Source organism: Streptomyces sp. NPDC087422, assembly GCF_044744145.1.
In the GTDB taxonomy this organism is placed as follows: domain Bacteria; phylum Actinomycetota; class Actinomycetes; order Streptomycetales; family Streptomycetaceae; genus Actinacidiphila.
This window is the reverse complement of record NZ_JBIUXT010000004.1, coordinates 459516-517186: the sequence shown is the minus strand read 5'-3', so window position 1 is coordinate 517186 and position 57671 is coordinate 459516. Positions and strand designations below refer to the sequence as shown.

The window sequence follows — 57671 nt, the reverse complement described above, 5'->3', positions numbered from 1 at the left end:
GGCACGTCATGCCGGAACTCCCGCTGCCGCTGGCGGCCGACCACCAACCCACCACCCAATTTCGAAGTGCCCGGCATCCGGCGCAGCCAGGACCGACTGCACCAGGTTGCTTACTTGCGGAAGCAGCTCGGCGACGGCCTCTTCCTCACTGCCGTACGGTCCTGGGCCGATCTCCTGGTAAAGAGGGCCGACACGCCAACGCTCCTTGAACGCAGCGGCGTCGGCCTGGCTGGCTTAGCGGAGGAACCATGCGACGTTCCTGCTGACCGCGTCATCGCATGCACGCGTAACGCCGTGTTGGCTGCGTGGGCTCGAACGGAAGGACGAAAGCGATCGCCCCCGCCATCGGTGATCTCCAGCAAATGGCGTTCCGCAAGCTGAACCAGCGCCTGTGCGGCCTCGCGCTGGCTCGTTTGGGCGGCTGCGGCAACCGGCCCGACGCTGAGCTCTTCCCACGGCCACAAGGCAGCCACCCGGTACACGCGAGCTGCATCGGACCCCAGCCGAACGTACTGCAACTGGGCCACCGAGCCGACCGGGTCTCCACTATCCCCACCTTCCGGGAGCGCCGCATTCAGATCCACCCCGATCATGCGCAGCGCATAGGGAAACCCTGCGCGCCGCTCGAGAATGGCCAGCCTGACGCAGATCCTCGCCTAACGCTGCTCGGTTGGGAAACTCGCCCCGGTCCACACCGCGCTCGTCACCCTCCAAGGCACAGGCGTCGATCACCTCACGTCAGCCACCCATGGCTGCCGCTGGCAGGCGATCCGGGGAACCGATCCTCTGCTGTGACCAAGCCATCCACAAGCATTGACTATTGCTCACCCCACCGCCGCCCACCGGCTATTCCGCGCATTGCGCCGCAGCGGCGGCCTCGGGCTTGCACCCGCCTAGGCCATCGCTTCCGCCCACGACAAGGAGCCCAACCTGACCACTACGCCTACAAGCAGTGCGATCAGTCCGATTGCAGAGGAAGGTCTGCAACCATGAGCGCATATAGCGGTGAGTCGGCGAAGGGCCGCGACTCGCCGACCTTTCGGTAGCCCCACGATTCGTAGAGTTCCTGCACCTTCGGATGAGCGGTGTCAACTGAGAGGGCGGCCATCGCTTCCGATCGGCCGTCAAGCAGCGCCTTGTACAGCAGCGCGGATATGCCCTGCTTCCGCCAGCGGGGCCGGACCATCAACTCGGACAGTGAGAAGGTGGAGGTGTCATTCGGCTCTTCCATGAAGGGCCGCCACCACTCGCGTCCCTCGGTGGCCGGAGCGCCGTAGGCGTAGCCGACTGGTTCGTCACCGTCGTATCCGACCACGCAGGCAAAGTCCTTCCGGCTGCCTCATTGGTCGACGAACCACGGGAACCGCCTGTGGAACTCGTCGTCCATCTGGTCGGCGAAAGCGTCGGCGTGGACATCGATCAGCATCTGCCGGATCGACGACAGATCCTCAACGGTGTACCTGCGAAGTTCGGTCACGTCGGTCAGGTCCATTCAGCTCGGAAGCGATCCGCCCAGTCGTTAGCCGCCCTGGAGTCAGGGGCCTGCGTCAGCAGATCGCGGTGGAAGTCACCGATCAAGGAGCGTAGACGGCCAGGAAGGGGGTGGCTATCCATGATCCGGAAGACCTCCTCGGCCCTCGCGCACCCCTGCTCGATCTCTCCTTGATGGATGAGCGAAATGGCCAAGCGCGCCTTTACGGAAGCCCTGTTGCGCCGGAACTGCGCGGGGAGCACCGACAAGGCCCGGTAGGAGGCGGCCTCGGCGTCGGCCGGCCGGGAGAGGTTCTGCTGCGTGCTGGCCACGACGGAGTACAACTCGCCGTGTCCAAAGAACGAAACCCACGTCGGCCGCTGCACGTCCGGAACCCTGATCATGGCCTCCTCGGCGTATCCGAGGCTGCGAAGGGTGGCCTGGCGATCGCCCAGAGCCGCATGCCCGACTGCGGCCTGGGTGTGCCCGAGGGCCGCGTACATCGGATCGCGCCGGACGGCGCCTGTTCGTTGGGCGGCCTGGGCTGCCGCCAGCGAATCCGCGTATCGGTGAGCGCTGAATTCCAGCATCGCCAGGGTCTTCCACACACGCAGTCCGTCACACTGTCCTGGGCCATGCCGGCCAGGACAAGAGCGGAGTCCAGATGCTCCCGGGCACGGGCGAAGGCTCGGGCGTCAAGTGCTGTCCAGGCGGCCGTCGCCGTCAGGTCGGCCGCCAGGCTGAACAGTCTTCGGCGGACGGCTTGTGTGGCGCGTCCCTGTTGGAGGCTGAGCGTCTCCGACGCGGCGTCCAGGGCTGCCCTTTCCAACCGGTCGTGACCGCCCTGCTCTTGATCCAGCGCGTTCAAGGCGTCGAGCTTGTGGCGGATAGTCGAGACCTCGCGGAACCCGACCGAGGTGGCCACCGAGAAGGGGTGCGGCTGCTGCTGCGGTGGTGCTGTTGACGAACGACCTGCGGTTCACGGACTGCTCCGTCTTGAGCGCGGGACTGGCCTGAGCTGGCGGTTCAAACCCCAGCTCTTCCAGGGAACACCCGAATACTGCCTCCAGCGCAAGCCTGGTGCGTTTCCTGGGTCGTCGCGTCTTTCCGGTGAGCCAGTACCTCACCATCCGGTCGCTAACGGTGCCTTCCTCGCCGTGCTGCCGCAGCCAGTTGTTCAGGGCCTCGGCTAACTCGGCTTGGGTGAAGCCCCGCCCGGCCATCTTGCGCTGCAGCAGCTTGTTGCCCTCCACCCACCCACCGCAGCCGCGCGATCGGCACCGAGTGAAGGCGTCAAGCGAGCCTCGCCTCAAAAGTTTCCGGTTGTCTGCGAGTGCACGCTGCGAAGAGTTTCCTCCCGAAACGAGCGCTGTCCTCGTTCACTGTCCACGGCAACAGCTTTACTCCGGGGTCCCAAGCGGGGTCCTCCGTCGCTGAACGAGAGGCGTGGTCATGGCTTCCAGCTTCCCACAGAGCAGGCTGGACCTCACCTGCGAACCCTCCGCTGTCCGGCACGCCCGCAAGCACGCACGGGACATAGCTGAACGCTGGGGTTTGCCCTGCGACGTGGCGGGCGATTGCTCGCTGATCGTCGATGAACTCGTCGCCAACGCCATACGCCATGCCAGCGGTGCGACCAAGCCCTTCAGCCCGGCCCACGGGCAGCCCGAGGTTCGCCAGTGCTCCCTGATGATGTGGGTCTCCGCGCGGCAGCTTGTGATCGCGGTCTCCGACGAAAGCCAGAACCCACCTGTCCGACCGCCGTCCGCAGAGTCGAAGGACGGGCGCGGCCTGCATCTGATCTCGGGGCTCACTGACGGCCAATGGGGTTTCCAATTCAACGTTGGCCACCCGGGCAAGCTCGTCTGGGCCAAGCTCCCCGTCCCTGCCAGCGACTCGCCGGGTAAAGCCGCCGATGGGCGTTCCGACGGCAATCATGCTGACTCGCTATGGCAGGAAGTAGTGGGGCCGTCCAAGCGGTCGGTGAACAAGCGATACGCGATTACGGCGGCTGCGAGGCGTCATGCCAACACGCGGTAAGCCTCGTGATCTCGTCATGCCAACCATCGGCATCGCTGACTTCGAGGCGATCCACCAGGCGGTAGCCGAATGACGAACTTAGTCAACGGCGCGACAGCCGCTACTGCTGATACGACCCGTCGAAGTGCCTGTTCAGGATGCGGCGCCTACCTGAGCCGCTACAGCGACGACACGAGATGTTCGGTCTGCATCCGGTCGGGTTTCATCCCGTGTGCCGTCTGGGCGGATCCGGAGGTCGCAGCCGCTGTGGCGCAGTGGAATTTCGGCGTGCTCTTCCGGCTCTTGCGATCGGCCACCGGCATGAGCCAGAACGATCTGAGCGCGCTGACCGGTCTGAGCCAGGGTGCGATCAGCCAGATCGAAGCCGGTACCCGCCGTCTCTGCCATATCGACCGCATCCAGGCAGTCATTGAGCGTTTTCAGCGTTGCCTCTCCAGAGTGAGGACGGCTTTGGTGATGACGCTCATGCGGTTGGGGCTGATGCGGGATCTGCGGAAGATCTGCCAGGACTTCAGTCGTGCCATGCCTCTTTCGACGGGTGCACGGGCTGCGGACAGGGCCCGGTTCGCGGTCTGCTCGGTGGGTTTGAGTTCACCTCCTGGTGGGCGGCGCTTGGCGGTGGTGACCCAGTCGCCGGCACCGATGTAGGCCATGTCGGCGAGGATCGGGACGCCCTGGCGCGCGCAGGTCCGAAGGATCCTGTGGTTGCGGGCGGCTGTCAGATCGTGGGTTCGGCTCGGCAGGGCCGGCGACAGCCAGAGGATCTCCCCGCTGGGGTCTGTGACGACCTGCACGTTCACCCGTGCTGCTTGTGTTTCGAGGAGTAGTCGGCCCTTCCGTCGCCGACACGGTCGCACTCTGCGAGCGTGCCGTCCAGGAGGACAAAGTCCGGATCGTGTGCGCGCAGCGTCTTCAGCAGGCCCGGCGCCTGCTCGGCGAGCAGGCCGGTGACCGCGGTGACGTAGGCATGGGCGGTGCCGACTGATATCCCGAAGGCCACGGCGATACGGGCGAGGGTGTCGTGGCGGCGCAAGTACACCAGTGCGATCAGCGCACGCCGGTGCGGCGGGAGTTTGCACCGGCGGTCACCTTCACGGGTGACGATGAGCATCGTGACCCACTCGACCAGGGCGTGCGGCAGGTCGAGTGCGGCAGGATACGGAACCAACAGGGCTCCTGTGTTGCTGAGTTGAGACGTCGAACACCTCCCTCAACGGCACGGGAGCCTGTCCGTTGCGCGCTCCGATCCCACGCCGCCCCGTCACCCGATCAGTAGCCACGCTGAAAACGCTCAGTGAGCCTTTTCCATCATGGGTTTGAGCTGGTCAGATGCAGGGTGAGGACGGCTTGGATGAGGCTGGTGATCCGGGTGGTGGAGCACCGGAGTTTGCGCAGGAGTCGCCAGTTCTTGAGGGTCGCCATGGTCTGCTCGACGAGGGCGCGGATTTTCGCGTGGGACCGGTTCACCGCCTGCTGACCGGCAGAGAGGGTCTCCCATCGTCCCCGGTACGGGATGCGGACGGTTCCGCCGGCGCCGCGGTAGCCCTTGTCGGCCCAGCAGGGGATGTCGGCCTGGGCGAGGGCGTCGATGATGCCGTGTTCGCGGGCTGCTCGGATGTCGTGGACGGTGCCGGGCAGGGCCGGTGAGGCCCACAGCAGTCGGCCGGACGGATCGGTGAGGACCTGCACGTTCATGCCGTGTTTCTTGTGCTTCCCGGAGTAGAAGGGCCGGTCCGCGGCGATGCGGTCGATGGGCAGGAGCGTGCCGTCCAGGAGGATGAACGCCTTCGTCGACGCGGCGCGCACGGCATCGGCCAGGGTGGGTGCGAGGGCGGCCAGGAGGTCCACGGCCTCGGTGACGTAGCGGTATGCCGTCGTGGTCCCGATTTCGAACCCGGCCGCGAGCTGGGCATACGGATGGCCGTTGCGGAGATGGACGAGAGTGAGCAGGGCCTGGCGGCCGGCACTCAGGCGCCGCCAGCGGGTGCCGAGCTCCCGGCGGCGCTGACGGAGCTTGGCGGACAGGAAGCGCAGGGCAGAACTGGACACGTCGACGCCCGACGGGTAGACAAGCACACGAAGCCTCTGGTGGAGACGGATTTCTTGGTCGAAAACCCATCTACCAGGGGCTTCGCCACGTTGTCACCCCAACTGCACGCGCCCACCGGCAGGTTGGAAAATGCTCAGTGTCGTTCTCCTGTGTGAGGAGGATGCCGAGGTTGTGCATGGCGTTGGTGTCGCCGTTGTTGGCCGCGCGAGTGCAGGCGTTGGCGGCTTGGGCGAAGTGGTTGCTGGTGTAGGTGGCGTAACCCATGCCGAAGCAGGCTTCTGCAGTGGCGGCGGTGATCAGTAGTTCCCACACCGCTGTGGGGATGTTCTCGGGAGGGCCTACGAGCGCAGTGGGCGAGCCGCGGTGAGTGAGGATGTCTGGCGAGACAACTGACGCAGACGGGGAGCGTGCCGGTCGGGGCGAGCGCTGCTTCGCGGAGCCTCCGGCGCAAGGCGAGGTCAGCGCAGCTTCTTGAGGAAGAACACACGGCTTGCCTGTTCGGAATGCTCGTGGTGCGTGACGGTGTAATTCCGCCTTTGGTAGAAGGCGATATTGTCGTGCATTTCGACTCTGGTCCACAGACTGACCGCATCCATTCCGGCATCGCGTGCGAACTCTTCGACGAAGGAGACCAGCTTCGTGCCGATACCTCGGCCCTGGCATGAGGGTCGCACCGCGAGATTCCTCAGGACCATGTGTGAGTCGTGACGCTCTACCGTGACCATGCCCTGGAGTTTTCCTGCTTCCTCTGCCACGTAGGTTCGTCCCGAGGAGGCGACACGGCTGTAGTCGAGTCGCAGGGGCGCGGGCGGCTCGTCAAGCTCTTCTACGTATGTTCCATACGCTTGCTGTGCGATCTCGGCCAATTGTTGGCTGTCGTCGGGTTGGGCAAGCCTCAGTGTGAGTTGATCGTCTTTCACGGTGTCCTCGTTCCTGATCCCCGGAACGCAGCGTCTAGCGCGAGGTGGTCACCGAGCGGGCGGCTCTCGGTTACTACCGGCTGGCCGATGTCACTCTGCCCGGCGCATCGCTCACCCTGACCGCACCGGCTACTGGCGGTCTTCGCGCTTTTCGCTCGGCGAGGCAGCGTGGATCCGACCTGCCCGTGAGCTCGTGTGTGCCATCGGCCCGTTCGTGAAGGAGCGACATCACGGACCGTTACGGCGATGTCTGGGACGTTGAGGCGAGCGGCAGCTTCTGCAAGGAGGACAGGCATGTGCTGAGCTGGTCCAAAGAGACAGCCTCATTGGGGGCGTGGGCCTGAGCGATGGAGCCCGGCCCCCATACGACTGTCGGGATTCCGGCGTGTCCCCAGAAGAGTCCTGCTTCCGTTCCGAATGCGACGTATTCCGGGGGCGTCGGTTTCGAGAGGGTTGCAGTGACCATCTCGACGAATGGGTGATTCTCATCGATTGCGAACCAGGGGGTGTCTGACAGTTGCTCCCACTCAATGGTTGCCGAGGCGGTGTGTGCCTGCATCTGGTTGAGCAGGGTGCCGTCGGCGTAGAGCCGCAGTTGGCTGGAGATGTCGTCGCAGCCTTGCTCGGGCAGAGCCCGCACCTCAAGCTCCATTGTGCAGACGGCGGGGACGATGTTGGGTTTGACTCCGCCTTCAACCCGTCCGAGGTTGATCCATGAGTAGGGGATGCCGAAGCGCTCGTCGTGCGGGCCCTGGGACCGGAACCGCTGGTTGAGAGAGCTGGCATGGATGGCAAGCGCGGATGCTGTAGTGATGGGATTCGCTGCCTCTGGGGCGAGGGCGGCGTGTTTTGCTTCGCCGGTGAAACGCACTCGGTGGTTCTGCTTGCCTTTGTGTCCCACCACCACGGTGAGCCCGGTGGGTTCACCGACGATGCAGCCGATCGCTTGCTCGGACCGCTTTCGGAGCTCGGGGACGAGCTGGCGGGCCCCTACACACCCCACCTCCTCGTCGTAGGTGAGGACCAAGGTGATGGGGCGGGTGAGGGAATCGATGGCTGCCGCCGAGAGGATGGCCAGGCAGCAGGCGATGAAGCCTTTCATGTCCGCGGTGCCCCGGCCGACGGCCAGCTTGTCAGTCACTCTCAACGTGAAGGGATCGGACGTCCAGATCTGTCCGTCGACCGGGACCACATCGGTGTGAGCGGACCAGAGGATGCCGCGTTCGCGGACTCCGCCTCGGCCCGCAGTCGCTATAAGACTGGCCTTGTCGTGCCTGGTGTTCCAGTGCAGTTGGCTGTCGACCCCGCAGCTTGTGAGCAGGTCTTTGACGTAACTGATGATGCTTACGTTCGACTTGTGGCTGGTCGTGTCGAAACGGACCAGGTCCGCGAGGATTCGAAGTGTGCGGGAGAAGAGTTCATCGCTTGAGCAGGTCACAGGGATCCCGGGGGCCATGGTCACTCGCTAACGGATCGGCGGGCCTTCACTGGACTTTCCGTGCCGGGGCGTATCCGGCGGGATTGGAAGCGCCCCGACTACGGCGGTGGTGTCACTTCGAGGCAGACAGCCGGCTGTAGCCCACGTCCGGCACCGAGGGCGTCACGGACGAGCCATGGGTGGTCAGACGCAGCAGTCGCCTAATGTGCTGGCCGCCGAGCTCCTTCGTCGTCGCCGAGTGCAGGACACATCGGTTGTCCCACACGACAACGTCGAGCGGATCCCACTGGTGGCGGTAGACGAACGGAGTGCTTGTGATGTGCGAGATCAGCTCTTCGATCAGAGCTGTACTCTCACTTTCGTCGAAGCCATCGAGGCCAACGACGCTTCCGATGATGCGCGGTTGGATGAATAGCGTCTCGCGCCCCGTGTCCGGGTGTCGGCGGACCAGCGGATGAGTGACCTCCGGGGTCTGCTTGCGCTCCTCCTCCCCGATGTACTTCCAGCGTGCCCACGGGTCCTCACGGTTCGGGGACCACCGGTATTGGTGACGCACGCGAAGGGTCCTCAGATAGGCCTTCCGCTCCTCGGGCAGGGAGGCGAAGGCGGCTTCGCCATCTGCGAAGAGGGTGTCTCCTCCCTCCTGCGGGATTTCGATGCCGTGCAGCATGGTGGCGTTGCCCGGCACCAGTTTGTACGAGTAGTCCGAGTGCCATCCCTGCCCTGAGTACTTCATCTCCTCGGGTCGGCCGGGCTCGTTCTGGTTGGAGATGAACGAGAGCGTCGGCTCGTCAGGATGGCGCAACTTGACGACGTGATGCTCTTCGGGACGCCCGAAGATGGTTCCGAACTCCGCAAACGTGTGGGGCGAGATGTCCTGGCCACGGAATACGAGAACCTTGTGGTCGAGGTACGCCTCGTAGACGGCGCGGCCGAGCTCGCGGATGCTCTCGGAGGTGATGGGCGGCTGCTGAACTTCGCCGGCGAAGGTCTGAGCCAGCCGACGGACGATCGGCCTGTTCTGGGGAATCACGGTGTTTCCTTCCGCTGTTTGACGGTGCACTCAGCCCAAAGCCGACTGCCGGCCGAGGGTGCGTGCTTCGCGGGTGTCGTTGAAGTACGAGCTCTGGTAGACGTCCTCGCCGTCCTTCTCGCCCACGTGATCGTTGAAGGGGCTGCCCACGTCGTAGTTGAAGGTCTCCCGGGGGAACGCGAGCGCATCCACCCGGGCCTTGTCGTAACGGGCGTCGATCGAGGAGAAGCGCAGCGCGTAGGCAAGCCGAGAGGGAATAGGGCCTTCGCCGAGTTGGACGCTGCGGTGCAGGACGTACTTGTCGAAGACAAGGGCGTCACCGGGTTCGAAGGCGTCCTCGACCGCGAAGCGGTTCAGTAGACGCCCCATATCGGGCGAATTCAGCAGACTGTTCTTGAGTCGACTGAAATCCTCGTAGGATAGATCGTGACCCGCCGACAGCTCCGAAATCATGAATTCCGGCAGCATGTTGATGTGCTGGTAGACGAATTCGCCGGAAAGCACTCGCTTCGAAACATACGCCATTCCACCCCGCTGACCCCGTGGGTCGATATGGCACAGCGGGGTCCAGATCGTGAATCCTGGATCCTCCCTGCGCTGGAACCCGAAGCTCTGCGTGCCGACATGCCAGGGAAATCCTGTGCTCTTGTTCTTCTCCAACTCGAATCCGAGACCCTGCGTGAAGAACAACGGGGTACCGGTGAGCGTCATCATCGTCTGCGCGAGGACGGGGTCGCTCATGAGAGCCAGAATCGTGGGGTCGTCGTTGCCGATGTCGTACTTGAGCTTGCTGAATCCGGTGCCGTAGTTGTCCGACGGCGGTGCCACCTGGGAGCCACTCAAGTTCTTCATGTGTTCGATCAAGGCGCCCGTGAATATACTCTTGAGCTTCAGGAATCCGCTTTCGTTGAAACTCTCGATGTCATCCTGACTGAGTGAGAAATCCGGATTGATCACACGTGGCTCCTGGGGTGGTGTTCTTCGCGGTCAAACGGACTGTGCCAGCTTTCGCCTCACCAATGATGTCTGTCAACACATCACTTTCCGTCCGGGGTGAACAAAGCCCCTGGTATCGGGAATCGATGCCAGGGGCGGGGAAACGGCCTAGTGTGGGCGGGAGGGTCCTGCCTGTTACCGGAACGATGGATTCAGCATGTGCAGGCATGGTAAGGACCTGGACAGCGCTCACCCCGACTGTCTAGGGGAAAATCCCTCACGCTCTTCGACGTACTGCGCGAATTCGAGCCAGTTGGCTGCGTAATGGCGTGCCAGATCGCGTACCAGGTGCGTGCAGTGGGACGGCACAGCGGCGCCGAGGTCAAGCCACTCGGCGGCCTCGTTTTCGTGCAGGAGGCGCAGCAGATGCCGGCCTTCCTCTCTCATGCGCAGCGACGGGTCACGCAGAAGTTTTTCGAGCACAAGACTGCTGGGCTCATCCGCGGAAGGAGCCCCGCCTTCAGATGGCGGCATCGGATCCGGCTGCGCAGGGGTGGGCGGTTGTCTCTCCGGGACAGGCACTTCGCCAGCTCGGACGCGGCGACGCACGTCGCTTGCTGTCGTAGGAGAAATGCCGGCAATCCGTGCCAGCTCACGTACCGGGGCGTCGGGCTTTTCCTTGAGTACCTGAGCGGCGCGCAGCCGTCCTTGAGTGCTGTTCACGGGGCGCATCCGGCCGTCGCGCCCGACGCGTGCGTTCAGCGGCTGTCCAGGGGCAGGTAAGCGCCGGCGGATCGCGGCAACCGACTTCGCGCCGAGCCCGGAGGCCGCCGCGACAGCACGGTCCGACATCTGGGGGTGGGAGGCGATGATCCGAGCTGCGGCCGCCCGCCGGTCCGCGAGTGAGAGGGGGAGGCCGTGCGCGACGTTGTTCTCGACCGCACGCAGGAAGGCGTCTTCTGGTGACCCGTCGAAGAACTCCACCTCGATGACGTCAAGGCCCTTCGCAACGGCCGCCAGGAGACGGTGCATGCCGTCAATCACTTGCATGCCCACCCGATGCACCACGATAGGAGGGAAAGGTTCCTCCACTTCCACCAGCCTGTTGAGGTGCTCCTGGTCGATCCCCCGCAAGCGTGGTGACTCCCCGGGCAGAACTGACGTGACCGGTACGAAAGCTGTCGGTGCTCTGCCAGTCGGCAATGTGGATTTGCTGGCCGGTCTTCTTCGCGCTGCTGGTCCGAACTGTGGTGCTGGAACGTCTGTCTCAACATCAGGTTGAGACATCCTTCCCCCTTGGGGTCATTTTTCACAAATAGGACATGTTTTGCTGCTCACGACAGGAACACAACAAGTGTCAGTCGGCTCCGACGGCATTGCACCGAGCGGTCCGGCTGTCCCGGCGGCCCACGTGCGTTCTCGGCGGTTGTATCCGGCTTACTGTGAATACGTCTAGGGCATACGTCAGTCGATGTGTGCAGCATTCATGATCGTGCCATCGTTGCCATCTGTCTAGAGCTGCTAACAGCCAGTCATGCGGCGATGGTTGCCAGCCGGGCTAAGACCGGCCCGGAATCCCGCACAGGCCGGTCCGGACTGCCTGAGAAGGACCGTTGCACAGGCTTGGATGCGGGGACCCGCACGGGAGGGAAGGGGGCCGCGGCAGGCCAGAACTCATTCCCCGTTACAAGGGTGATGACGGAAAAACTGAGCCCAACGTGGCTGGCCTTGCACCGGAAGCGTGTGCGCCTGGCGCATCTCAGCGTGAAGTCCCTGTCCACTGCCCAGCCTCGCCACGTTGCCCGGCATGGCCGAAATTCTGGCGGATCCTCCGCCGGTACAGTCCAGACCAACCGCTTAACGTTAATTGCGACAGCCGCCTCCACTCGCATACGGGACGTTGAAGCGCTCACTTCTGCATTGAATTCAGCACAGCTGCGCAGTTGCTGACTGTTGGTGCCAGCACCATGGAACCGGAAACGAACAACAGCCCCTGCCTGCTGTCTTCCTGGATTCCCGGAGATGTTCCTCCGGAGAGGAAATATATCCCCGTCACGCCGGAACTGGATCCCGCTGCCGATGAACGGCGGTCTGTGACAGTGAACTCGATCTGGTCCGCTCCGCTGGTGTAAAAGCGGAGCCTTCGGTAACCATTGATAGGCGAGTCAATTTTTGTCATGGTGAAGGCTTTCTCGCACAGGGCGGAGTAAATATCGAACTCATCCCCGCCGAGATCCAGTTCTATACGGCCTATGTGGGCCTGGGCCGCCTGCTCCACGGCGTGGGGATGCGGTATCCAGTTGCGCTGACCCAGGGAGAGGGCTGCCTCAGGGCCTTCCAGCGTGAGTGTGTGATGTATCCCGCCCGTCCGCACGATGACCTGACCACGTGAACCCGATTCGACCATGGCACCGCAAGCGGCAGCTGCGCTGGCAGTTTCGTGTACGTCTTCACACTGCAGGGCGATGCCCGCCACCACCGGACCGGGCTGACGCGCCGGTTGAGCTGCCGCCCAGCCTGAAGTCACGATCACATGGGCCTGGCCGCGTCTGAGAAGAACGGAGCTCCCGTCGACCTCAACCACGTCAGCGACCCGTGTGAACCCGAGGCGGGACATCAAAAAGGCGATATTGGTAGAAGCCCTTTGTGTGTACAGCTCTATGTGCGATATGCCAAGAATTGTCATTTCGGGAATGCCTCATAAAAATTCGTCTAGTGTTCGATTCGGTTCTCTTCTATGTGCGGTTCCAGAAGAGACTGGAAGAACAGCATGACCGGTGCCCGATCCACGATCAACCATGGCTGGTGCCTGACAGCGGTTTGTTCAACTGCGTATCGCGGCAGTTGAACAAACATCGGCAGATCATGTCGGTCCCCGTGCCCGTGCGGCCGACCGCCACCGCGCTAGATCTGGTTAGCGGCCCAGCAACTCGCTCCCGGCGTAGCCGCCGGCCCGCAAGAATCAGGAACTGCCCCACTCGTACTCGTCGGCCGCGGCACGCTGACCAGACAGCGGTCAGTGGAAGCAGCCGATCCAGGATCCCAGGCACTTCGAAGGCGACCTCACCACCGGCTACGCCGAGCCTTGTGCTTCTGCTACGGCTGCCGGCCGGACATGTCCGCAACGCGTACGGCCGCCCCACCTGCCCCCAAGGCGCGGCTCCTGTCGGTCTGCAGCACGGAAACCCTTGCCTCACTTCGTCACCGAACCCAGTTACCGCTCCGCAGGACCCGGACCGGCGGTCACCAGCGGGCTCACCGCAACAACCGTCTGATCACGTGCCGCGATAGTCGCTGGGAACCTATCCGCTTCATTACGCCGAGCGCGGCCACGCCTACCTGCGCACCTCACCCCAGCAGCCGGGTCAGCGGACTGCTGGGGACCATTCATGCCTTCAGGCAATCCATTGCGGTCGGCGGCGCGGCGGCGGGCTGGTGCCGCCCTCTGCGACTGCTGCACCAAGGCGTTCGGCCGCATCGTTCAATACAGCAGGGGACAGGGTGTAGGGAATACGCAGACGGGTTTCGCAAACACCAGGGTCGATGGAGAAACAGGAGCCGCTCTCGATGCGGATGCCGCGGTCGCGGGCTTGTCCGGCGATGGTGCTGGCAATCGGATGGCCGAGGTCTACCCATAGGGACAGGCCGCCTGGGGGAAGATGCCAGGACCACTCGGGCAGGTGCGTGGCGAGTGCGGCGTTCAGGGCGTCTCGTTGGAGGCGGAGTTGCTCCAAGCGGGGCGGCAGCAGTGTTCTTGCCTGTTTGAGCAGATGCAGGGCCATGAGCTGGTCGAGGACAGAACCGCCGAGATCATTGGCGATCCTTTCCGAGGCGAGTTCGTCGACCAGGTCGGAGGGGGCACGCAGCCAGCCGATGCGCAGCCCGCCCCAATAGGTCTTGCTCATCGACCCGAGAGTGATGACGCGTGAAGCATCGCGAGGGGGAGCGTGCGACGCGAACGGTACGGGCGGCGGAACATCGAGGGCGACTTCGGCCAGGGTTTCGTCGATGACGAGCCAGGTGCCGGTGTGCTGCGCAACGTGCAGGAGATGGGCGCGTGTCGCGTCGGGCATTAACAGGCCCGTGGGGTTGTGGAAATCGGGGATCAGGTAAGCCAGATGGGGGACGCTTTGTCGCAGCGTGGCGTCCAGGACACCGGTATCCCAACCATGGTCGCCGACCGGCACCGACACCGGGCGCAACCGGTGCCGGCGCAGGGCCTCAAGTGCGTTGGGGTAGGAAGGAGTTTCGATGAGAACGCGGTCGCCTGGACCGCAGAGGAGCGAGAGGACAAGGGTGAGTGCATGCTGAGCGCCGCTGGTGACAAGGATCTGCTCGGGGGTGGTGGCAAGACCTCGCACGGTGTAGTGCGCGGCGATGGCTTCGCGGAGTTCGAGCAGGCCGTGCGGGTGATAGCCCGGGGTGCGGGCGTGGGCGGCCAGATCCGGTGTCACCGCGATCAGAGCCTGGGCAATGACATCGTCCGATAGACCTGGCGCGGCGCGAGCGAGATCGATCGTGGCACCGTCGATTGCGACGGTGCGGGCGATATTTGCCAGCGTCCGGCCGCTGGGCAGGGCTGTCCACGTACCCGAGCCGCGCTGACTGTGCGCGAACCCGGCCTCCCGCAGGCGGTTGTAGGCAGCTGTGACAGTGGTGCGGCTTATACCGAGGACAACCGCGAGACCGCGTTCTGACGGCAGTCGGACCCGCAGGGCGATCTGTCCGTCCAGGATGAGCCGGCCGATGGCATCGGCCAGCATCCGATAGGAGAGTTCGCGCTCAGAGGACTGCGGGAGCAGGGCAGAAAGTTGCTTGCTCCCCAGGCTCCGTTTGGTACCTGCGGTGGACGGCGGGCGGTTTCGGTCAGTCAACTTCCCTCCAGAGGGCCCTGGATGGCAACGGCAGGCGCACAGGCGTACGGGTTCCTCGGCGATGTGTGAGACCGCTGAAGCCGATCAGGCGGGTCTGCGGGTTCGGCTCTTCCAGCCGATCGCGCCCAGGGCAGTAAGAGCGAGCAGGGACAGGGCGGTCCAGTCGGGAGTGAAACTCCCGGTTGTGTCTCTCACCAACCCAAGGGCCGGCGCCACCAGGATCACGGCAATCTGGTTGACCGCCATCGCCCACCCCAGCGCGAAGCCGGACTTGCCCGGGGGTGCGCAGTCCGCCACGTAGGCCACCCAAGGCCCGTACCAGCCGAACCCGAAGAACCCGAGCCAGGCCATCAGGCAACCGATCACGAGCCCGGAATGCAACGGCACCCATGCCAGGGCCACCAGACCAGCGATCGCGCAACTCATACACGTCAGGACGGGTACGGACCGGCTGGAGGAGCGATCGCTCCAGGCTGCCAGCGTGATCCGCCCGACGACACCGAAGCTGAGGGCCACTAACAGATAGGAAGCAGCACCGCCTGCGGTCACCGATGCCGTTGCATGCAGGTAAAGCTCCGTCAGCAGCAGCAGCCCGTACTGCACCGACGTCATGGCCACTCCGGACAGCATGATGGTGACCATCTCCGGTGTGCGGGCCACGTCCAAACGCGCCGCGACCTGCGCACGAACCGAGCGACCGTCCCTTGAGGGAGTCGAGGAAACAGCGGGTGAGCGGTAGAACCCCATGAAGACTGCACCGCCGACCAGTGCCAGCGCTCCTGAGCCCACCAGCGGGGCCCGCCAGCCGTAAGAGTTCGCCAGCCATGGGAGAGTCGCCGCCGCCAGCGCACCGCCCAAAGGCAAGCCGGCCTGACGGATGCCCATCGCGAACCCGCGCTGCGAGGGAGCGAACCACGACGCCACCGACTTGCTCCCCCCTGGTTGAGCAGTGCTGTAACCCGCTCCCACTATCAGCAAGAACACCAGCAGCCACCCATACCCGGGCGCCAAGCCCGCAGCCAAAAGTCCAAGGGCCACGATGACACTGCCTCCGCCCACTACCCACCGTTCGGGATAGCGGTCCAGCAGCTCGCCTGCCACCAGCAGTCCCGCCAGTGGAATCAGCTGCGCGGAAGTCACCAGCAGCCCGATCTGCGTCGTGTTCAGATGCAGATCACGCTGCAGGACGACGGTGATCGACCCGATGCCCTGGACGAAGAAGCAAGCACAAGCCTGGGTGAACGTAGCAATCGCGAGAACCACCCAGCGATAGCTGTCAGAACGTACGCCCTCATGTTCGCTCACCTGCTCTGCAAGCTTCACACCAACTCCAGCAGGATCAACTGACCAGTTGTGGAAAAGGGGCTCCGGCGCAGCAGCTACGGCTCGTCAGGCCACGCCTGTGTCCACAGCGGGGAATGACTGCAAAACGCGGCCCTCCAGGTATGCGCCTGCAGCCTGGGGAAGAGACTCCGTCCGGCCACTGCGCAAGACCGTCAGACTCCCGGTCGTTGGCACACCTGGGTCCGGCTGAAGTCCCAACAGAACAAGGGCCTGGTCAGCCAACTGGGCCGCCGAACCATGGAGAACGGGCGCGCTTCTGCCTGCGGCCTGCAAAGCTGCGTGGATCTGGGGAGCGACCAGTTCGTAGTGCGTGCATGCGAGCGCAACCGCCTGAACATCGACCGGAGTACGTTCCACAGCGGTGGCGATGGCATCTGCCAAGGCTGCGCTGTCTGCGCGTTCGATCGCATCTGACAGACCATGGCATGCGACCTGCGTCACCGATAAGCCTGCCGCGAACTGTTCTATGAGGTCTCGCAGTTGCGGGCTGCCGATCCCCGTTGCGGTGCCCCACACCGCCAGCGGACCACCCGCTGCGGCTGCGGCCTCTACTGGGGGCAACGTCCCCACCACGCGCGTTCTCGGCTCGAGGTATTCCTTGATAGCAGGCAGAGCATGCAGAGTCGCCGTGTTGCAGGCAACGATCAACAAGTCCGGTTCATAGGCAAAGGCCGACTCAGCCACCATCAGCGCCCGCCCTCGCAGATCCTCCGGGGAGCGCACCCCCCAGGGCATGCCATCCGGATCGGTAGCCAGCACCAGATCGGCATCAGGACGCAATCGTCGAACCGCTGCGGCTGTGGCCAACATGCCCAACCCCACATCCATGATGGCGACACGAGGCTGCCTGTTACCGGACGCGTGCGGATGCCCGCCGAACTGGTGGCTCAGGGAACTCCCTGTCATGCCTGCACTCTCCCGCGTAGCTTCTTCGACATCACCAGCGGCAGTCTGCGGCGCGGGCTGGTACGAAGGACAGATCCAATTGGCCCGAAGTGGCTTTGAGCTCGATCAGCCGGGTCAGGACCGGGGTCGGCGACGGGTGTTGTGGAGGGCACTGGCTCCGTTAGAGCGCCTTGAACTCCGCCTCCCAGGCGGGCTCGTAGACTCCGTCGCGGTCGTCGGTGACCAGCAGGATTCCGGAGGGGCCGCCGCCGGGGCCGGGAAGGATCCCGTGCTGGGCGTACCCCTGGCGCTTGGCGTCCCAGCGGGCGGCGTAGTGCGGATTGTTGAACATGCCGAGGTGCTCCCAATAGAGCGGGCGATCGGGGTCGTCGGTGTGAATGGCGAAGTCGGGGTAGCGGGTCTGGCGGTCGAGGGTCAGCGGCTGTTCGTACGCCCAGCGACCCTGAGCGAGCCGGTCGAGGAGGTCGGCGATGATGACCTCGTTCTTGCTGCGCACGGCGAGGCCGAGGTGGGTGAGGTGGATCAGATTCGAGTCGAAGACGCCGATGGGCTCGCCCTGAGGGTTTGGCAGGGGCCAGTCGGCTGGGGTTGAAGAGAATCGGTGAAGTGGCGGGCGGCGCCGGAGGCTGTTGGAGAGGACAAGGCGATCAGGTCCTCCAGCGGTTCTTCGTGGCAGATGATCAACCGTTGGGTCTGCCGGATCAGCGCGGTGTAGAGCAGTTCGCGGGTGACGCCCGGGCCTGGGCGGGCAGCATCAGAATCACGGTGCCGAACTCGCTTCCCTGGCTCTTGTGGATCGTCAGCGCCCAGGCCAGTTCGAGCGCGGGCTCATCCCTGCTGCCGCTGCGGCAGGTGATCCGCCACCCGGGCTGGGAGGAGAACTCCACCTGGGTTTGCCACGGTGCCTTGCGCATCTCTCCGGACTTCAACTGGCCGGTGAAGACGCCGAGTTCACCGTTGGCGACATACTTCCTGGGTTCCTTGGACCGGGTAGTAGAGGCATGGTAAGCGGGCAGATGGCGGTTGGCGGTGTTGACGACCCACAGCCTCACCGCGCTGTACCACATCTACGCCAAGCCCCCCGCGCGTACTTTGGTCTTCCACAACCGCATCGCCCTCGCGGACGCGTTTTCCGGCTGGCTGCCGGACACCGCCGCCGCCCTGGACCCGGGCAGCCCGGTTCACATCGACGGCCTGTGGTCGCGCGTCATCCACAGTCGCCAGCCCAGCGAGGAACGCCGAGACCTCCTGGAGGACTTCGCCGACAGTGCCCGGCACTGCGCGGTGCTGTCCAACGTGCGGGTCCTCAACGAGGCGTCGACATGCCGGATGTCGACGCGGTGGTCTTCGCCGCTCCCCGCTACTGCGTCATCGACGCCATCCAGGCCATCGGCCGCGGACTGCGCCAGCCCCCTGGTGCGGGCAAGAAGACCACTCTGGTCATCCCCGTCTACCTCCACAACGGTGCCGACATCGCCGGCCTGCTCCACGACTCGCAGTTCGCGAACCTGCTCACCTTGCTGCAGGCCCTGCGTGCCCACGACGGATCGTTCATGGACCGCATCGCCCTGCCCGCCCGCACTCGCGCCGCCCGCACACGCTCCTCCGCTGGGGGGCGGGACGTCTTCTATGCCCAGCCCGAACGCGCCGCGCAACTGGCCCGCGTACTCGGCTGCTCCGGCCACGCCGCTGTCCCCGGGGCCGCCGACCTCGTCCTGGCCGACTGGGAACCGTTCGACCCCGCCGTCTACCACCAGCACATCCGCACCCGCCTGCCCAGCCACACGGATCCCACTGCTTCGCCGGACCCGCCGACGTCCGCTTCCCCGCCCCGGCGGGAACACCCCTGAGACCCTGCGCCCCTTGGAGATTGACGTGCCCACCCCCACCGGCGAGCAGGAAGCCGCCGCGACCGCCTTCGAAGCCGGCGACCACCTTGCGGTGCAGGCCAGTGCCGGTACCGGCAAGACCACCACCTTGTCCATGCTCGCCACCCGCACGCCGCGCCGTGGCCGCTACCTGGCCTACAACCACGCCATCGCCACCGACGCCGCCACCCGCTTCCCCGCAACGGCCACCTGCACCACCGCCCACTCCTGGCCTACCGGGCCCTCGGCCACCGCTACCACCACCGCCTCAATGCCCCGCGCGTGCCTGCCTGGAAAACCGGCCAGGATCTCGGCATCACCGGTCCGGTCCGGATCGGACCGCACGAGATCACCCCCCGAACGCTCTCCTACACCGTGCTGCGCACCGTTGCCCGGTTCTGCCACTCCGCCGACACCGACATCAACCGTCGCCACGTCCCCGCACTGCGCGGCCTGGACGACCCCGGCCTGCGCCGTGAACTCGCCGCCCACATCACCCCCTACGCCCGCAGAGCCTGGGACGACCTGCGCGACCCCGAGGGCACGAAGGTCCGGTTCGACCACGACCACTACCTCAAACTGTGGGCACTGACCGGCCCGCGGATCGACGGCGACTTCATGCTCCTGGACGAAGCGCAGGACACCAACCCCGTCGTCGAACAGGTCTTCCTCGACCAGCGGAACCGCATGCAGCTGGTCATGGTCGGTGACTACGCCCCGGCCATCTACGGCTGGCGCGGTGCCCGCGATGTCATGACCGGCTTCCACGGCACTGCCCTGGCCCTGCCGCGTTCCTTCCGCTTCGGACCCGCTCTTGCCGACGAGGCCAACCGCTGGCTGACCGCCGCCGGCGCTCCGATCCGCCTGACCGGCACCGAACATGTCCCCACCACGATCGGGCCCTGCTCCGCCCCTGACGCCGTGTTGTGCCGCACCGACGTCGGCGCCATGAACGAAGTCCTGCACCTCCTCCAGGCCGGCCTGCGCACCGCCCTGGTCGGCGGCGGAGGAACCCTGCGCCCCCTGGCCCTTGCCGCCGGCGAACTCAAAGACGGCCGCCGCACCACCCACCCCGAACTAGTGCTCTTCCCCACCTGGGGCGCCGTCCAGGACTACGCCGCCCACGACCTCCAACCCCTGGTCGGCCTCGTCGACAAACACGGAGTCCACGCCATCCTGACCGCCGTCAGCCAACTCCACGACGAAACAACCTGCCTGGTCACCGTCTCCACCGCCCACAAAGCCAAGGGCCGCGAATGGTCTCGCGTCCAGATCGCCTCCGACTTTGCCCCGCCCAAGGACACCGACCAGCCCGGACCCGACGGAACCCCCATCCCCGCACCCGTCGACAGCGCTGAAGCCCGCCTGGCCTACGTCGCTGTCACCCGCGCCCAAAACCTCCTAGATCGCACCGGCCTGTCCTGGATCGACCGCTACCCCGACACGGCCACCATCGGATAGACGGCCTTCCCGTCTTCTTGGGCTGGCTCCATCTGTCTACCGTGGCGGCGTCCCTGCAGCCCCTCCGCCGACCACGCATGGGAGCAACACGCACAGCCGGGATGCCAGGAGCGACGTCCATTGCAGCAGTCCATGCCAATAAATTCCGTCGGTGTTCTTACCTGCTGTGGGGTGCTGCGGTCGGGCAGGTTCTGGCGGTTTCCCCGTTCGATTTGGATGCGATTTTCAGTGTGCGAGTGTCGATAGGTCTGTGATGGCGTTGTTGACCATGGTGGCGAGTTGCGTATCGCTGAGTGCGTGAGGGTCGGTTGGGTCGTGCCTGTACCTGAGGGTGATGTTGACGTCATTGAAGCGCAGCCATGCCCACCAGGTCACGCATTCATCTTGCTCCCGCTCGCCGCATGTGAATTGTGCCTGGTCTGCACTCTCGGCTCGGGCTCCGATGTCGTACGTGCTGGCATTCGGGTAAGCGTCCGGATTCACTTTTTCTGGCGACGATGAACGGAAGTCTCGCTTTGCGGCTGACTCGGATGCGAACCCGTAGACTACTTCGGTGAAGTCATCTGGACCACGGTTCCAACTGCGAGAGACCGATCGGCTGATGGCGTAATCATGCGCTTTTGTATTGCTCCAGTCTTGAGGCCCGCGCAGCGAGGGCAAAAGCATGTCCCGCCGCTGCCTGCTGTCGCCGCCTGCGGACTTGTGGACAACGACGACAGTGACCAGGACAGCAGCTATGACGACTGCTGCGATGACGGCTGCTCTTCGGATGTTCACCACCCGGCATACTTTATCTGATCGAACCCGGCTGTGGCGTTGATTCTCACCCAGTGCAAAAGGGATTTATCGAACTCCGTGAAGGTGAGCCCTGCGCCATAATCGTCCCACAGGTTCATTCCCAGGCCGCTTACGGAAAGATCCCCGGGGTCAGTATGGCCGGTGCCAGGCAACTGCTGTCCGATCTCCAGGGCCTGGCGGTTGAATTTGACGCTACGTCCGACAAAGCCGTAATGAATATTTGACCAGATGTCATAAAGCACCTGCAACTGCATTCCTGGAACCTGAGCCCAGGTTCGTCCCCCTGTCATGGCCTGCAGAATCGGCTTGTGGTCCCACTGCCCACCAGGACGGACTTTGTCGGCCCAGAGGGCCGCGCTTCCGATTTCAAAACCAGGGCCGGCAGCGGGGAACCCAAGGATGTTTACCAGAGCCTGATTTCCGAAGCGAACCGCCTTGGCTATAGGGGAATTGATGTTTCGTTTCATCTCACCGAAGATGAAATTTTCCTCCATGCGGAACCGGGCTTCTCCTGCTGTCCGGTCTGCTGAGACGTCGGCGTTGCTTTCCATGGCGCAGTCATTATATTCCGCGATGGTTTCGTAGAGCCCTCCAGAGATCCCGTACGAGCAGTCGAACTTGGCCAGGACTACATGTGTGCAGGCGGGGCTGGCGCCGGTCGGGTCCGTTTCATAGGTCGGGGAGTCGCTGGCGTACGCATATCGCGATTCGGCTGGCTTGTTGATTGGGGCGGTGAGCGGGTCGGTGGTGGTGAAGCGGCCGAGGGTGGGGTCGTAGTTGCGGGCTCGGAGGTCGAGTCCGGCTGCGCTGGTGGTGCGTTCGCGGTATTGGCCGGTGTAGTTGAAGGGGTTGGCGGGTGGGCTGGTGGCGGTGTCGGTCTGGGTGTATTCGCCGTAGGCGGTGTAGGTGTAGCTGCTTTGGAGGGCGCCGGCTGCGTCGGTGAGGTCGGTGACGGAGCCGAGCTGGTCGTGGTGGTAATAGAAGCTGGCGCCGTTGCTGTTGGTCTGGGCGTGGATCTGTTCCAGCGGGTTGTACTGGTAGTTCGCGATGAGGTAGCCGGTGGCGTTGTAGTCCGACGATGCCTGCGGCAGGGTGTAGTTGGTGTCCCAGACGGTGGTGCGCTGGATGGCGCCGCTGGTGGCGGCGGTGGTGCGGTTGCCGTCGGCGTCGTAGGTGTAGGCGTAGGTGGAGCTGCCGTTGGTCAGGCCGGTGAGGTGGTTGTTGGCGTCGTAGCTGTAGGTGGTGGCACCGGCACCGGTCTGATTGCCGTCGTTGTCGTAGCTGAAGGCGCGGGTGGTGGTACCGGTCAGGGTGGAGGTGAGCTGGTCGGCGTCGTTGTAGGTGTAGGTGGTGAGGGCGCCGCTGGCGGTGGCGGTAGTGCGGTTGCCGACGCCGTCGTAGGCGTAGGTTGTGCCCGTGGCCGTGTTGGGGCAGCTGGCGGCCTGGGTGGCGGCGGTGCAGTCGGTCAGGAGCCTGCCGGCCGGGTCGTAGGTGTAGTACTGGTAGCTGGTCGGCTTGCCCAGCCGGTCGGCGTCGATACGCGTGGGCTGCCCTGCACTGTCGAGGGTGAGCTGCCAGTTCGCCAGGGTGGTGGCGCCCTTGGTCGAGCCGATCGCCGTCATCCGCCCGTCGCGGTCGTAACTGCGCTTCTCGGTGTAGCCGTTGGCGCCCGGCATGACGGTCGAGGTGAGGTTGCCCGTCTGGTCGTAGCCGAAGTTCGTGGTCCCCCCGCCGGACTTCTGCGACGTCTGGCGACCGTCGTCGTCGTAGGTGTAGTCCGTCCTGCTGCCGGTTGCGGGGGCGGTGACGATGGTGGCGCCGGTCAGGTGTCCGGCGTTGTCGCCGCTGAACAGCCGCAGGTGGTTGCTGGTGTCGGTGGCGACGATGTCCAGGGTGGTGCCGGCGTTGAACTGACCGGGTGCCGGTGTGCCGAACGTGGTCCAGTCGGCGGTCTGGAGTATGTAGGTGCCGAAGCCGCCCGTGCCGGTGGCGGGGTAGAAGCGGAGTTTATTGTTGGTGGTGTCACGGGCGAGGAAGTCGGTCTTGCCGTCCTTGTTGAAGTCGCCCGGCACCAGGTACATCGGGTTCCAGCCGCCGCCGAGGTCGGTGCGGGTGTTCAGGGTGCCGTCGCCCTTGCCGGGATAGAAGTACAGGTGCCCGTCACCGGAATTGATCGCCAGGACATCCTGCTTGCCGTCGCTGTTGTAGTCCAGCGAGATCAGCCGGTACGTGGCCCAGCCAGGACCCACCGTGGTGCGGGCGCCGAACCCGCCCGTGCCGTTGCCGGGGTAGAAGTACATGGCATTCGCCGACGAACTGACCGCCAGGAAGTCCTGCTTGCCGTCACCGTTGAAGTCCCCGGCAGTCAGCGTCATCACGCCCCAGCCCTGACCGAGGTCGAACGCGGCGGCGAAACCGCCGGACCCGTCGCCGTTGTACCGGAACAGGTGACCGGTGGACTTGTCGATCGCCAGCAGATCGACCTTCCCGTCCCCGGTGTAGTCGATCGGCAGCACCTGGCTGAACCCGGTACCGGTGCCGGTCAACGTGCTGCCGGTGGAGAACGTGCCGTCCTGGCGGCCGAGGTAGGTGCGGATCGTGTCGTGCGCGTCGGTGCGGATCACATCGGTGAGTCCGTCACCGTTCAGATCGGCCGTCACCGTCTGGGTCGCACCGGACCAGTCCAGTGCCGCACCGGCCGTGTAATCCTGGGCCCTGGAGGACAGCTGCCCGGCGTCGTCGTAGGTGTAGGCGAACGTGCCCTTGCCCGCCGACGGGGCGACCGACGTCAGCTGTCCGTTCTCGTTGTAGCCGTCGGTACGGGTGCCCAAGCTGTCGGTGACGGTCTTTCGCTGCCCTGTCGCGTCGTAAGTGAAGGCCACCGCCGGGGTGCTGTCGCTGTACGTGGTACCGGTCGCGAGGCCCCGGCCGTCGAACGCCGTGGTGGACACAATGCCGCGCGCGTCGGTGACCTTGGCCGGATTGCCGTCCTGGTCGAACTCGACGGACTGCTTGTGCCCCAGCGGGTCGGTCACCCCGTTCTGCCGACCCGCGTCGTCGTATCCGTACGTCGTGGTGTGCCCGTTGTCGTCCGTGCGCGTGGCCAGCGTGCCGCTGACGTTGTACGTGTAGCCGGTGACCGCACCGTCCGGACCGGTAACCTTCTTGATCCGCCCCAGCTCGTCGTACTCGGTCTTGGTGACCTGGCTCAACGGATCAGTGACCTCAACAACGCGGTTCGCCGCGTCGTAGTCGGTCGTCGTGACCTTGCCGAGCGCGTCGGTCACCCTCGTCTGGTTGCCGGCCGCGTCGTAGTCGTACGTCGTGGTGAACTTCGCCTTGTCCGCACCCGCCACATTCCCGCGAGGGTCGACCTGTGTGCGCATCCTGCCGTCGAAGTCGTACGTCCAGGACGTGACGAAGCCCAGAGGTGTGGTCTGGCTGATGTGGTTGCCGACCGCGTCATACGCGTCCGTGGTCACCCTGTTCAGCGGGTCGGTGACGGTGAGCTGACGGTCCGCATCGTCGTACGTGTACGTCGTGACCTTGGCACGGGCATCCGTCGTCGAAGCGATGTTGCCATTGCCGTCATAACTGGTCTTCGTGGTGTGGTTCAGGCCGTCGGTGACCGAGAGGACGCGGTTGAGCGCGTCATAAGCCGTCGTCGTCGTGGCACCGGACGCGTCCACGGTCTGTGTGCGGTTACCGTTGCCGTCGTAGCCGTACGTCGTGGTGAACTTCGCCTTGTCCGCTCCCGCGACATTGCCCCGCGGCGACGTCATCGACACCTGCCGCTTGGCCTTGTCGTAGGTGTAACTGGTCCTGTTCCCAGCCGTGTCGATCGTCGCGGACACATTTCCGGCGGCGTCGTACTCGGTCTTTGACACCTTGTTGTCCGGCCCGGTCACCGACGTCTGACGGTTGAACTTGTCGTACCCGTACGTAGTCACCCGGTTCAGCGCGTCCGTTGTCGTCAGGACGTTGCCGTTGTCGTCGTAGGTGTACGATGTCCCGTGCCCCAGCGGATCGGTCTGCGTCTTCAGCCGACCGGCCGTGTCATACACGTACGTGGTGGTGAACTTGGCCTTGTCCGCCCCCGCGACATTGCCCCGCGGATCCGTCTGCGACGTCATCCGGCCCGCACTGTCGTACGTCGAGGACTCGACGTTCCCCTCCGGGTCTGTCGTCGATGTCGGATTCCCAGCGCTGTCGTACCCGTAGTGGGTGACCCGGTTGCCCGGCTCGGTCATCGTCTCGACCTGACCGGCTGCCGTATAGGTGTACGTCGTCACACCGGGCGGCCCCGACTCCGACAGCACCCGGTCGCTGGACCCGTCGTAGGTGTACGTCGTCGTGTGACCACGGCCGTCGGTGTGGGAGGTCAACCGGTCGGAGGTGTCGTAGACCCATGACTCCGACACATCGCCGGCCTGCGCCGACTTCACGTTGCCATGGCCGTCATAAGTCAGTTCGGTCGAGGCGCGATTGCCGTCGCTGTTCTCGGTGACGTTGAGCTGCGGATCGTAGGTGCGCCGAGGACCATGGCCGGTCGGGTCATAGCTGTTGAGCAGGACTCCGAACCGGTAGACGTCCGTCCAGATACCACCGTTGGGATCCGTCATGTCCGACTCACCTGAGCCGGGCGGCGCATCCGCGGTGGGTGTCCAGGTGAACGTGGTCGTTTTGCCGTCGGCGTCGAGCTGTTGAGATATCCGCCCGGTTGTCGGGTCGTAGGTGTTCTGTGTGACCGTGTGGCCTGCTGGGTCCACGATCGTCGCCAGCCGCCCCGCCGTGTCATAGGTGTAGTGGGTCACGCCATTGTCGATGCCGGTGACCCCGGTCAACTGGCCGCCGGTATAGGAATAGTGCACGGAACGGCCGTCGGCCAGTGTGACCGCGTTCAGCCGGCCGCTGGCGGCATCGACGTTGAGGGAAGCCGTACGGCCAGCCGCATTGGTGACCGCATTGAGCACACCGGAGGCATAGCCAAGGGACAGACCCCGGCCGTCACTGTCCTTGACCGATGCCAGCCGACCCGCCTGATCGAATTTACGGGTGCTGTGGTCCAAGGCCGTGACGGTGAAACCCCCTGACACGGCCGCAAGCGTGTAGCGAACGGGCTTCGGCGTCGAGTACGACCCGTCACCGTTCTTCGTGAACACCACACGGGCACCATCGGAATCGACCAAAGTCGCTTTGTCACTCGCAGGAGTCAGCGCCGATTCGAAGGCGAGAGACCAGCCCTGGCCCAGTAGGCCCGTTGTCGCCGTTGCGTCCGACCGGTACGAGCGCGCCAGCGTAAACGGCACCCCGGCCCCCGGGACTGACGCATCCGTGACCGTCTCCGTCACCGTCCCCGTGGCGGTGTTCACCGGATCCGCCCGGCTGGACTGGTGCGAGCAGGAGCACTGGCCGTCCATACCCCCCGGGATACCAGGGGTGTAGAAAGCAGGCCCCGTCGGCGTCGTCGCGGGCGCGGTCCACGCACTCGGAAGCGAATACTCCTGGAACGTGTCCTTGTTTATCTGATAGTAATGAATAGTGGACTGTGTCGCGTAGTACAGCTTGCCGTAGTACGGAGTTCCGTTCTTCCCGGCTATTACACCCTCGGCGACATCCCAACTGCAGGTCTGCGGCCAATCTTTCGGACCGCCTTGGATCCACTGAAGGCAGACGCCGAAGGTATCCACGTCTTCATTGTTAAATATGTTGGAAATACGTGAGTCGACGAGCTGGTTATTGGACGCCTGGAAGAGATCGAGCCGAATGTATACCGGTCTCGTCGCACCACTCCAGCCCGCCTCTGCAGTCCACTTGGTTGTCCCCGGCCACCCGCTCGTCACAAGCCGTGGACTCACAGGCGTAGAGGCCGGCAGAGGATCGACCTCGCCATCGTCATCAGGCGGACTGGTCCACCCGGTGTACGTGTCACCCCATATCGCACCGTGATAGGGGTCTGAATCCATCGGTACAGCACCGGAGCGCGCCGCCAGAGCGGCGGGCTTCTGGTACTGCGGTTCAGGACTCATCTCAGGCCTGGATGACGCAGAACTACCCTGTGCGACCACAGGGAGAACCCGTGTCGCAAGGTCCTGTTGAACCTGGGCGCGACGCTCCTTGGGGGACATTGCCTTCGCCGGGGTCATCGGTCGGTTGCGCGCCGCCGTGCTCACAGGCACCGTTTTGGAATCCGGGTTCTCCGCCTCGGCTCCGCGTGCGCTCGCTGTGGCCGGGAGTACGGCGGCAATGAAACCGGCAACTACAGTCAGAGCGATATTTTTGCGCATGCGACGCCAAGCCCCGGCCATCAAATCCCCCAAAAAAAATCTTCGTGCCTCACACACAGAAGCTTCGATCTTTGACCACTCCGCGCGTGACGTCAAGACCGCCAGAAAAGCGGAATAACGAATTCCTGTGTACCGCTGTCTGCTATCTCAGCTTCACTCGGGCGAGTGCCCAGTTCTCGCCGACTTCGCCCATACGGGCGGCTGCAGCGGGTAGAGGCGATAGCGCCATCTGCACGCGCAAGGACAACAGAGGCTGGCCTCAACCCCTCGCGCACTGCCGGTGACCTCTTCAGTCCAGGGGGACGTCGATGGCCTGGTCGGGGCAGGCGTCGGCGAACTGCTGGAGGGCGTCGTGTTCGGCGGGGTCGCTGGTGAGGTTCCAGCGGGTTTTCACACTGGCCCAGTCGGCCAGGTAGTGGCAGTGGGCGTCGGCGGCCGGGGGCAGCCATTCGGCGGGGTCCTGGTCGGCCTTGGAGCGGTTGGACCTGGCGGTGACCGCGACCAGGGAGCGTGACCAGTCGAGGTCGTTGGCGTAGGCCTGCCGGCGTGCGGGGTCCCACTCGGAGGTGCCCGGAGTCCCAGGCTTCGGCGAGGGGCACCATGTGGTCGATGTCCAAGCCGGAGGGTCCGTTCACGGTGGTGTTGTCGTAGTAGGAGTACCAGGTGCCGCCGGTGAGTCTGCAGTCCGCAGTCCGCAGTGCGCTCGGGGGCGTGGACGGCTTCGTCGAGGAGGACTTCGGCGCGGGCGTCGCAGTGGTCGTGGTCGGCGTCGATCCAGTGCCGGAACGCGGTGCGGGTGTATCCGGTGCGGTCCTCGGCCGCGACCGGCAGCCGGTCGACAAGCTCCCGCAGCGTCTGCGCACCGGTGGCCGATTCCTGCGCGTGCGCGCCGATGGTAGTGCCGGCCAGCAGGGCAGCGATGGCGAGCAGCACCAGCAGGGTCTTGTTCACAAGCGTCCCGTCCAGGTTCAGCAGCGGATGGGACAGATCTACCGGCCGGCCGGGGACAGTGGTTTCAGGCTCGGCAGGGGTGTCACCCGCCCGAGCGACACCGCGGGGCCTTTGCAGCGCCGTGCGGGTGGTGCTCCACCGCTGGAAGCGGCCGGTGGAGCACTTCGACCTCGGTGGAGTTGTAGGAGCACACGTCGACCCTGGTGCCGGTGTTCTTACGCAGGGTGGAGGTGTCCTTGTCGTTGTTCCACACGTACCAGGACCGCTTCTGGTATCGGTTCGCGGCGGTGTTGGTGCCCTTGCCGGTGTGCATGGTCACCGTCTTGCGGGCACCGAGAGTGTAGGTGCCGAAGGTGTAGCGGTGGCCCGCGGCGTCGGTCAGCGTCCAGCCTTTCAGACTCACGTCCCTGGTCGTGGTGTTGGCGATCTGCACGTACTCCGCGTTCAGGCTGGCGTTGGATCTGCGGTCGGTGCCGGGACTGTCGTAGTAGATCTTCGCCAGGTGCACCGACCCGGTGGCAGCACTCGCCGGTACGGGCAGAAGTACGGCGACGGCTGCGGCGGCCGCCGCAATGGCAGCGGAGACGGCGGTGGAACGGGTTACGCGCATGGGCTCTTCCTTCGGCACGACAGTGGCACCCCTCTAACCTGGCCAGCTGACACTCATACCGGCGGAGCAGTGAGCGTTTTCAGCGTGGCTACTGATCGGGTGACGGGACGGTGTGGGATCGGAGCGCGCAACGGACAGGCACCCGTGCCGTTGAGGGAGGTGTTCGACGTCTCAACTCAGCAACACAGGAGCCCTGTTGGTTCCGTATCCTGCCGCACTCGACCTGCCGCACGCCCTGGTCGAGTGGGTCAGGATGCTCATCGTCACCCGTGAAGGTGACCGCCGGTGCAAACTCCCGCCACACCGGCGTGCGCTGATCGCACTGGTGTACCTGCGCCGCCACGACACCCTCGCCCGTATCGCCGTGGCCTTCGGGATATCAGTCGGCACCGCCCATACCTACGTCACCGCGGTCACCGGCCTGCTCGCCGAGCAGGCGCCGGGCCTGCTGATGACGCTGCGCGCACACGATCAGGACTTTATCCTCCTGGACGGCACGCTCGCATAGTGCGACCGTGTCGGCGACGAAAGGGCCGACTACTCCTCGAAACACAAGCAGCACGGGGTGAACGTGCAGGTCGTCACAGACCCCAGCGGGGAGATCCTCTGGCTGTCGCCGGCCCTGCCGGGCCGAACCCACGATCTGACAGCCGCCCGCAACCACAGGATCCTTCGGACCTGCGCGCGACAGGGCGTCCCGATCCTCGCCGACATGGCCCACATCGATGCCGGCGACTGGGTCACCACCGCCAAGCGTCGCCCACCAGGCGGTGAACTCACACCCACCGAGCAGACCGCGAACCGGGCCCTGTCCGCAGCCCGTGCACCCGTCGAAAGAGGCATGGCACGACTGAAGTCCTGGCAGATCTTCCGCAGATCCCGCATCAGCCCCAACCGCATGAGCGTCATCACCAAAGCCGTCCTCACACTGGAGAGGCAACGCTGAAAACGCTCACTCACCTCGGCGTTTAACGTCCAGCTTCGAACAGACGAGCCTGACGATCACGCGTCCGCGCGGCCTCGCGTTCACCCCTGCCGTGCGAGAGATGTGTCTCGACAGCGATGTCGGTCCGCTCGGGCATGATCTACTCCGATCGGACTCAGCGGTGGGGTGATGTGACGTGGGCGAGTGGCAAACCGATCCAACCTTCGCGATGTGCCGGGCTTTGACGGGCGGGGCAGACCTGTCCTCGTTCGTGGGCGGGCCGTTCGATGTACGCGCGGTGGTGGCCGCCGTACGGCCCGAGGTCAAGGACGGATTCTTGCTCGACGAAGTCCCCTGGGAGAACTTTCCGCGGGGGGATCACGTCAGGGAGGCCATTCAGCTGCTCCACACCGGCGGCTCGCCCGTTCGCGCCGGAACGGGTGTTGTGAGTGGGATGTGCGCCAACGACATGCGGGCGGCCGCCGTGCTTGCCGTGCCGTTCCTGATCCGGATCGCTGCCGATACCCACCACCCTTGCCGTGCCGACACGCTCGCCGAAGTCTCCTCTCCAGCTCGCGCCCGCTACTTCGGCGTCGCCACCCGCGGCGAACTGCTGCTCCACCGCGCCGATCCCCAGAACGACCGCCTCTACGACGACTACGGCGTCGAGGTGACCGGCTACCCGGCGGGCTGGTCGGTTGCCGCCGCTCGGGCCGCGATCACCGCCGACGCCACCCTCCTGAAGCCTCTTCTGCACGACCCCGACCCTGCGATCCGGATCCGCGCCGCCTACGCACTGGCCGCCGCCACCGACCTGGATCACGCGGTCCGTGCAGCCTTCCGCGACCGGCTCGACGCCGAGCAGGACCCGATCGTCCACGCCGCCCTGGTCTTCGCCACAGCCGAAGCCACCCGCACCCAACCCCATCCGCCGACCACCGTGTGGATGCGCGAGCGCTGGGGGGACCGAACGCAAGCGTCCGAGGCCCGGCTGGCCGCCGCGATCGGCTGGCTCTGCCTCACCGACGAACCCGCCCCCGACGACCTGCGCTCAGCCGTCGACCAACTCGCCACCAATGAGCGCGCCCGCGCCATGGACGACCTGCCTTGGATGGCTGCCGCCAGCGGATCGAACGAGACGGGACTGCGGCGCTGCGTCCGAGAGATGCTTCACCCCGAACACCCCGAACACCCCGAACACCCTGATCAGCTGGAGCACGACGACCCATGGGCCCCGCAATCCTGACGCCGGAAGCAGACCCCCGCCTGTGTTCGGCTTCGACAGGCGGACCAGATGATCACTCCTCCGGGTGTCTCAGGGGACGGCGATACGGCCTCTACGTGATCCTGAACTCGACCAAGAGGAACAGGACTTGACGCGAAGGCTGTGCTGGTGGGTGTGGTGCAAGAGGGCGGGCGGTGCGATCAGTTCGCGGAGCTGTCCCGCTTCCGGGGGGGCTTCTACGACTGCCTGACCGGGCGGCGCGACGCGCTGTTCGAGCTCGCCGACGCGGTGCTGTGCACCTGCGGGCCGGTGAGGACGCTGGTGGACCTGGCGCTCGCGCCCGAGCACCGGCGCGGACACGGCGCCCTGTACGGCGCGCTGAACCGGGGCTGCCTGGACGTCGGCCGGCTGCGGACCGCGCTGGCCGGCCTGCCGCGGCCGCCGCCGCCGACGGCCGCCTGGTGCTCGCTGTGGACGTCTCACCGTGGCTGCGGCCGGACGCCGCCACCTGCCCGGACCGGTCGTTCTGCCACACCTACGGCCGCGGCGACGCCAAGCACCAGATGATCCCCGGCTGGCCCTACTCGTTCGTCGTCGCGCTGGAGACCGGCCGCACCTCGTGGACGGCCGTCCTGGACGCGGCGCGACTGGAGCCCGGCGCCGATCTGGCCGGGGGCCGCCCGCCCAAGCACGGCGGGGAGTTCGTATTCGGCGACCCCGCCACCTGGGGCGACGAGCAGGCGGTCACCACCACCGAAACCCGCCGCTACGGCACCGCCGTCGCCCAGGCGTGGGACCGGCTCCACCCCCGGCTGACCCGCCGCGCGGCCTGGCTGGAGCACGACGGGCCGCTGCCAGTCATCGAGGGCATGGTGATCCGCCTGGCCGTCGAGAAGCTGCCCAGCCGTGGGGTGAACCGGCCAGTCCGGCTGTGGTGGTCGCGCACCGGTGCGAGCCCGGCCGACGTGGACCTCTGCTGGCAGTCGTTCCTACGCAGGTTCGACCTGGAGCACACGTTCCGCCTGCTCAAGCAGACTCTCGGCTGGACCCGGCCCCGCCTCCGCGACTCGACGGCGGCTGATCGTTGGACCTGGCTCGTCGTCGCCGTGCACACCCAGCTCCGCCTCGCCCGGCCGCTGGTCGCCGACCTTCGACGGCCCTGGGAGCGGCCGGCGGAACCGAACAAACTCACCCCCGCCCGCGTCCGCCGAGGGTTCAGGAACCTCCACACGAAGGCACCGCCCCTCCCGCGTCTGGGCCGACCAGGGCCCCGCCACCTCACCCACCCGCCAGTTCGACGTCACCTACTGCCGCGCCGCAGGCGGCACCCCCGGCACCACCTGCTCCACCACCGCCGCCGACGACCGCGACCTGCTGCAGTGGTCTAAGGACAATGTAACGGGGAAAACGACGACCTACGGGTACGACCCGGGCAACCGGCTGACGTCAGTGGCGACTTCGGGAGGTGGGACCACGTACAGCTACGGCTACGACGCACGCGGCAACCGCACCACCGCCACCGGGACAACCGCCCTCGCCCACAACGCCGCCAACCAGATCACCACCAGCGGCTACACCTACGACGCCGCCGGGAACCTCACGAAAACCCCGTCGCTGTCCTCAGTCACCTACAACGGCGCCGGCCAGATGACCGCCGCCACCACCTCCACCGGGACCGGCACCTACACCTACGCCGGCACCAGCCAGACCGAACTGACCCACCAGACCACCGACACCGGCGACAACATCGACTACGTCTACGGCCGCCCCGACGGCAACGGCCAGCCCGTCATCGAACAGGTCACACTCGACGCCGGCACCGCCTACATCGACCACGACCCCACCACCGGCCAGCCCCTGGTCCTGCGCACCACCACCGGCACCGAGGCGTACTACATCATCGACGGCTTCGGCAGCCCCGTGGAATTCATCAACCAGTCCACGGTCACCTCCACCGTCTACCAGTACGACCCCTACGGCGCCTACCAGACCACCACCGCCACCGGCTCCGCAGCGGCCCAGAACCCCTACCGCTACGTCGGCGGCACCTACGACCGCACCACCGGCTGGATCAAATACGGCCAGCGCTGGTACAACCCCACCACCGGCCGCTTCACCACCCAAGACGCACACTCCTTCCTCACCGACCCCGCCCAGGGCAACCGCTACGCCTACGCAGGCGACGACCCCATCAACAACACCGATCCCACCGGCAAGTTCTCCCTCTCCTTGGGCGGTGTAGTGGGAGCCGTCGTCGGTGGAGCCACCTCAGCGGCGTTCGACGGATTCTTCGGACCGGTCCTGGGGGGCGCCGCATCCGGTTGCTTGAGCGGGTCCGTTACCGCTCTGATCGACGGTTCGTCGGTCAGCGAGGCGTGCGCTGAGGGAGCAACGCTGGGTGCCGTCTCGGGAGGGGCCGGAGCCACCGTCAAATACGCGAAAAACGCGCTGCGCAGCTCGTAGTCAGACAGCCACCAGGAGGAGCAATGAGCACCTACAGGACCAGAGTCGCTACATGGTTCGCAGCCATAGCTGTAGCCATAGTTGCCATGTTCCTGTTTGTTCCCTGGGCCCAGGATGAACTGAACAAACCAGTTCGCGTCACAATTGCCATTTTTCTCCTCGTAGCGATCCTTGCCTCGATTGTCTGGGTAGGCCGCGGACGGCGCAGCAGAGAGTAATGCCAAAGATGCCATAGGGGTGATGGGGACCAAGTCCCCATCACCCCTTCTTCGACGGGTTCTTCCCGAAACTCCTTGCGGCGGCTTAATGGCTCTTTGCGGTCAGTGCGCCGCTGGACCGTCTGAGGGCAAGGCTGCGTGGCATACCCGCGGGGGTCCTTCGACGGACCCATGCACCACCGGGAAGTCACACCTGTCATACCCGCCCCAGTTTTCTTCACTTGTGCCGAAAAGCATTGGCCGCCGTCACGGGTGGAATTCATCAACCAGTCCACGGTCACCTCCACCGTCTACCAGTACGACCCCTACGGCGCCTACCAGACCACCACCGCCACCGGCTCCGCCGCAGCCCAGAACCCCTACCGCTTCGTCGGCGGCACCTACGACCGCACCACCGGCTGGATCAAATACGGCCAACGCTGGTACAACCCCACCACCGGCCGCTTCACCACCCAGGACGCACTTTCGTTCCTCGCCGACCCCGCCCAGGGCAACCGCTACGCCTACGCAGGCGACGACCCCATCAACAACACCGATCCCACCGGAAAGAATGTTCTGGGCGATCTCGTCGATGGTCTGGACAAGATCAAGACCGTGTACGACATCGGTACAAACATCCGCAGTGGCAACTACGTGGGTGCCGTCGCCTCACTGGCCGGAGAAGCTGCGGGTGCCATGACAGGTGCGACCTGCGCATCGATCGCAGTGGGATTCGGAGTAACAACCGGCGTGGGCGGACTTGTAGTGGGAACTGGCTGTCTCGTTGCCGAAGGATTTGCCTCCTACGCTGGCGAGGATTTTGTCAATAGGGAATTCGGCTAAACGACAAGAGGTCGAATTCATATAGAGAGGAGATTTGGCGATGATCGGATTCGTCATATTTGCGACCGCACTTGGGCTAATCTTCATCGCCTTGGCTCTTTTCGCCACAAATGGACCTGCCAAGGCGGCCACTCGGCATAGTGGCGAGGCGGCAGGAAAAACTCTCAAGTTTGTCAACCGCACCCTTTTCATGTGGGTCGGTGTTCTCAGTCTCGCCGCCGCTATCTACGCCTTGGTCGCGGGAAAGCGTTAGTAGAAGAGCAGTGAAATCCAGCTAGGGTGACGTTCCCTTGCAAGGGAACGTCACCCTAGTCAGGGGCACCGTGACGCTTACGCCGACCGATCGCATGACATCAAGCTGAGGCTCTGGTTGCATGCCTGTCGAGTCGTATCGGAAGCGCCATCAAGCGGAGCCGGGGCTACGGTCTGCATTCTTCGGAATGTGTCGGTATCGTACGACCGGCTCGGGTCTCGTGCCTCGTGCAGGGTGGGCCAGTTGCGGTCACGCGATCTAGTGTCCTGAGTCGGTAGTTCACTTGCGGTTGTAGCTAGGTCGGTGCCTGGTCCTAAGCCGTTGCCGTTGGACTTGTCTGCTCACGAACGCCGTGTGTTGCGGGGCTGGTTGCGCAAGCAGACCGCCTCTCAGGCGCTGGTGTTGCGGTTGAGGATCGTGTTGGCGTGTGCGGAGGGCCGTTTGAACGCGCAGGTTGCGGATGACCTGGGTGTCTCTCGGGAGACGGTGCGTAAATGGCGGTCCCGGTTCGTCGCCGGCCGGCTGGAGGGCCTGGTGGACCGGCCTCGTTCAGGGGCGCCGCGAAAAATTACCTGTCGCAGGTCGAACTGCTCCCGACGCTCGCGTGTGAAACCCGCTAGGAAGTTCCGCGCTTCCTGTTCGCCCAGGAACGCGGCCCGGTCGCTCTCCGACTCCTGGATCTGCCCCTCCAGGTCGGGAAGCATCTGGAAGAAGTCAGCCGGCTGGATCGTCCCAGCATTGTACGCCTCTTTGAGAAGGCGCTTCCGCTCCAACAAAGAGTCGAGAGTGCCCTGTTCGTGCCAGATCCGAATCTCCGGCCTCTTGGCCGCGTACTGCTCCGAGAGCACCTTCAGGACGAGTTCGATGATGGCTTCATCCACCTTGTCCATCCGCCGGGCGAGACCGCGACAGTTGGACGAGTTGCACGAGTAGGCGCCATGCGGCGTCCTTTGGGTCACTGGGTTCCCGACCAGGGTAGACGCGCAGATCTCACCTGACGGGTTCACCCTGCCGCACCGCAGGAAACCAGACAGTTGGTACTTCCGAGTCTGCTGCACTTCCTTGCGGCGGGCGGCTCGCGACCTCCTTGCTGGCGGCCGGCCTGATGCAGGGGCTGCGGCGCTGCGAGGTCTGCTGGGGCGCTCATGCCCGGCTAGAGAGAGGAGTTCGAAGCTCCACGCGGAGTCGGATCGAGGTGTCGATGGGCAGTCCCGTGGTGGAGTAGCGAAGCTCCTTCGCGTAGTTCGCAATGAGGTCGAGATCCCGCAGCTGCCGCTGCAACTCGGAAGCCAGCGCTTCGTCCGTATCAGGGACGAGTTCGCCTTCTTCCTGTTCGGCGAGGTACTCCAGGTGTTGGTCAATGGCGTCCACCGCCCGGCGGCTGGTCCAGTTGGCGAAGTCGTAGCAGCCGAACAGATAGGCGTGCGCGGCATCCAACGTCGCAGTTGCGGCCGCCTCGTCCGCGTCATCGGGGCCGTCCTGCCCGTCGTTGTGGCAGTACTCACTGAGCATGTACTCGGCGACACCGCGCTTCACCGCCGAGAATGCCGTCGTGTCACCGAGGACGCCGTCCCATACCGAGTTCAACAGGGGGCGAAGGCCCACGGTGAACGGCGCCTGCTCGTCATCGGGCAGGGCCTCGTGCCAGCTCATGAGCCGTTCCGCAACGCCAGCAGTGAACACGCCACGTTCGCCGGTCGACGCCGCCTTCAGCCGCTCCTCCACCAGTACCGAAAGCTCCTGCCACCTGTCCATAGGAGCCGTCCCCGAGTCGTGAAACCAGCGTGCTCACGCTGCCAACCTCGATCATCGCATTCACCACGGACAACGCATCAGGCGCGGATCCCTGGCACGAGTTGCGGGATACAGCTGACACAGCTTCCCCGTCCACGGACCAGATCAGCTGAGACTAAGGACTGTCCCGCAACGTTGAGGCGGGTGGTTGAGTGACCGATAGGTTCGCCGCATATCCTCCTGTGGTGCAGCTGCCCCGGGACTCGTCGAACGTCGCCCCTGCGCTGACGGCAGCGTTTCCGACCCGTCTTGCCGACGACGTGCGCACCGTCCTGGCGGTCATGCCGGAGGCCAGGCATGCGCCGATGATGCCCTTCGAGGTCGAGGTCGAGGTCGAGGTCGAGGTGCAGGGCGAGACCGTCGCCATCCCGTCGCGCATCTACAACGATGAACCGGGCGTCGGCTCGGATGGGCAACTGTCCGGGACACAGCAGGTGATTCTGCACTGCCTGTACTCCCGGCACCATGATGGCCTGGTCCGCCAGCGGCACCTTGAGCGGATCGTGGCGTCGGACGAGCCGTGGGTAGTCCCGTTCGTGGTGCAGTTGGCCGGCGAGTACGTGCTGGAGATCATCGAGGCGATCGGCCGGGGCCTTCCCGGGCTCGCGGACCCCGGCTCGGTCCAGCGCCGTGCCTACGGTGAGTTCATCGCTCGGAATGCGGCCTTCTTCGCGCGCACGGAGCGGCGCGTGGTGAGCTACTGGTCGTGCTACTACCGCTGGAAGTACCAAGCTTGGTCGGCGCCACGAACGCCGCGATTCCGCAACCAGCTCGCCAGCGGTTTCGTGCCCAGGGGACGCAGGGCGGCCGGGGTCTGATAGCCGGTCAGAAGCATCAACGGCCCGGCGTCAATGAGGTCCAGGACCCGGTCCAGCGCGGGAAAGATGCCGGTCAGGTGGATGTGGAGGCGGTTGACGGTGCGGGTGCGGTCGCCGACCAGGTCCGAGTGGTGGGCTGTGAGGAGCTTGAGGTCGGTAGCGGTCTCGTCGCCGGTCCGCAGGACCTGCAGGTTCCGGCGGATGCGGGTCTGGTCTGCGGTCACCGCCGCGTCCTTGGTATCAGTCTTGTCCTCGCCGCGGTAGCCCTCGGAGGCACGGTTGATGGCCCGTCCGGAGATGCAGAAGGCGCGCTGGCCGTGGTTGAGGAGCACCGCGATCACCAGGGCAGCCCCGCCGTCGGCGAGGTCGATGCCCCGCGTCACCTCGTCGCCCAAGTCCAGGATGTCGGCGGGGAGATGGAGCAGCTCCGGCTCATCCTTGGCGACCCGTCGAGACAGCAGCCGGCGGCCACGCGGTTCCTCCGTGCGTCGGGCTGTGCGGACGTACCACGGACGACCTCGCTGTCGATTCCCTACGGAGCGACCGTGCGCATCTCCTAATTGGCAGCCGAGCCGTCGTGGGGTGTCGTGTGGCCCATCGATGGCGGCCACAAGCGGCAGGAGTTTGAAGCCACACCCGACACCCCTGGGCGGGCCAACCATACGAAGGGCTGGCCCGGACCCGTGCCACAACGTAGGGAAGTTCGATCGGCGACGTCCGGGCAACAGGTCTCGGAGGTGGGTGACGTGTACGTACATGTTCCGTATGTAGAAGCGGACTGGGTCACCGCCGAAGACCTCCAGTGTCCGGCCGTCGAACGAGTAGAACCTGGTGCCGACCGTGATGATCACCTCGGGGTGACTGCTCGTAGACGATGGCCGCGCCGGACAGGCTGCACATGTGGATAGGCCGTCGGCCGATGTCAGTGGGGTGGGTTCTACTGGGGTCATGAGCGAGAACACGGGTGAGAGTGCCCTCGGTGAGGACGAGGACGCCGCGTTCTTCGACCGGCTCCGCCGGTGGCAGGCGCGTTACGGCGACGGCGCCATGGTCGGGCCCATGCCCCGGTGGTGGCCCTGGCCGCTGGAAGAGGTCACCTTCGACGACGGCGACCCGGACAGCGGGCTGATCGTCATCGGCCTCGAACCGGTGCTGGCACCGCGGCACAGTGCCGCCGAGGCCGGGCGGCCGTACGCGAAGCTGGCACGCCAGCCCGCGGGCGAGCCGCCCTACCGCTTCGGCTGGGCCGGCCTGGCCTGGGGGCTTCCGCCGCTCACTGAGGAGGAGGCCGCAGAGCTGGAAGCGGAGCCGCTGGACCCGGTGGTCGCGTACAGCTGGCACGAAGCCGACTGGCAGTGGCACCTGTTCACGAACGGAGGGCAGCGGCGGCTGACCGCCGCCGAAGTGACCCGTATACGCGAGAACCTGGACCACGATCACCGGTTCCCGCCGGGCTTCTCCTCTTTCCGGCTCTGACGCTTCCAGCGATGCAGCTGTCGCCGCTGAGCGCCACCGCGACCGGCACGTGTGTGTCAGCCCGGTGCCCGACTCCTGACTGGTCGACCGGCATCGACATTGACCCGCGTCTGCCGCCGCCGTTCACCCCGCACGGCCGCCGCCCGGCCTGGTACACCACCCCGACCATCGCCCACGCGCACGAACTGATCGGCCAGTTCGCGGTGCCAGGAGCACAGCACAGCGTCGGCAGCCGCCGCAGACCTCGTTTTTCTGCCCGCTGGGCGTCCACGGCCAGCTCCGACGGTGATCCGGCACCTCGTGCGGGTTGTCCCAGCGCAGGGGCTTGCCATCACCCGGCGCTGACACGGCTGGCTTCACAAGACGGCACAGCGGAGCTGCGCGCCCGGTGTCGCAAGAATCCCCCGAACCGCCCTTCACCGTCGGGCGCACGGCGGTGGGGCTGCGGGGGGCGACGGGGGAGGGCAGCTCGGGCGGGGTGGTGACATCGTGTCGGCCGGGACCCTGTCCGCTGGCACGGGGACACGCCATGGGCCGCTGACCTCCCAGGTCTTTCCTGTGTCGACGTCGATTTCATACCTGTGCGGCACCGCGGCATCAGAGGGTGGGGAATCATATGACTGATAGCGGAATGAGCCATTCCTTCTGGGTGCAGCCGAGGGAACACTCAGCTTCGGATGGCCGGGACGCTCTCTTCCCGCTTCGTCTCCTGCGCCTGCCGCCCGTTGCGGGTTCCGATTCTCCATGGAGCCGTGGGGGTCGGCGCTCGTGCATCCGACCAGTGCAAATAGAGCGGCACTCAAGATCACCCCGAAACGGGTTAATCGCGGAGAATCAGCTACTGTCTGAAATGCGCTCGCGTTAAACATATGGCCTACCGATGCGTCTTTTTGTATGCGACCGGGGAAGCGTCTTCTGGGCGCCTCGCACGCCGCCGTACGCCGACTCCCTGCGCTGGAACGCCCCATGGTCGGCGTTGCTGACACCAGCGACGCCGGACGCTACGTCGGTGACGGAGGGTCAGTCGCCTTCCTGAGTCCCCCGGGGCGGCGACCGCGACGGCATCGTCGCGGTTGAGGGAGTTTGAATGGTCGATCATGAATGCGGCACATCAGCAACGGGTGATGACGCCCTGGGCGCCCTGACTGACGCAAGCTGGGGCAACGGGAGTTTTCCTTCCTGATTCGTGTGCTCCTCCAGGGAGGACCGCACCTCCGCGTCGACTCGGTCATTCCTTTGGGCCGGGGCGGAAATTCTGTCAGATGAGGGCCGTTTCCGGTTGCCCAGGTTTCCGCAGTTGGGGCGGTTCGGGGCAAGGGCCTGCGCGCGGGCAGAGTGCGTGCGAGCTGTGGCCGCCGGTACCCGTCGAGGAGTGCGTCCCGCCGGGATCCGGCGTATGCAGGCCGGGTACGGCGGACGGTTACCCGCAGGTGCCCGGCGCATCCGCCCCCGCTCGTAGACGGTGACGTTGAGATGTGCTGGCAGGGTAGTCACGGTGACCTGGACTGCCTGTCCCGTATTCGAGTAGGCGGTGGAGATGATCTCGATCGCGAGGAGCGAGTCGTCGCCGCTCGGGCCCCCGACGGGTGGCCTCCACCGGCTGCGTCAACCGTGGACGGAGTTCGTCGACGACACTCGACACGGTGTGGCCGGGGCTGGCGAGCGTCTCGGTCAGATTCTCCGGCGTACGGTCGTCCTGCATCCAGGCGCTGCCCCGGACAAGCCGCAGCGGTGCCGTCGTGTCCACCGTGCGGATCACGGTGTCGTTGACGAAATAGGTCCATCGCCGGACAGCGGCCTGCTCTCCTTCCTGCATGCCCAGGCGGCGGCACACGTGGTCGGGAGCAGGTCCGATTTCCGGTTCCTGGCCGCGGACTTCGAATCCCTCGGCGGGCGTCAGGCCGCCGACCAGCGCGGGCACCGAAGCCGAGAGGGCCGGGAAAACGGCCTGGGGGCGTACGGACTGCTTCCCAGTCGAACGGCGGCCACGCGTCGGCTCCCCTCCTGCTGCGGACGACGCTCAGGGTTTTGAGCCGTTCCACTGCCGCTGCGCGCGCGACGCTGGGCCGCGGTCGCCGCCCGGGCTGGGACCCCGCCTCACCTGTATTGACAGGTGAGGGGGCGGGTTGAGACACCTGTTCAGTCGACGCCGCACACCCAGCCGGACTGTGCGGGGAGGAACCTGTTCGACGACACCGAGTTCCTCCGTGAGCACCCGCATGGTGTGGGCGACATCTCGTGTGAGTGTGTGCGTCGGCACCGCAGGGTTAGAAGAGAGGCGGGCCACATAGTCGGCGAGGTCATCGCTCGCAGGGACTAAACGTACAATCTTGGGCCAGTACAAGGCCGTCACCTTCAGCCAACCGTCATCACGTATCCGGAAGAAGGGGGTAGTAGAGGCCGTGTGCCCGGATCGCCTCGCTCATGACACGACGATATGGGTTACCTGCAATTGGTGGATGGCTTCTTCTCCCGCTTATGGCCCTCGTCCTCGGCTCGTGCCGCCACGTACTCGGTCCAGTCGCATCTGACGTAGGCGACCCAGCGGATCGCGGTGTGGCGGTGCGTGCCGGTCAGGTCGGCGAGGATGGGGCTGGGGAGGTTGGTGGCGAGGGCGGAGGTGCGGGCCGCGCGGCACGAGATTCTGTGCCGGTTCAGCTTCTGTGTCATGGAGTGCGTCGAAATCGGCTTCCCCGGGACCAGACCCGCGAACAGCAGTGGTGGACCTGGAGGGGTCTGAGCGAACAGGGCTCGGGGGACGGACCATGGTTCGTCGGCCAGCTGCTGCAGCAGCCCGACCAGTCGTGGCGCCACCATCCGTACGCGCCCAGGACCAGTTTGCGGTTGCCCGCAAGTGCCGTCGGACCCTGAGCCTGATTACCGGCTTCGATCAGGCACTCGGCCGCAGCGCGGGCTCGGGCGACCGTCTCGTCCGTTACGGCAGGGGACCAAGCGGGGACCACACGCGGTGCGCGGTAGTGAGCGATGGACGCATAACTAGGCGTAATGCGCGGGGGATTGGTCCCGAATGGCGCGGAGATTCCCTTGGCCTTCGCGACTGGGGGTCAAGGGGTCGCAGGTTCAAATCCTGTCGTCCCGACGGTGCGCGAAGGGCCCGCTGGACTGGCATTTAGCCAGGTCAGCGGGCCCTTCGGCTTGTCAGCAGCGGTTTCCGTGTGATGAGTCGTTGGAGGCGGCGCTGGGTGGTCTGCGGGGAGCCGTGGCCGGCGATCAACCGCAGGACGTGCAGGGGGACTCCGGCGCCCGCCGTCCAGGTCGGGCCGGCGTCTCTCGGGTCGTGTCGGCGCGGGTGTTCGTAGCCGAGGGTCTGGACGACATCGTCCCAGTGGGTGGCGTCGCGCAGGACGGCGGTGGTGATCCGTCCCCGGTGGGGGCTGGCGAAGAGGCCGGCGTCGGAGTTGGTGGCAGGTTACCTCGGCCCCCGGTGACTGAAAATCTGTGATGGCCGGAGTAGACATTTGGTGGTGGCGTGGGTACGGTTTCTCTTGTACCCAGAGAGACAGAGGGCCCGGCAGAGACGAACTGCCGGGAGGCAGTACGCACATGACGCAGGTCGGTACGGTGGTGGAGTTCCAAAGCCAGGGATGTTGCCAGACGGGCGATGGGACTGACGACCGGACCGGGTGGCCCGCAGTGATCAGGGGCCGCCGTGAGAAGGACCGCAGCGGTAGTAGCGGTAAGTGCAGTGTGCGGTAACCAGCAGCGAAGTCAGTGAGCAGTACCTCGGTGAAGGCGTCGGCTGCGGGCGCGCGCACCGGGAGGTTCGGCAGTGGGGTTCCAAGCCAGAGAAGACGCAGGACGGGCGACGGGGCTGGCTGTCGAAGAGTGGTGCTGGTAGAGGCCATCAGCAGTACAACAAGTGTGCAGTTCACGTTTGGCAGGCAGTTGATCCAGAGGGAAGAACGGAGGAGTTGAGCGCCATCGGGATCGCCCGGGCGGAGTGTTGAGTCCGGGTACCGCAGGACATCGATAGTGAGGTGGTCTCCGGTCAAGCAACCGCGATCCCCGCACCTGCCGCTCACCCTTTGGTGGCGGTGCGGACACAGTAGGCCGACGCAATAGCAGGTCGGCAGATGGTGTAGCAGTTCCTTCGGGGCCCCGGTGCCGGTATGGCACCGGGGCCCCTCCACGCGTTCCGCAGAGAGGTGCGATGACAGCAGGCGACACGAACGGGCGTCTCGATGACGACGACTACCCCGCGTACACCATGGGCCGGGCCGCCGAGATACTCGGTACCACCCAGGGCTTCCTCCGCGCGATCGGCGAAGCCCGCCTGATCACCCCGCTGCGTTCCGCGGGCGGACACCGCCGCTACTCCCGCTACCAACTGCGCATCGCCGCACGCGCCCGCGAGCTCGTCGACCAGGGCACCCCGGTGGAGGCGGCCTGCCGCATCGTGATCCTCGAAGACCAGCTCGAGGAAGCGCAGCGCATCAACGAACAACTACGCCGGTCCCAACCCGGCGACCGGGCCGACGTCTGACCGGTGTCCCTGACGCGAGGGAGCTTCTGCGGGTCGCGGAGGTGCTCCTCATATGTGCACATGATCGCCGAAGACGTTCAGCCGCCGGCTCCTGAGCGTGATTCCCGGTCTGGCGCCGACACGCCGCCCGACGTCGTCCCGGACACCGCCGGTGCACCTTCCGCCGGCGGGCCCGGCCACCGGTCCTTTCCGGCCCGCGCCGCGGAGGGCGTGGTGGAGCGGGTGGTCGCCGGGCCGAAGCCGGGGATGCGTGGCTCGCTGCACGCGGGTGGTCGAATCCGCTTTTGTGGTGTCCCGGCGACGGCCAATCCCTGGGCCTGCCAGGAGAGATGGTGATCGACCACGGGGCCGCTGTGCTCGGGTGCTTGACCAAGCGTACGGAAAAAGATCGGCACTACTCACGAGAGCCGCAGGTCTTTTCCGGTGCAGGCGTCCGGCTCGACGAGCCGTGTGTCGGGGCGGGCCGCGACGGTCGGATCGCGGAGGGGTCCGGACCGGGAAGACCGCCGTGTCCACGCTACGGAGCCACCGGACAGCGAGCCGACTGGGACGGGCCGGGAGCGGCCCGGCGTCAGTCGCAGGTGATGTTCTCCGCGTACAGACCCCTTGGGTTCTGCCCGATGTCGAAGTGGACCCTCTGGCCTTCGGTCAGCCCAGGAAGAGCGTCGTTGACGAGATTGGAGTAGTGCGCGAAGACGTCTTCACCGTCGCCCGACTGCTCGATGAATCCGTATCCTTTAGCTGAATTGAACCATTTCACAGTACCTGTGGCCATTCTGTAACTCCTGCTCGCTCGGCGTGCGGCAACAGATTCGCGAACTCCGCATCTTTGTGGAATTTTCTTGTTCGTGCACCGGTGAAAAGGAAGAACCAGTCGTCAATCACGCGGCTGGCGCGGCCCCACGGGCTGGTGGACGCGGGCATCTGCGGCGAGGCCGCCCGCAGCCCTCTTCCTCGGGCGTCGCCCGAGAGGCCCCTGGCGTCTGCCCCGCCGGCGGCTGGTGGGGCAGAGGGCTGAGCGTCCGCCCGCGACGTGCAAGGGTCGGCGACCGCGGGCTGAGCGTCCGCCCGCGACATGCGAGGGTCGGCGACCGCTCGAATCGGAAGCCTGGCACGGCCGTTGGCCGGGTTGGCGCGGGCCGAGGAGTGACCTCCGCGCTTGGGACGAGGCGGGATCGGGCGCCTGCTGCTCGGAGCCAGGAGCCCGCCGGTGTGCCGCGAGTGTGGGTTCTCCTCGTGGGTCAGGCTGTCACGGGGATGCCGAGCAGTGACTGGGCTGTCCGGAGTGGACTGGAGGCGGTGACGGGGACGTGGGTGGCGGTGTTGCGGCAGGTGTAGCCGAGGCTGAGGAGAGCGCGGGTCATCTCGGCGGCGCTGAAGTCGCGGCGGTCCTGGCGGGTGATCACCTCTCCCACTTGCTTCACGGGGTAGTGGCGTCGGCCGATGATCACGTACTCGCCCGTGACGACCTCGGGTTTGATGCCCTTCATGGACGCTTGCACGCCGCTCTTGGTGAGGTCGAAGGGGAAGTGGGCGATGATGCAGCGCATGGGACCTCGCGGAGATGAGGGGGGATGGGGACAGGAGCCGGTTCGCCCTGGTGAGTGCGGTCCGGCGGCGTTCAGGCCGCCGGGCTGAGTGCGGTACGGCGGCCCTGGGTCTCCGTCGAGGCCGTGGTCGGACGGGCGGAGCGCCGGGCCGCGGCGGGGCGGCTGCGCCGGCCGCGCGCGGAGGCGGCGGACGTGCTGCGCCTGGTGCGGTCGGCGACTGGCTCGGTGATGGTGACGGGCACGCCGGAAGGCGTGCGGGCTCCGGTGATGCGGTTCAACTCGGCTTCCCCGGACCGGATCTGGGTGGTCTGCGGGGTGATGCCTGCGGTGGTCATCAGACGGGTCATCTCGCGGCGCTGGTGAGGCAGGACCAGGGTGACGACCCGACCGGACTCACCGGCGCGGGCGGTGCGTCCACCGCGGTGCAGGTAGTCCTTGTGGTCGGCGGGCGGGTCGACGTTGACCACCAGGTCGAGGTCGTCGACGTGGATGCCGCGGGCGGCCACGTTGGTGGCGACCAGCACCGTGACGTGCCCGGTCTTGAACTGCGCGAGGGTACGGGTGCGCTGCGGCTGCGACTTCCCGCCGTGCAGCGCCGCCGCCCGTACACCGCTCTTGAGCAGGTGCTCGGTGAGCTTGTCGACGGCGTGCTTGGTGTCGAGGAACATCAGCACCCGGCCGTCGCGCGCGGCGATCTCGGTCGTCGTGGCGTGCTTGTCCGCGTTCTGCACGTGCAGAACGTGATGCTCCATGGTGGTGACCGCGCCGGCTGACGGGTCGACGGAGTGGACCACCGGGTCGTTGAGGTAGCGGCGCACCAGCAGGTCGATGTTGCGGTCCAGGGTGGCGGAGAACAGCATCCGCTGGCCGTCGGGGCGCACCTGGTCGAGCAGCGCGGTGACCTGCGGCATGAAGCCCATGTCGGCCATCTGGTCCGCTTCGTCCAGGACGGTGACGCCGACCTGGCCCAGTTGGCACGCGCCGCGGTCGATGAGGTCCTTGAGCCGTCCGGGCGTCGCCACGACGACTTCCGCGCCGCCGCGCAGCGCGCTGATCTGCCGGCCGATGGACATGCCGCCGACGACCGTGGTCATCCGCAGCCGCAGGGCGCGGGCGTACGGGGTGAGGGCGTCGGTGACCTGCTGGGCCAGTTCGCGGGTCGGGACCAGGACCAGGGCCAGCGGTTGCCGGGACTCGGCGCGCTGACCCGCGATACGGGCCAGCAGGGCCAGGCCGAAGGCGAGGGTCTTGCCGGAGCCGGTGCGCCCGCGGCCCAACACGTCACGTCCCGCGAGGGAGTTGGGCAGTGTCGCGGCCTGGATCGGGAAAGGCACGGCCATTCCCTGCGTGGCCAGCGACGTCAGCAGAGCGGCGGGCAGGTCGAGTTCGGCGAAGGTTTCCACCGGCGGCAGGGCCGGAGTGACGGAGACCGGCAGGGCGAACTCGCCCAGCGGGGCCGAGGGCCGCCGGCCGCCGTAGCCGCCGGAGCGGGAAGGGCCGCCGGAACGGCTCGGGGCCTGGCTGCCGCGGTATCCACCACGGCCGGAGCCGGAGCCGGAGCCGGAGCCGGAGCCGGAGCCCGGGGAGCGGGTGCGGGAGTAGCGGTCGGTGGAGCGAACAGTGCGGTTCACGGAGAACCTTCCTCGATGCGGTGCGTCGAGGGATCCCCGGCGGCAGACGAGCCGCACAGGGAGCACAGGAACGAACCGATGAAAGTGAATGTACGAAGCGGGCCATCTGGAGCTCTCGACGAGCTGTCCGGTCGTTCCCGCGGGCACCAGCGGTACTCACACGTTGATGGCGGACCGGGGCTGGACTTCCCCGCTGCGGCAGAGGTGCTCCTCCGGGCGGCCGGGAAGGCGCGCGGGCTGCCATGGCGGCCGGGGGCGGCGGGGGAAACCAAGTAGGCCGGGGCCCGCACCCCAAGGTGCGGGCCCCGGCCTACTGCTACGCGTGAGCGTCAGGCGGGAACGATGTTCTCGGCCTGCGGGCCCTTCTGGCCCTGCGTGACGTCGAACGAAACCTTCTGGCCCTCCTGCAGCTCGCGGAAGCCGGAAGCGGAGATGTTCGAGTAGTGAGCGAACACGTCAGCGCCGCCACCGTCCTGCTCGATGAAGCCGAAACCCTTTTCCGCGTTGAACCACTTCACGGTGCCAGTAGCCATGTCATATCTCCTTCGGGGCAGTGCCCGGAGCCCGCACTGTGCGGCCTCCGCGTCGCCGCGAGGTTGCCCCATCCGGAATGCACCGGAAATACAAAAGTGCTTCCACCGCTTACAGCAGTGAAGGCACTTGAAGTCTTTGGGAACCACAACTGCAACTGGGGAAACCATAGCATGCCACCAGCGGTAATGCTGGATCTCCGATTACTGGCCGCTAAAGGCACGAAATGCTGCGGTCGGTCTGCTGGTATTTCTGTGCCGGCGGTGTCAGATATTCCACCTGGGCTTTGACAGGGTCGGCGGACAGGATGCCGGGGGAGGCGGTAACCGACCGGCCCCTCGCGCGCAGGCGGGCGACGCGTGCGGGGGCTGGCGAACTGCCCGGTCAGCGGCGGCCGGTGGCCAGGATGACGAGGAACTGGCCGCCGCCCGGCTCGATTTCGGCGGTCACCGGCAGCCCGGGAACCAGTCGGGAGAACCGGTCCACCAGCCAATCCGCGGCCTCCTGGGCGTCCCGCCGGGTCGGACAACGGCCCACCATCTCGCGGCCCCCCTTGCGCTCCAGTCTTCCGGCAACGGTAATCAGCGGCGCGGGTTCGACCACGTACAGGCGGTCCGGCCAAGCGATGACCACCTCGACCGCGCCCTTGCGGGTGTTGCAGCCGCGGTGCGCCAGCCGCTCGGCGACCTTGGCCTTCCGGTCGGCGGTCCGGCTGTCCACGCTGGGCCCCCGCGGGTCGTTCACCGACATCTCGGGGTCGACCGGTTCGTCGCACACCCAGCACCGCCAGCCGTCGCGCTCGGCCACATCATCAAGGAGGCTCACCCGGGTAAGCTACCGTGCCCAGCCGGTACCCCGCGCACCTGGGCCGCGGCGGGCGAGGGTCCAGCCGTCAGCCGGGCAAGGCGACTCTCCGTAGCCAAGAGACCGACGAAAACCCACCTGTAATCTCCAATCAGCCGCGATGGCAGGCGGCCAATAAACGACCGCGTTCATACCCGGTCACACGGAGAACGTGAACGCAACAGGCATTGAGCCGTACGCGCGTATCGCCAGTTCATCCCGGTCGGTCTGGAATTCCCGGGCGCTGCCGGAGGCGTCATGACAGTCGGCGCGCCCCCTCCGTTTCCTCCGCCTGCCATCCCTCCTCCACCACGTCCCCGAGCCGCCATCCCGAGACCGCCCCTGACCACCCGTCAGCCGGACCATCCGCAGGCCACACTCTGTCCCCCTGCTCCGCTGGGGGACAGGGCAGGTGCATCGCCTGACTCGCCGCAGGTTCGGGCGCTCGAACCGTTACCACATCCGAGCCGGTACCACCTTGCGGCATCCGGGGGCGTGGGATCTTCCGTTGCTGATCTTCCGTTCACGCTCGCTCTGCGCGACGAAGAGGCCACCCCCCGGGAACTGGAAGCTTTCCCAGCCGCCTTCAGTCTGCGAGTTCTGTGGCGGGGGCTGGATTCGTAGTCACCTGTTTGACCGGTCCGGCAGGCGTGGGCACGCGGGGAGCCGCCTACTGGGGATGGGTGCGTGGTGCCGGGCCCGCTTTACGAGCCGGCTTCCGGGACCCGTGGAGATCTGTTCGCACGAAGGGATGTTCCTGTGCCAAGTCAACTCACGCGTGGCAGGCGGCTTGCACTGTGCGCTGCCGTAGGAGCGGTTGTGGCGGCGGGGGGTGTGGCTGCTCTGGGCTACGGTACGGCCGCAGCGGTTCCGCAGGCAGCGGCGCGGCACACCGCATCGCTGAACCCCTGCACAGCCCAGGACCATCTGCTCACCATCGCCGTTACCACGGATGCCAAGAACGTCGCTGTCGGCGACCGCCTGTGGGACAGCCATGCCCGCTTCGTCAGGAGCACTCACCAGTCCTTCCTGGTCGCCTACGGCCTTGCGAAGGGTCCGGAGCGGGCCGACCCGCTGGACCCGGCCTCGGCGCTGACGGGTCGGACGGTGTACGTCCTCAACGAGTGCTACCGGACCAGCGCCGACATCAGCAGGCACTGGAAGATCACCTCCACGCGGTGGCCCGAGTTCCAGGCTGTCCTCGACTGGATGCACACTCCGGGCACGCAGGTGGTGACCCTGCACGACGGGCAGGTCAGAAACTCCCTCTGGTAGTCCGCGACCCGGCGGCAGTCGGGCGGGCAGGGCTGGTCGGCGCGGCGCGGCGCCTGACTCTAGCTGTCGGCAGTCGACGGCCGGTTCGTCCACGTCAGCGATGCTGGGGTCTTCGGGCGGCGCCCGCTCCGGCGTCTCGCGGCCTTCGGCCGTGGCGGCGCGCAGCCCTGGGGGCGGTATTCCTGAGGCTGCGGGAGAAGGGCCGGCCGCGCGGTGTGGGCGGAGCGGCCAGCGGCTGCAGGCCGGTGAGGCGCAGCCGGGCCCCTGGGACTGTTATCTCCTGGGCGGCGACGACGAGGGTCGGGCGGTCAAGACCCGGTTCCGACCAACCACCGGGACCGGCCGGGCTGGACCGAAGCGATACGCGCCTACTACTGGCTCGTGCCCTTCACCGATGACCCGGACCTGGCAGACCAGGCAGAGCGCAGCCGGACCGTCCTCACCGGCCTGGGCTTCGACGCCATCGACCGCGCCGGCCTCCACCTCACTCTCGGCCGCATCGGACTGGCCCACGACGTCACCGAACGCCAACTCGCCCGTCTCGTTGACCTGGCCGGACACCACCTGCCGTCGGCGGCTACCGTGCACGCGATCCCCACGACAGGCTCCCGCGGCACCGTCCGATTACAGCCTCGCACCTTGGACCCCCGTCCGTCGGCTCCACTCCCACCTCGACACGTCGACTCGCGCCGCGGGGCTGCCCGGCCTACACCCCACTCCGACGCTGCGCCCCCACATCGGCATCGCCTACTCCAACCGGGTACAGCCCGCCGCATGAAGGTTGGTATCCAGTCGGATACGCCGAGTCCCGTGATCACGTCCTGGACGCGGTCGATGTGGAGGAGACGGTGGCCCTCAACGCGGTCGCTGCGTCGCGGCCGACGGCACCGAAGTGTGGCGTTCGCAGTTCGAGCCGGAGGCGGCCCAGCAGCACGGACACCGGCCCGGCTGCATGGAGTTCCACGCGGGCACGGCGGACACGGACAGTGCCTGCTACGTCCAGCCCCTTGGCGCTGGACCGAGTCTCGCGACCGCCCTGAACAACGCATTGCGTGCGGGGCGTTGGAACACGGCGGCGACGTTCGACTGTCAGATGCCGTCAGGTGAGGCAGACCGGAGAAGGGACGCCTTGTGAGGTGCGGGCCCAGGTTGCCAGGTAGCAACCATGGTCCACACGCGGTGCGCGGTAGTGAGCGATGGAGGACTTCGCGATTTGGTGATCAAGGAGTCGCAGGTTCACATCCTGTCGTCCCGACGGTGCACGAGGGCCCGCCGACCAGGTCAGCGCAACTTCACCCTGGACCAAGATCGTCTCAACCGGCGGTGAGCCCGCGCGGCCCGGGGCTGCCGGTGAACTACCAGCGCAATAAGGTGAGTTGAGTCTCCGGGCAGTACCCTGTGGTGCTTTGCGGCGACCACAGGGAGATCACGATGCACTACCGGAATCCCCGTTTCGAGCACTGGCCGGTCTACGAGGACATCACCGACACCTACTACCGGCACGGCCGCTTCTTCTACGGCGAGGACCGGGACGGCCACCTGCGGGTGGGGCGCGTCGTGGCCTTCTACCGGTACCTGCATCCCATCAACACCTCTGCCGTCGAGCCGGTCGTGCGCTTCGTCGGCACCGGCGGGGTGGAGGGCGAGCCCGAGTACGTGTCGCTGGGTGAGGTGACCGAGCGGTGGTGGATCGGCCGGACCGCCGAGGACGTCGAACAGGCGTGGCGGGCGGCATCCACGACCGGGGAGTGGCCGCAGCCGCAGACCGGCGGGCCGGGACAGCACTCTGCGGCACCCTTCTACGTTGATCCGGCGCACTACCTGCTGTACTACGCGGCCCGTGACGACGACCGGTCCTACCTCGGCCGGGTCGTCGGGTGGGATCCGCCGCTGGATCCCAATGAGCTTCCCACGCCGATCGTGCGCCTCTACCAGCCGGACGGCAGCCTGGACGAGGAGGGCCAGTACGAGGGGCTGGACCTGCCGGTCGGCGGTTACGTCGCCGGGACGCTGGATGCAGCCCGGGACTACCTCGACAAGTAGCGGTAACGGGTGCCCCATGCCCTGCCGCGCGAGGGGAGGCGCGGCGGGGCGCTGTCGAGCCGCTGTTCGCGGGAAATGCCTGGGCCCGCCGCCATTCGGTGGAGCGTGCCCAGTCGTGGCGATGCGGAATCTCCACGCCCACGGCCGAGTCCACGGCCGATCCGCGCGCACGGCGCGGGTGGCTCACTCGGCGCGCTGGCCGACCCGGAGGACGCTCAGATAGCGGCGTGCTGCTCGGTCGCCCATCCGCGTGCGGACGCGCTCGGCTACCGCGTCGAGCAGGGGCTCACGGATGTCGCGGTCGAGCCTCCGGTACAGCGACAACGAGCGGAGGTGATCGGCAAAGCCGTCTCCGTCGAACCATTGCACGGTCGGGTACCAGCGCACGATCGGTGGGCCGAACAGTCCTCCGGGATCGTCGACCAGGCCCCAGCCCTGGTCGGTGGCGCGCACGTCGTCCTCCAGGGGAGGATGACGCCAGTCGGGGTCCCCGGGGCAGAGCTGCTCGTGGAGGTCGGCGGTCTCGGCGTAGAGCTCCTGCTCTCCCGGCCGGCGGACGACGACGTGGCCGAGCACCGCCATCCAGCCTCCGGGACGGAGCACGTCGTGCGCCCGTTGCCAGCCGATCGACGGGTCGACCCAGTGCCACGAGGACGCGGCCACGAGAGCGTCGAAGCGTCGGCCGCGGTCGTCCCACTCCTCGAACGTCGACGTCTCGACGTCGACGTTGCCGAAGGACGCGATCCGTTGGCGAGCGAGCGCGGCCATCTCCGCGCCCGGCTCGACGGCGGTCACTGAGCAGCCGAGTGCTGCCAGCGAGCGCGTCGCCTGACCGGTGCCGCAGCCCACTTCCAGCACCGACGACCTGTCGTCCGTGCCGGTGACGGCGACAAGGTCCGCGAACAGTTCGTCGGGGTAGCCCGGCCGGACCCGGTCGTAGAGCTCCGGCACGTCGTTGAACACCCGGCCGAGGTCGCGCGGATTCGGGCGCATCTCCGGAGTATCGGTCATGGGCGTACAAGCTATGAGGTTCGTCCACGGGGACGCCACTGGTTTAACGGCGGCTCCTCGACAGCAGCCGTGTCGGTCCTCTCTGTCTGCCCTGCGCGACGGCCCCGCAGCGGGTCGCGGCGGTGGGGGACAGGTGGAAGGCCGGGGCGAGGTGCGGCGGGCCGGCGCCGACGGCCAGCGCTTCCCGGAGTGACGCGGCGCATCAAGGGTCAGGCGTGTCGTGCTTGTGGGCATTTGCGCATTTCGCGATGCTTGACGCGACATTGGTCGGCATCGTGTGGAGGCGTTTCATGGGTTCATCACGTGGCGTCAGTCGGCGTGCGCTGCTGGCGTCGGCCCCGGCGCTGGCGACGGGGGCGCTGCTCGCGCCCCGGGCCGCAGCCGCGCCCGCGCCGTTCCCGCAGCCGCCGGTCATCCGCTCCCAGGGCGGCGTCCTGTCGACCTCTCTGCGGGTCGCGTTCACCCGCGGCGTGCTGCCCGGCGTCGGCAACGTCAACCTCCGGCTCTACAACGGGCATGTGAACGGGCCCACACTTCGGCTGCGCCTGGGCGACGTGCTCGACCTGGAGCACGTCAACGACCTGCCGCCCAACCCCGACCAGACCTCCCACGCCGACCACAACGTCCCGCACAAGTTCAACTCGATCAATGTTCACACTCATGGCCTGCACGTCTCGCCGACGGGGAACGCGGACAACGTCTTCCGCGAGTTCACCCCCTACGACCCGCGCAACGGCCTGAACACGCGCAGCTACCGCAGCCGGATCGAGATTCCCGCGGATCACGAGGGCGGCACGTTCTGGTACCACCCCCACGTACACGGAGCAGCCGCCGTCCAGTTGTCCAGCGGGCTGATGGGCGCCCTGATCGTCGAGGGGGCCATCGACCAGGTCCCGCAGGTGGCCGCCGCGAGCGACCTGGTGATGTGCGTCGGCGAACTGAAGCTCGCCCGGGGCCAGGTACCCGACCTGCACGCCGAGGACGATCTCAGCTCGGTTCCCTCGACCTTCGTCGTGAACGGGAACTACCGGCCGCAGGTGCGACTGCGCGTGGGCGAGGTACAGCGCTGGCGCCTGGTCAACGCCTCCGCGTTCACCGTCCTGCCGATCGAGGTGGAGGGGCACACCCTGCACCAGATCGCCATGGACGGCATCGCCTTCACCCGGCCCGTGGAGCGCGAGCGCGTCACCCTGGCCATGGGCAACCGCGCGGACGTCATGATCCGCGCACAGCGCCCGGGCAACTACCGGATCATGGCCGGGGACACCCTGCTGGCCACCATGACCGTGCAGTCGGGACCCGGCGTACGGATGGACCTGCCCACCGAGCTGCCCGGCCCCGCGCCGTTCATCGACCCGGCCGAGGTGACCCGGCGCCGGGCCCTGACCTTCCACAGCGACATGGACGCCTTCCCCGGACAGGCGTTCACCCACGCCTTCCGCATCACCGGTGACGGCGCGACCCCCGCCACCCGCGACGCGGCTGACCCGTCGGATCCGACCTACGGGCGATTCGACCCCTCCTACGTCAACCACACGCTGCGGCTCGGCGACACCGAGGAATGGACGCTCACCAACGACTCCGCCAGCCACGCCAATCACCCCTTCCACCTGCACACCAACCACTTCCTGGTCACCGCCGTCGACGGCCGCGCACTCGACACACCCGTCTGGCAGGACACCGTCGCCATCAACAAGTCCGGCTCGGTGACCCTCCGCGTCCGCTTCAAGGACTTTCCCGGCCGGGCCCTGGTGCACTGCCATCACCTCCAGCACGAAGACCGCGGCATGATGCAACTCATCGAATACGTCTCCTGACCAGGGCGGGGACCAAGTCTGTTGCTCGACGCCCGGCCGGCCCTACTCGGTCGTCCCGGCCCTGGAGACCGACCGTCGAGCCGCTCTTCGCCGCAGGCCAGCGGACCGAGGGCGATCCGGAGGCCCTGACCGTGCTGGACGCCGCCTACGACGCCCGTCGATGCCCGCCACCAGGTGGTCGGGGCAGCGGGCAGCGCCCTGCGGCTCGCGGATGCCGGGGACGCTGCCAGGGCGAGGTTGCGCGAGCTGGTGACCGAGCTGCGCGGTGCGGTCCACGAGGGCATCAGCGACGAAGGGCACGTAGTCGCGCTCAAGGTGCTGCGCAAGATGGTCGCCAACGTCGAGCGCAGCAAAGCCTCCGGGTCGGCTTCTTCCTCTCGGCCTGCCGCCGAACCGGTCGGGGGAGACTGTGCGTAGGGTGCGGAAGCCGGTTGACGGCGGCGCTGGCCAGCGTCTTGGGCATGGTCGAATCGACGTCTGAGGGGTACAGGTTCGAGGCGGCACGCCGAGCGGGCGAACGGGACCGTCGTGGGCGGTGGCCATGGGATGCGTCCGTAGGTGAGGTCGGTAGCCTGCCTTCATGGTTTCGGGCGAGGGGGCCGGGCACATCGGTGCCGATCTTGAGGGTCAGGGCTGGGGTGCGACGCGTGCCTGGGTGGAGAAGGGGCTGTCAGCGGCCGAGCGCATCGAGGACGTCGTACGGTTGCGTGGCGGCTGGACGTCGGAGATGCGCCGCCTGGGCATCTGCGGGCCGGGCGGTCGACGCTCACTAGTCCTGCGGTCCTTTGCGAAGCCCTTCTTCGTCCGGCACGCGGAGGGCCTGCTGACCCGCGAGGCAGCCGTCCTGCGCCTGCTCGGCGACACGGACGTGCCCGCAGCCACGCTTGTGGCGGTGGACGCAACGGCGCGCTACTGCGACCATCCCTCCTTGCTGATGTCCCTGCTGCCCGGGACCGTGGGCCTGGGCGATGAAGGGGCCGATCGGCGTGCCGAACTGCTTGCCCGTCAATTGCTCCGCATCCACCGGCTGCCGGTGACCGCGGAGGCCCGGCCGCGCACCTATCAGGCGTGGACCTCTCCCGAGCGGGTGAGCCCGCCCGAAGACACCGAGCGGCCTGAGCTGTGGCAACGGGCCGTGGACGTGATCCGCCGCGAGCCCCCGGACTACCGGGCCTGTTTCCTGCACCGGGACTTCCATCCCGGCAATGTCCTCTTCACTGGTGACGGCGACGGTCTGCGGATCAGCGGCGTCGTCGACTGGGTGGAGACCTCGTGGGGGCCGGCCGACCTGGACGTGGCGCACTGCTCGACGGCCCTGGCCCTGCTGCACGGGGTTCCCGCAGGCATGCTCTTCGCCGACCGCTACCTCGAGGCGGGAGGAACGCTGGCCGAGGACCGCGCCGCGCATCTCTACTGGCGTCTGCTGGACGCGTTGGCCTTCGCTCCGAACGCCGAGAAGGTCGCCATTCCCTGGCGCGAGGTGGGCCGTGCTGATCTGACCCCCACCGTGCTGACCAGGCGGCTGGAGGGATACCTCCAGGCCCTTTTCGACCGGTACGCATGAATCCGGACCGGTGGCCCGGCCGCCAGCGGTCCTGGGCGGACGCGATCAGCGGCGGTCTCCCGCTGCGGCAAGCGGCTCAGCCACGCGGGAGCGGTGGGCGTTGACCGTCTCGTCAACTGCCTGACCGAGGTTGGCCCAGGAGATACCGGTCCCCGACCTGCGGTGCAGGCGGCGGCGGTGTTGCCGTAGAGCGCGCACTGCGAGGCACCGCTCGGCGAGGTCGTAGGTGGTGTGCGGCACCGAGGCGACCGGCTGGGCCTGGTCGGTGTTGGGCGCGGCCAGCAGGGTCTGCGTCGCGGAGGGGTAGGACAGCCGGGCCACCGAGTCGCCGGGCCGCACCGGCGGCTGGGCTGGTGATCGACGTCGGCTTGTGCGCGGTGTAGCCGAAGGACGTCGTGCGGTTGAGGGTGTCGTTCACCGAGGCCAGGTCCCCGGAGCCGTTGACGGCGTATGTCACGGTGCGGACCGTATCGTCGGATGCCGTCTGATTCAGGGTCGTCGTAGCGCCATTGAGCAGATCCCGCGCGCCGTCGGCGGCATACGTCTCCGCGAAGAACTTCGCCGTGACCTTCCTCATGACATGACCCGCGTTATCCGGGGAATGTCCGTGCGCGGCCGGAGAAGCGAGGCCGCCCGGCCAGGGGGGAGGCGCAATGCGCAGGAGAGGCCGAGGCGCGGGAGGGTCGGCGACGCCGCCTCGTGCTCGGGGGGCGGGGCGTTTCGGCTTCGGCGCCGTCGACCAGAAGGGTTTGACCCGGTTGGTGGGCTTGGCGTCTCTCGTGATCGTCGGTGGTACGGAGGGCGGAAGGGGCGTCGCTTCGCGGGGGAGCGGAGCGGCGGCGCCTCGGGGGATCACCCGGCTGCCTCTCACCCGTATGGCTTAGAGTTCCGCGAGGATCGCTTGATCCCGTTGAGAGAGGATTCCCTGTGGCTGGCAAAGACATCGCTAAGCGCTTGATCGGTCTGCTGTCCGTCCGGGGTGAGGATCTGGCCGCCGAGTGGGCCGACAAGGTGACCGGTTCGCTCGGCGGACGAGTGAGCCGTTCCGAGGTCGAGCGGGAGCTCCGGGAGATCTACGCCGCGCTGCTGGCCGCGCTCGGCAGCGGGAGCGTGGACGGGCACGACGAGGCGTTCGGCGAGGTACGTGCGCTGCTGACCGAACTGTCGCGGAACCGGGCCATGCAGGGCTTCGCTCCCACCGAGACCGCCGTGAGCGTGTTCGCGCTCAGGGAGGTCCTGGCGCCGGCGCTGGAGGGCGAGGACAGCGACCCGCAGGCGTACCTGCAGTTCGCCGCGCTGCTGGACACGCTCGGGCTGTTCACCATCGAGGTCTACACCCGTACCCGCGAAGGGCTGATCGCGGCGCAGGCGGAGCAGTTGCTGGAGCTGTCCACCCCGGTCGTGAAGCTGTGGGACGGCGTGGTCGGCGTCCCGCTGGTCGGAACCCTGGACTCGGCGCGCACCATGGTGGTCATGGAGAAGATGCTCCAGGCACTGATCGACACCGGGTCGGAGCAGGCGATCATCGACATCACCGGTGTGCCCGCCGTGGACACCGAGGTCGCCCAGCATCTGCTGAAGACCGTCGTGGCGGCCCGGCTCATGGGCGCCGAGTGCACGATCTCCGGCATCCGCCCGCAGATCGCCCAGACCATCGTGGCGCTGGGCATCGACTTCGGTGACATCGTCACCAAGGCCACGCTGGCGGACGCCCTGCGGCACGCGCTGCGCCGTTCCGGAGTCACGGTCTCCCGTACGGCGCCGCAGGCCGGTGGCCGATGAGCGAGCAGGTACCCGTCCTGCGGATCGGGCAGGTACTTCTGGTCTCGATCCAGACCGACCTCGACGACCAGGCCGTGATGCGACTCCAGGACGACCTCGCCGCCGCGGTGGTGGACACCGGCGCGCACGGGGCGATCAT

The 57671-nt window shown here is 66.6% G+C and carries 43 protein-coding genes and 8 pseudogenes (1 of these 51 only partly in view); 21 read left to right on the top strand and 30 right to left on the bottom strand.

Features of this window, described 5'->3' with window-relative positions; all coding sequences use genetic code 11:
• Positions 1–958 precede the first annotated feature (958 nt).
• Together ACIO6U_RS15550 and ACIO6U_RS15545 are read right to left on the bottom strand one after the other, a co-directional pair.
• Positions 959–1492 (bottom strand): annotated as a pseudogene (locus tag ACIO6U_RS15550) (GNAT family N-acetyltransferase).
• Positions 1483–2079 carry a hypothetical protein gene (locus tag ACIO6U_RS15545; RefSeq protein WP_401719238.1) on the bottom strand — a complete coding sequence of 199 codons (597 nt, stop codon included), beginning with the start codon at positions 2077–2079 and terminating at the stop codon, positions 1483–1485. The pseudogene ACIO6U_RS15550 and the gene ACIO6U_RS15545 overlap by 10 nt, the downstream one beginning before the upstream one ends.
• Before the next feature lie 844 nt (positions 2080–2923).
• Between ACIO6U_RS15545 and ACIO6U_RS15540 the strand changes: the two genes are divergently transcribed.
• Positions 2924–3511: an ATP-binding protein gene (locus ACIO6U_RS15540; RefSeq protein ID WP_401719235.1), complete on the top strand. Its 588-nt coding sequence runs from the start codon at positions 2924–2926 to the stop codon at positions 3509–3511.
• 69 nt (positions 3512–3580) lie between these two features.
• A pseudogene (locus tag ACIO6U_RS15535) lies at positions 3581–3907 on the top strand (helix-turn-helix domain-containing protein); the annotation flags it as partial.
• 23 nt (positions 3908–3930) lie between these two features.
• Here ACIO6U_RS15535 and ACIO6U_RS15530 read toward each other — a convergent pair.
• From ACIO6U_RS15530 to ACIO6U_RS15470, 13 genes and pseudogenes are all read right to left on the bottom strand, one after another.
• A pseudogene (locus ACIO6U_RS15530) lies at positions 3931–4679 on the bottom strand (transposase family protein).
• 140 nt (positions 4680–4819) lie between these two features.
• Positions 4820–5587: an IS5 family transposase gene (locus tag ACIO6U_RS15525; RefSeq protein ID WP_401719232.1), complete on the bottom strand. Its 768-nt coding sequence runs from the start codon at positions 5585–5587 to the stop codon at positions 4820–4822.
• 432 nt (positions 5588–6019) lie between these two features.
• Positions 6020–6481 (bottom strand): GNAT family N-acetyltransferase, encoded by a 462-nt coding sequence (locus ACIO6U_RS15520; RefSeq protein ID WP_391052737.1) that lies wholly within the window; start codon positions 6479–6481, stop codon positions 6020–6022.
• A gap of 238 nt (positions 6482–6719) precedes the next feature.
• Positions 6720–7937 (bottom strand): acetylornithine deacetylase, encoded by a 1218-nt coding sequence (argE, locus tag ACIO6U_RS15515; protein ID WP_401719229.1) that lies wholly within the window; start codon positions 7935–7937, stop codon positions 6720–6722.
• 94 nt (positions 7938–8031) lie between these two features.
• Positions 8032–8952: a TauD/TfdA family dioxygenase gene (locus ACIO6U_RS15510; protein WP_391052731.1), complete on the bottom strand. Its 921-nt coding sequence runs from the start codon at positions 8950–8952 to the stop codon at positions 8032–8034.
• A gap of 30 nt (positions 8953–8982) precedes the next feature.
• The gene (locus tag ACIO6U_RS15505) at positions 8983–9909 is read right to left on the bottom strand and encodes a hypothetical protein (RefSeq protein ID WP_401719226.1); all 927 of its coding nucleotides are present in this window, start codon (positions 9907–9909) and stop codon (positions 8983–8985) included.
• A 228-nt stretch (positions 9910–10137) separates the two neighbouring features.
• Positions 10138–11022 (bottom strand): transcriptional regulator, encoded by an 885-nt coding sequence (locus ACIO6U_RS15500; protein WP_391052725.1) that lies wholly within the window; start codon positions 11020–11022, stop codon positions 10138–10140.
• Positions 11023–11797: 775 nt separating this feature from the next.
• Entirely contained in the window at positions 11798–12574 is a 777-nt protein-coding gene (locus ACIO6U_RS15495) for a VOC family protein (RefSeq protein WP_401719224.1), read from the bottom strand.
• 709 nt (positions 12575–13283) lie between these two features.
• Positions 13284–14651, bottom strand: coding sequence for a PLP-dependent aminotransferase family protein (locus ACIO6U_RS15490; protein WP_401719221.1), 1368 nt, complete (start codon positions 14649–14651; stop codon positions 13284–13286).
• 195 nt (positions 14652–14846) lie between these two features.
• Positions 14847–16085 (bottom strand): MFS transporter, encoded by a 1239-nt coding sequence (locus ACIO6U_RS15485; RefSeq protein WP_355342783.1) that lies wholly within the window; start codon positions 16083–16085, stop codon positions 14847–14849.
• A 66-nt stretch (positions 16086–16151) separates the two neighbouring features.
• Entirely contained in the window at positions 16152–17012 is an 861-nt protein-coding gene (locus ACIO6U_RS15480; RefSeq protein ID WP_401719218.1) for a glutamate racemase, read from the bottom strand.
• Positions 17013–17172: 160 nt separating this feature from the next.
• Entirely contained in the window at positions 17173–17508 is a 336-nt protein-coding gene (locus tag ACIO6U_RS15475) for a hypothetical protein (RefSeq protein ID WP_401719215.1), read from the bottom strand.
• Between the two features lie 205 nt (positions 17509–17713).
• Positions 17714–18079 (bottom strand): ATP-binding domain-containing protein, encoded by a 366-nt coding sequence (locus ACIO6U_RS15470; protein ID WP_401719212.1) that lies wholly within the window; start codon positions 18077–18079, stop codon positions 17714–17716.
• A gap of 255 nt (positions 18080–18334) precedes the next feature.
• On the opposite strand from ACIO6U_RS15470, the gene ACIO6U_RS15465 reads away from it, so the two are divergent.
• Both ACIO6U_RS15465 and ACIO6U_RS15460 read left to right on the top strand, forming a co-directional pair.
• Positions 18335–18862 (top strand): hypothetical protein, encoded by a 528-nt coding sequence (locus ACIO6U_RS15465; RefSeq protein ID WP_401719209.1) that lies wholly within the window; start codon positions 18335–18337, stop codon positions 18860–18862.
• A 25-nt stretch (positions 18863–18887) separates the two neighbouring features.
• A pseudogene (locus tag ACIO6U_RS15460) lies at positions 18888–20341 on the top strand (UvrD-helicase domain-containing protein).
• Between the two features lie 225 nt (positions 20342–20566).
• Here the strand turns inward: ACIO6U_RS15460 and ACIO6U_RS15455 are convergent.
• From ACIO6U_RS15455 to ACIO6U_RS15440, 4 genes and pseudogenes are all read right to left on the bottom strand, one after another.
• Positions 20567–21121: a hypothetical protein gene (locus tag ACIO6U_RS15455; protein ID WP_401719206.1), complete on the bottom strand. Its 555-nt coding sequence runs from the start codon at positions 21119–21121 to the stop codon at positions 20567–20569.
• Positions 21115–26829, bottom strand: coding sequence for an FG-GAP-like repeat-containing protein (locus ACIO6U_RS15450; RefSeq protein WP_401719203.1), 5715 nt, complete (start codon positions 26827–26829; stop codon positions 21115–21117). The genes ACIO6U_RS15455 and ACIO6U_RS15450 overlap by 7 nt, the downstream gene beginning before the upstream one ends.
• An 886-nt stretch (positions 26830–27715) precedes the next feature.
• A pseudogene (locus tag ACIO6U_RS15445) lies at positions 27716–28392 on the bottom strand (HNH endonuclease family protein).
• A 67-nt stretch (positions 28393–28459) separates the two neighbouring features.
• Positions 28460–28987: a lamin tail domain-containing protein gene (locus ACIO6U_RS15440; RefSeq protein WP_401719200.1), complete on the bottom strand. Its 528-nt coding sequence runs from the start codon at positions 28985–28987 to the stop codon at positions 28460–28462.
• A gap of 196 nt (positions 28988–29183) precedes the next feature.
• Between ACIO6U_RS15440 and ACIO6U_RS15435 the strand changes: the two are divergent.
• From ACIO6U_RS15435 to ACIO6U_RS15405, 7 genes and pseudogenes are all read left to right on the top strand, one after another.
• Positions 29184–29933: pseudogene (locus tag ACIO6U_RS15435) on the top strand (transposase family protein).
• 175 nt (positions 29934–30108) lie between these two features.
• Complete coding sequence (locus tag ACIO6U_RS15430; RefSeq protein ID WP_391159985.1) at positions 30109–31158, top strand: hypothetical protein; 1050 nt, start codon at positions 30109–30111, stop codon at positions 31156–31158.
• A gap of 153 nt (positions 31159–31311) precedes the next feature.
• Positions 31312–32525 (top strand): annotated as a pseudogene (locus tag ACIO6U_RS15425) (transposase).
• Positions 32526–32586: 61 nt separating this feature from the next.
• A complete protein-coding gene (locus tag ACIO6U_RS15420; RefSeq protein ID WP_401719197.1) occupies positions 32587–33600 on the top strand; it encodes an RHS repeat-associated core domain-containing protein in 1014 nt (337 codons plus the stop codon).
• 470 nt (positions 33601–34070) lie between these two features.
• Positions 34071–34640: an RHS repeat-associated core domain-containing protein gene (locus ACIO6U_RS15415; protein ID WP_401719195.1), complete on the top strand. Its 570-nt coding sequence runs from the start codon at positions 34071–34073 to the stop codon at positions 34638–34640.
• A 40-nt stretch (positions 34641–34680) separates the two neighbouring features.
• Positions 34681–34893 (top strand): hypothetical protein, encoded by a 213-nt coding sequence (locus ACIO6U_RS15410; protein WP_355342750.1) that lies wholly within the window; start codon positions 34681–34683, stop codon positions 34891–34893.
• A 303-nt stretch (positions 34894–35196) separates the two neighbouring features.
• Entirely contained in the window at positions 35197–35826 is a 630-nt protein-coding gene (locus tag ACIO6U_RS15405; protein WP_401719192.1) for a helix-turn-helix domain-containing protein, read from the top strand.
• Between the two features lie 210 nt (positions 35827–36036).
• On the opposite strand, the gene ACIO6U_RS15400 is transcribed toward ACIO6U_RS15405, so the two are convergent.
• Entirely contained in the window at positions 36037–36648 is a 612-nt protein-coding gene (locus ACIO6U_RS15400) for a hypothetical protein (protein WP_401719189.1), read from the bottom strand.
• Positions 36649–36872: 224 nt separating this feature from the next.
• Between ACIO6U_RS15400 and ACIO6U_RS15395 the strand changes: the two genes are divergently transcribed.
• On the top strand, positions 36873–37505 hold the full coding sequence (locus ACIO6U_RS15395) for a hypothetical protein (protein ID WP_401719187.1): 633 nt from the start codon (positions 36873–36875) through the stop codon (positions 37503–37505).
• On the opposite strand, the gene ACIO6U_RS15390 is transcribed toward ACIO6U_RS15395, so the two are convergent.
• A complete protein-coding gene (locus ACIO6U_RS15390) occupies positions 37400–38167 on the bottom strand; it encodes an IS110 family transposase (protein ID WP_401719740.1) in 768 nt (255 codons plus the stop codon). The genes ACIO6U_RS15395 and ACIO6U_RS15390 overlap by 106 nt on opposite strands.
• Positions 38168–38453: 286 nt before the next feature.
• Here ACIO6U_RS15390 and ACIO6U_RS15385 point away from each other — a divergent pair, with 286 nt between their 5' ends.
• On the top strand, positions 38454–38981 hold the full coding sequence (locus ACIO6U_RS15385; protein WP_401719185.1) for a hypothetical protein: 528 nt from the start codon (positions 38454–38456) through the stop codon (positions 38979–38981).
• 1420 nt (positions 38982–40401) lie between these two features.
• Here ACIO6U_RS15385 and ACIO6U_RS15380 read toward each other — a convergent pair.
• The gene (locus tag ACIO6U_RS15380) at positions 40402–40902 is read right to left on the bottom strand and encodes a UTRA domain-containing protein (RefSeq protein ID WP_401719182.1); all 501 of its coding nucleotides are present in this window, start codon (positions 40900–40902) and stop codon (positions 40402–40404) included.
• Between the two features lie 521 nt (positions 40903–41423).
• Positions 41424–41651, bottom strand: a complete 228-nt coding sequence (locus ACIO6U_RS15375; RefSeq protein ID WP_401719179.1) for a hypothetical protein — start codon at positions 41649–41651, stop codon at positions 41424–41426.
• A gap of 1501 nt (positions 41652–43152) precedes the next feature.
• On the opposite strand from ACIO6U_RS15375, the gene ACIO6U_RS15370 reads away from it, so the two are divergent.
• On the top strand, positions 43153–43485 hold the full coding sequence (locus ACIO6U_RS15370; RefSeq protein WP_401719176.1) for a MerR family transcriptional regulator: 333 nt from the start codon (positions 43153–43155) through the stop codon (positions 43483–43485).
• 571 nt (positions 43486–44056) lie between these two features.
• Here ACIO6U_RS15370 and ACIO6U_RS15365 read toward each other — a convergent pair.
• From ACIO6U_RS15365 to ACIO6U_RS15345, 5 genes are all read right to left on the bottom strand, one after another.
• A complete protein-coding gene (locus ACIO6U_RS15365; RefSeq protein WP_355342726.1) occupies positions 44057–44260 on the bottom strand; it encodes a cold-shock protein in 204 nt (67 codons plus the stop codon).
• 466 nt (positions 44261–44726) lie between these two features.
• On the bottom strand, positions 44727–45035 hold the full coding sequence (locus tag ACIO6U_RS15360) for an SCO5918 family protein (protein ID WP_355342723.1): 309 nt from the start codon (positions 45033–45035) through the stop codon (positions 44727–44729).
• A 71-nt stretch (positions 45036–45106) separates the two neighbouring features.
• Positions 45107–46666, bottom strand: coding sequence for a DEAD/DEAH box helicase (locus ACIO6U_RS15355; protein WP_401719172.1), 1560 nt, complete (start codon positions 46664–46666; stop codon positions 45107–45109).
• A gap of 329 nt (positions 46667–46995) precedes the next feature.
• Entirely contained in the window at positions 46996–47199 is a 204-nt protein-coding gene (locus ACIO6U_RS15350; RefSeq protein ID WP_311297653.1) for a cold-shock protein, read from the bottom strand.
• 382 nt (positions 47200–47581) lie between these two features.
• Positions 47582–48022 carry a hypothetical protein gene (locus ACIO6U_RS15345; protein WP_355342716.1) on the bottom strand — a complete coding sequence of 147 codons (441 nt, stop codon included), beginning with the start codon at positions 48020–48022 and terminating at the stop codon, positions 47582–47584.
• An 852-nt stretch (positions 48023–48874) separates the two neighbouring features.
• Between ACIO6U_RS15345 and ACIO6U_RS15340 the strand changes: the two genes are divergently transcribed.
• A complete protein-coding gene (locus ACIO6U_RS15340; RefSeq protein WP_391162953.1) occupies positions 48875–49315 on the top strand; it encodes a hypothetical protein in 441 nt (146 codons plus the stop codon).
• Between the two features lie 1431 nt (positions 49316–50746).
• Positions 50747–51358: a hypothetical protein gene (locus ACIO6U_RS15335; RefSeq protein ID WP_401719167.1), complete on the top strand. Its 612-nt coding sequence runs from the start codon at positions 50747–50749 to the stop codon at positions 51356–51358.
• A gap of 183 nt (positions 51359–51541) precedes the next feature.
• Here the strand turns inward: ACIO6U_RS15335 and ACIO6U_RS15330 are convergent, their stop codons facing one another.
• A complete protein-coding gene (locus ACIO6U_RS15330) occupies positions 51542–52369 on the bottom strand; it encodes a class I SAM-dependent methyltransferase (protein ID WP_401719165.1) in 828 nt (275 codons plus the stop codon).
• Between the two features lie 290 nt (positions 52370–52659).
• On the opposite strand from ACIO6U_RS15330, the gene ACIO6U_RS15325 reads away from it, so the two are divergent.
• From ACIO6U_RS15325 to ACIO6U_RS15315, 3 genes and pseudogenes are all read left to right on the top strand, one after another.
• Positions 52660–54186, top strand: a complete 1527-nt coding sequence (locus tag ACIO6U_RS15325) for a multicopper oxidase family protein (protein ID WP_401719163.1) — start codon at positions 52660–52662, stop codon at positions 54184–54186.
• 186 nt (positions 54187–54372) lie between these two features.
• Positions 54373–54603 (top strand): annotated as a pseudogene (locus ACIO6U_RS15320) (hypothetical protein); the annotation flags it as partial.
• A gap of 163 nt (positions 54604–54766) precedes the next feature.
• Positions 54767–55750, top strand: coding sequence for a phosphotransferase family protein (locus ACIO6U_RS15315; protein ID WP_401719160.1), 984 nt, complete (start codon positions 54767–54769; stop codon positions 55748–55750).
• Positions 55751–55795: 45 nt separating this feature from the next.
• Here the strand turns inward: ACIO6U_RS15315 and ACIO6U_RS15310 are convergent, their stop codons facing one another.
• Positions 55796–56089, bottom strand: a complete 294-nt coding sequence (locus ACIO6U_RS15310; protein WP_401719157.1) for a hypothetical protein — start codon at positions 56087–56089, stop codon at positions 55796–55798.
• 588 nt (positions 56090–56677) lie between these two features.
• Between ACIO6U_RS15310 and ACIO6U_RS15305 the strand changes: the two genes are divergently transcribed.
• A complete protein-coding gene (locus ACIO6U_RS15305) occupies positions 56678–57532 on the top strand; it encodes an STAS domain-containing protein (protein ID WP_355342695.1) in 855 nt (284 codons plus the stop codon).
• Positions 57529–57671: the start of an STAS domain-containing protein gene (locus ACIO6U_RS15300; RefSeq protein ID WP_355342692.1), read on the top strand. Its footprint extends 262 nt past the window's final position; 143 of the gene's 405 nt are visible here — the first part of the coding sequence; the start codon lies at positions 57529–57531; the stop codon falls past the right edge of the window. Before ACIO6U_RS15305 ends, ACIO6U_RS15300 begins: the two co-directional genes overlap by 4 nt.

Excerpts from the sequence above, each read along its gene's own strand:
- ACIO6U_RS15540 (WP_401719235.1), top strand. The coding sequence starts at position 2,924 with ATGGCTTCCAGCTTCCCACAGAGCAGGCTGGACCTCACCTGCGAACCC.
- argE (WP_401719229.1), bottom strand. The coding sequence starts at position 7,937 with ATGGCCCCCGGGATCCCTGTGACCTGCTCAAGCGATGAACTCTTCTCC.
- ACIO6U_RS15495 (WP_401719224.1), bottom strand. The coding sequence starts at position 12,574 with ATGACAATTCTTGGCATATCGCACATAGAGCTGTACACACAAAGGGCT.
- ACIO6U_RS15490 (WP_401719221.1), bottom strand. The coding sequence starts at position 14,651 with ATGCTGGCCGATGCCATCGGCCGGCTCATCCTGGACGGACAGATCGCC.
- ACIO6U_RS15480 (WP_401719218.1), bottom strand. The coding sequence starts at position 17,012 with ATGACAGGGAGTTCCCTGAGCCACCAGTTCGGCGGGCATCCGCACGCG.
- ACIO6U_RS15470 (WP_401719212.1), bottom strand. The coding sequence starts at position 18,079 with ATGTGGTACAGCGCGGTGAGGCTGTGGGTCGTCAACACCGCCAACCGC.
- ACIO6U_RS15465 (WP_401719209.1), top strand. The coding sequence starts at position 18,335 with ATGCCGGATGTCGACGCGGTGGTCTTCGCCGCTCCCCGCTACTGCGTC.
- ACIO6U_RS15440 (WP_401719200.1), bottom strand. The coding sequence starts at position 28,987 with ATGCGCGTAACCCGTTCCACCGCCGTCTCCGCTGCCATTGCGGCGGCC.
- ACIO6U_RS15410 (WP_355342750.1), top strand. The coding sequence starts at position 34,681 with ATGATCGGATTCGTCATATTTGCGACCGCACTTGGGCTAATCTTCATC.
- ACIO6U_RS15400 (WP_401719189.1), bottom strand. The coding sequence starts at position 36,648 with ATGGACAGGTGGCAGGAGCTTTCGGTACTGGTGGAGGAGCGGCTGAAG.
- ACIO6U_RS15390 (WP_401719740.1), bottom strand. The coding sequence starts at position 38,167 with ATGGTTGGCCCGCCCAGGGGTGTCGGGTGTGGCTTCAAACTCCTGCCG.
- ACIO6U_RS15385 (WP_401719185.1), top strand. The coding sequence starts at position 38,454 with ATGAGCGAGAACACGGGTGAGAGTGCCCTCGGTGAGGACGAGGACGCC.
- ACIO6U_RS15375 (WP_401719179.1), bottom strand. The coding sequence starts at position 41,651 with ATGACACAGAAGCTGAACCGGCACAGAATCTCGTGCCGCGCGGCCCGC.
- ACIO6U_RS15370 (WP_401719176.1), top strand. The coding sequence starts at position 43,153 with ATGACAGCAGGCGACACGAACGGGCGTCTCGATGACGACGACTACCCC.
- ACIO6U_RS15365 (WP_355342726.1), bottom strand. The coding sequence starts at position 44,260 with ATGGCCACAGGTACTGTGAAATGGTTCAATTCAGCTAAAGGATACGGA.
- ACIO6U_RS15360 (WP_355342723.1), bottom strand. The coding sequence starts at position 45,035 with ATGCGCTGCATCATCGCCCACTTCCCCTTCGACCTCACCAAGAGCGGC.
- ACIO6U_RS15350 (WP_311297653.1), bottom strand. The coding sequence starts at position 47,199 with ATGGCTACTGGCACCGTGAAGTGGTTCAACGCGGAAAAGGGTTTCGGC.
- ACIO6U_RS15335 (WP_401719167.1), top strand. The coding sequence starts at position 50,747 with ATGCACTACCGGAATCCCCGTTTCGAGCACTGGCCGGTCTACGAGGAC.
- ACIO6U_RS15330 (WP_401719165.1), bottom strand. The coding sequence starts at position 52,369 with ATGACCGATACTCCGGAGATGCGCCCGAATCCGCGCGACCTCGGCCGG.
- ACIO6U_RS15325 (WP_401719163.1), top strand. The coding sequence starts at position 52,660 with ATGGGTTCATCACGTGGCGTCAGTCGGCGTGCGCTGCTGGCGTCGGCC.
- ACIO6U_RS15315 (WP_401719160.1), top strand. The coding sequence starts at position 54,767 with ATGGTTTCGGGCGAGGGGGCCGGGCACATCGGTGCCGATCTTGAGGGT.